This is a genomic window from Odoribacter sp. N54.MGS-14 (genome assembly GCF_000980295.1).
GTDB lineage: Bacteria > Bacteroidota > Bacteroidia > Bacteroidales > Marinifilaceae > Odoribacter > Odoribacter splanchnicus.
In genome coordinates this window covers 1-57,671 of the sequence record NZ_LARL01000008.1, presented here as the reverse complement: position 1 = coordinate 57,671, position 57,671 = coordinate 1, and the positions used below count along the sequence as shown (strand labels likewise).

47 protein-coding genes and 4 pseudogenes (1 of these 51 running past the window's edge) are annotated in these 57,671 nt (G+C 43.3%); 25 read left to right on the top strand and 26 right to left on the bottom strand.

Annotated features, from left to right (window positions below):
• Positions 1 to 846 carry the 3' portion of a family 43 glycosylhydrolase gene (locus WS42_RS03235; protein WP_013610582.1) on the top strand. 159 nt of this gene lie to the left of the window's left edge, so only the last 846 of its 1,005 coding nucleotides appear in the window; its start codon lies beyond the left edge, outside the window; its stop codon occupies positions 844 to 846.
• Positions 847 to 916: 70 nt separating this feature from the next.
• Here the strand turns inward: WS42_RS03235 and ychF are convergent, their stop codons facing one another.
• The gene (gene ychF / locus WS42_RS03230) at positions 917 to 2,017 is read right to left on the bottom strand and encodes a redox-regulated ATPase YchF (RefSeq protein WP_013610581.1); all 1,101 of its coding nucleotides are present in this window, start codon (positions 2,015 to 2,017) and stop codon (positions 917 to 919) included.
• A gap of 166 nt (positions 2,018 to 2,183) precedes the next feature.
• On the opposite strand from ychF, the gene WS42_RS03225 reads away from it, so the two are divergent.
• Together WS42_RS03225 and WS42_RS03220 are read left to right on the top strand one after the other, a co-directional pair.
• Complete coding sequence (locus WS42_RS03225; protein ID WP_046402928.1) at positions 2,184 to 2,573, top strand: cyclic nucleotide-binding domain-containing protein; 390 nt, start codon at positions 2,184 to 2,186, stop codon at positions 2,571 to 2,573.
• A 105-nt stretch (positions 2,574 to 2,678) separates the two neighbouring features.
• The gene (locus tag WS42_RS03220; RefSeq protein ID WP_046402765.1) at positions 2,679 to 3,032 is read left to right on the top strand and encodes a lipocalin-like domain-containing protein; all 354 of its coding nucleotides are present in this window, start codon (positions 2,679 to 2,681) and stop codon (positions 3,030 to 3,032) included.
• A gap of 21 nt (positions 3,033 to 3,053) precedes the next feature.
• On the opposite strand, the gene WS42_RS03215 is transcribed toward WS42_RS03220, so the two are convergent.
• The 8 genes from WS42_RS03215 to WS42_RS03180 all read right to left on the bottom strand — a co-directional run bounded on the left by WS42_RS03215 (position 3,054) and on the right by WS42_RS03180 (position 10,198).
• Positions 3,054 to 3,671 carry a DUF5715 family protein gene (locus tag WS42_RS03215; protein WP_013610578.1) on the bottom strand — a complete coding sequence of 206 codons (618 nt, stop codon included), beginning with the start codon at positions 3,669 to 3,671 and terminating at the stop codon, positions 3,054 to 3,056.
• Positions 3,672 to 3,685: 14 nt separating this feature from the next.
• Positions 3,686 to 4,183, bottom strand: a complete 498-nt coding sequence (locus tag WS42_RS03210; protein ID WP_013610577.1) for a DUF4252 domain-containing protein — start codon at positions 4,181 to 4,183, stop codon at positions 3,686 to 3,688.
• Between the two features lie 28 nt (positions 4,184 to 4,211).
• Entirely contained in the window at positions 4,212 to 4,709 is a 498-nt protein-coding gene (locus tag WS42_RS03205) for a DUF4252 domain-containing protein (protein ID WP_013610576.1), read from the bottom strand.
• Positions 4,710 to 4,716: 7 nt separating this feature from the next.
• Complete coding sequence (locus tag WS42_RS15260; RefSeq protein ID WP_087381962.1) at positions 4,717 to 5,175, bottom strand: PG0215 family putative anti-sigma factor; 459 nt, start codon at positions 5,173 to 5,175, stop codon at positions 4,717 to 4,719.
• Positions 5,165 to 5,668 carry a GFO_1088 family ECF-type sigma factor gene (locus WS42_RS03195; RefSeq protein ID WP_013610574.1) on the bottom strand — a complete coding sequence of 168 codons (504 nt, stop codon included), beginning with the start codon at positions 5,666 to 5,668 and terminating at the stop codon, positions 5,165 to 5,167. The genes WS42_RS15260 and WS42_RS03195 overlap by 11 nt, the downstream gene beginning before the upstream one ends.
• A 123-nt stretch (positions 5,669 to 5,791) precedes the next feature.
• Positions 5,792 to 7,819 (bottom strand): protein-disulfide reductase DsbD family protein, encoded by a 2,028-nt coding sequence (locus WS42_RS03190; protein WP_013610573.1) that lies wholly within the window; start codon positions 7,817 to 7,819, stop codon positions 5,792 to 5,794.
• 320 nt (positions 7,820 to 8,139) lie between these two features.
• On the bottom strand, positions 8,140 to 9,684 hold the full coding sequence (locus WS42_RS03185; protein ID WP_022160284.1) for an Rne/Rng family ribonuclease: 1,545 nt from the start codon (positions 9,682 to 9,684) through the stop codon (positions 8,140 to 8,142).
• Between the two features lie 208 nt (positions 9,685 to 9,892).
• Positions 9,893 to 10,198: an HU family DNA-binding protein gene (locus WS42_RS03180; protein ID WP_445557737.1), complete on the bottom strand. Its 306-nt coding sequence runs from the start codon at positions 10,196 to 10,198 to the stop codon at positions 9,893 to 9,895.
• 284 nt (positions 10,199 to 10,482) lie between these two features.
• On the opposite strand from WS42_RS03180, the gene WS42_RS03175 reads away from it, so the two are divergent.
• The 3 genes from WS42_RS03175 (at position 10,483) to gldD (ending at position 13,032) form a co-directional block, all read left to right on the top strand.
• Positions 10,483 to 10,932, top strand: a complete 450-nt coding sequence (locus WS42_RS03175; protein ID WP_046402769.1) for a single-stranded DNA-binding protein — start codon at positions 10,483 to 10,485, stop codon at positions 10,930 to 10,932.
• Positions 10,933 to 11,133: 201 nt separating this feature from the next.
• Entirely contained in the window at positions 11,134 to 12,429 is a 1,296-nt protein-coding gene (gldE, locus tag WS42_RS03170; protein ID WP_013610568.1) for a gliding motility-associated protein GldE, read from the top strand.
• A 33-nt stretch (positions 12,430 to 12,462) separates the two neighbouring features.
• Positions 12,463 to 13,032, top strand: coding sequence for a gliding motility lipoprotein GldD (gene gldD, locus WS42_RS03165; RefSeq protein WP_022160937.1), 570 nt, complete (start codon positions 12,463 to 12,465; stop codon positions 13,030 to 13,032).
• Positions 13,033 to 13,040: 8 nt separating this feature from the next.
• Here gldD and WS42_RS03160 read toward each other — a convergent pair whose 3' ends face one another.
• Positions 13,041 to 14,609 (bottom strand): alkaline phosphatase family protein, encoded by a 1,569-nt coding sequence (locus WS42_RS03160; protein ID WP_013610557.1) that lies wholly within the window; start codon positions 14,607 to 14,609, stop codon positions 13,041 to 13,043.
• A gap of 233 nt (positions 14,610 to 14,842) precedes the next feature.
• Between WS42_RS03160 and WS42_RS03155 the strand changes: the two genes are divergently transcribed.
• Positions 14,843 to 15,466 (top strand): hypothetical protein, encoded by a 624-nt coding sequence (locus WS42_RS03155; RefSeq protein ID WP_013610556.1) that lies wholly within the window; start codon positions 14,843 to 14,845, stop codon positions 15,464 to 15,466.
• Between the two features lie 30 nt (positions 15,467 to 15,496).
• On the top strand, positions 15,497 to 15,967 hold the full coding sequence (locus tag WS42_RS03150) for an Lrp/AsnC ligand binding domain-containing protein (RefSeq protein ID WP_013610555.1): 471 nt from the start codon (positions 15,497 to 15,499) through the stop codon (positions 15,965 to 15,967).
• A 166-nt stretch (positions 15,968 to 16,133) separates the two neighbouring features.
• On the opposite strand, the gene WS42_RS03145 is transcribed toward WS42_RS03150, so the two are convergent.
• The 3 genes and pseudogenes from WS42_RS03145 to ligA all read right to left on the bottom strand — a co-directional run.
• Entirely contained in the window at positions 16,134 to 18,647 is a 2,514-nt protein-coding gene (locus WS42_RS03145; protein WP_022160939.1) for an ATP-dependent Clp protease ATP-binding subunit, read from the bottom strand.
• A gap of 42 nt (positions 18,648 to 18,689) precedes the next feature.
• Positions 18,690 to 19,430, bottom strand: a pseudogene (locus WS42_RS15785) (helix-hairpin-helix domain-containing protein); the annotation flags it as partial.
• 51 nt (positions 19,431 to 19,481) lie between these two features.
• Positions 19,482 to 21,179, bottom strand: a pseudogene (gene ligA, locus WS42_RS03140) (NAD-dependent DNA ligase LigA); the annotation flags it as partial.
• A gap of 174 nt (positions 21,180 to 21,353) precedes the next feature.
• Between ligA and WS42_RS03135 the strand changes: the two are divergent.
• Positions 21,354 to 24,314, top strand: a complete 2,961-nt coding sequence (locus WS42_RS03135) for a BamA/TamA family outer membrane protein (protein ID WP_046450736.1) — start codon at positions 21,354 to 21,356, stop codon at positions 24,312 to 24,314.
• Between the two features lie 28 nt (positions 24,315 to 24,342).
• Here WS42_RS03135 and WS42_RS03130 read toward each other — a convergent pair whose 3' ends face one another.
• A complete protein-coding gene (locus WS42_RS03130) occupies positions 24,343 to 25,014 on the bottom strand; it encodes a hypothetical protein (protein ID WP_046402938.1) in 672 nt (223 codons plus the stop codon).
• A 525-nt stretch (positions 25,015 to 25,539) separates the two neighbouring features.
• Here WS42_RS03130 and WS42_RS03125 point away from each other — a divergent pair.
• From WS42_RS03125 to WS42_RS03075, 11 genes are all read left to right on the top strand, one after another.
• Entirely contained in the window at positions 25,540 to 25,884 is a 345-nt protein-coding gene (locus WS42_RS03125) for a DRTGG domain-containing protein (protein ID WP_013610548.1), read from the top strand.
• Positions 25,885 to 25,892: 8 nt separating this feature from the next.
• On the top strand, positions 25,893 to 26,306 hold the full coding sequence (locus WS42_RS03120) for an ATP-binding protein (RefSeq protein WP_022160943.1): 414 nt from the start codon (positions 25,893 to 25,895) through the stop codon (positions 26,304 to 26,306).
• A 17-nt stretch (positions 26,307 to 26,323) separates the two neighbouring features.
• Positions 26,324 to 27,682: a [Fe-Fe] hydrogenase large subunit C-terminal domain-containing protein gene (locus WS42_RS03115; RefSeq protein ID WP_013610546.1), complete on the top strand. Its 1,359-nt coding sequence runs from the start codon at positions 26,324 to 26,326 to the stop codon at positions 27,680 to 27,682.
• 18 nt (positions 27,683 to 27,700) lie between these two features.
• Positions 27,701 to 28,045: a DRTGG domain-containing protein gene (locus WS42_RS03110; protein ID WP_013610545.1), complete on the top strand. Its 345-nt coding sequence runs from the start codon at positions 27,701 to 27,703 to the stop codon at positions 28,043 to 28,045.
• 1 nt (position 28,046) lies between these two features.
• Positions 28,047 to 28,766, top strand: coding sequence for a PHP domain-containing protein (locus WS42_RS03105; RefSeq protein WP_046450735.1), 720 nt, complete (start codon positions 28,047 to 28,049; stop codon positions 28,764 to 28,766).
• A gap of 106 nt (positions 28,767 to 28,872) precedes the next feature.
• Positions 28,873 to 29,442, top strand: a complete 570-nt coding sequence (locus WS42_RS03100; RefSeq protein ID WP_013610543.1) for an ATP-binding protein — start codon at positions 28,873 to 28,875, stop codon at positions 29,440 to 29,442.
• Between the two features lie 27 nt (positions 29,443 to 29,469).
• Positions 29,470 to 29,859 carry a (2Fe-2S) ferredoxin domain-containing protein gene (locus WS42_RS03095; protein WP_013610542.1) on the top strand — a complete coding sequence of 130 codons (390 nt, stop codon included), beginning with the start codon at positions 29,470 to 29,472 and terminating at the stop codon, positions 29,857 to 29,859.
• 52 nt (positions 29,860 to 29,911) lie between these two features.
• The gene (locus WS42_RS03090) at positions 29,912 to 31,702 is read left to right on the top strand and encodes an NADH-quinone oxidoreductase subunit NuoF (protein ID WP_046450734.1); all 1,791 of its coding nucleotides are present in this window, start codon (positions 29,912 to 29,914) and stop codon (positions 31,700 to 31,702) included.
• Between the two features lie 30 nt (positions 31,703 to 31,732).
• Complete coding sequence (locus tag WS42_RS03085) at positions 31,733 to 33,493, top strand: NADH-dependent [FeFe] hydrogenase, group A6 (RefSeq protein ID WP_022160950.1); 1,761 nt, start codon at positions 31,733 to 31,735, stop codon at positions 33,491 to 33,493.
• A gap of 9 nt (positions 33,494 to 33,502) precedes the next feature.
• Entirely contained in the window at positions 33,503 to 33,979 is a 477-nt protein-coding gene (locus WS42_RS03080; protein ID WP_013610539.1) for an NADH-quinone oxidoreductase subunit NuoE family protein, read from the top strand.
• Positions 33,980 to 34,269: 290 nt separating this feature from the next.
• Positions 34,270 to 35,619: a carbohydrate binding domain-containing protein gene (locus tag WS42_RS03075; RefSeq protein WP_022160951.1), complete on the top strand. Its 1,350-nt coding sequence runs from the start codon at positions 34,270 to 34,272 to the stop codon at positions 35,617 to 35,619.
• On the opposite strand, the gene WS42_RS03070 is transcribed toward WS42_RS03075, so the two are convergent.
• Positions 35,616 to 35,783, bottom strand: coding sequence for a hypothetical protein (locus WS42_RS03070; RefSeq protein ID WP_233433991.1), 168 nt, complete (start codon positions 35,781 to 35,783; stop codon positions 35,616 to 35,618). The genes WS42_RS03075 and WS42_RS03070 overlap by 4 nt on opposite strands.
• A 357-nt stretch (positions 35,784 to 36,140) precedes the next feature.
• Between WS42_RS03070 and WS42_RS03065 the strand changes: the two are divergent.
• Positions 36,141 to 36,485 (top strand): annotated as a pseudogene (locus WS42_RS03065) (response regulator); the annotation flags it as partial.
• 147 nt (positions 36,486 to 36,632) lie between these two features.
• Here the strand turns inward: WS42_RS03065 and WS42_RS03060 are convergent.
• The 6 genes and pseudogenes from WS42_RS03060 to rho all read right to left on the bottom strand — a co-directional run.
• Positions 36,633 to 37,709 (bottom strand): annotated as a pseudogene (locus WS42_RS03060) (purple acid phosphatase family protein); the annotation flags it as partial.
• A gap of 185 nt (positions 37,710 to 37,894) precedes the next feature.
• Positions 37,895 to 38,164: a TlpA family protein disulfide reductase gene (locus WS42_RS03055; protein ID WP_022160955.1), complete on the bottom strand. Its 270-nt coding sequence runs from the start codon at positions 38,162 to 38,164 to the stop codon at positions 37,895 to 37,897.
• A 44-nt stretch (positions 38,165 to 38,208) separates the two neighbouring features.
• The gene (locus tag WS42_RS15745; RefSeq protein WP_041556217.1) at positions 38,209 to 38,451 is read right to left on the bottom strand and encodes a DUF4369 domain-containing protein; all 243 of its coding nucleotides are present in this window, start codon (positions 38,449 to 38,451) and stop codon (positions 38,209 to 38,211) included.
• A gap of 144 nt (positions 38,452 to 38,595) precedes the next feature.
• Complete coding sequence (gene nifJ, locus WS42_RS03045; protein WP_022160956.1) at positions 38,596 to 42,132, bottom strand: pyruvate:ferredoxin (flavodoxin) oxidoreductase; 3,537 nt, start codon at positions 42,130 to 42,132, stop codon at positions 38,596 to 38,598.
• Positions 42,133 to 42,242: 110 nt separating this feature from the next.
• Complete coding sequence (locus WS42_RS03040; RefSeq protein WP_013610533.1) at positions 42,243 to 43,421, bottom strand: ATP-binding protein; 1,179 nt, start codon at positions 43,419 to 43,421, stop codon at positions 42,243 to 42,245.
• Between the two features lie 260 nt (positions 43,422 to 43,681).
• Entirely contained in the window at positions 43,682 to 45,577 is a 1,896-nt protein-coding gene (gene rho / locus WS42_RS03035; RefSeq protein WP_013610531.1) for a transcription termination factor Rho, read from the bottom strand.
• A gap of 252 nt (positions 45,578 to 45,829) precedes the next feature.
• On the opposite strand from rho, the gene WS42_RS03030 reads away from it, so the two are divergent.
• Positions 45,830 to 46,021 (top strand): Sec-independent protein translocase subunit TatA/TatB, encoded by a 192-nt coding sequence (locus WS42_RS03030; protein ID WP_013610530.1) that lies wholly within the window; start codon positions 45,830 to 45,832, stop codon positions 46,019 to 46,021.
• Positions 46,022 to 46,039: 18 nt separating this feature from the next.
• Positions 46,040 to 46,837, top strand: a complete 798-nt coding sequence (gene tatC / locus WS42_RS03025; RefSeq protein WP_013610529.1) for a twin-arginine translocase subunit TatC — start codon at positions 46,040 to 46,042, stop codon at positions 46,835 to 46,837.
• A gap of 91 nt (positions 46,838 to 46,928) precedes the next feature.
• Here tatC and WS42_RS03020 read toward each other — a convergent pair whose 3' ends face one another.
• The 3 genes from WS42_RS03020 to WS42_RS03010 form a co-directional block, all read right to left on the bottom strand.
• A complete protein-coding gene (locus WS42_RS03020) occupies positions 46,929 to 48,089 on the bottom strand; it encodes an MFS transporter (RefSeq protein WP_013610528.1) in 1,161 nt (386 codons plus the stop codon).
• Positions 48,090 to 48,166: 77 nt separating this feature from the next.
• Complete coding sequence (locus tag WS42_RS03015) at positions 48,167 to 49,633, bottom strand: glycoside hydrolase family 125 protein (protein WP_013610527.1); 1,467 nt, start codon at positions 49,631 to 49,633, stop codon at positions 48,167 to 48,169.
• 193 nt (positions 49,634 to 49,826) lie between these two features.
• On the bottom strand, positions 49,827 to 50,927 hold the full coding sequence (locus WS42_RS03010) for a glycoside hydrolase family 43 protein (protein ID WP_013610526.1): 1,101 nt from the start codon (positions 50,925 to 50,927) through the stop codon (positions 49,827 to 49,829).
• Between the two features lie 269 nt (positions 50,928 to 51,196).
• Here WS42_RS03010 and WS42_RS03005 point away from each other — a divergent pair, with 269 nt between their 5' ends.
• Positions 51,197 to 55,225, top strand: coding sequence for a hybrid sensor histidine kinase/response regulator (locus WS42_RS03005; RefSeq protein ID WP_022161002.1), 4,029 nt, complete (start codon positions 51,197 to 51,199; stop codon positions 55,223 to 55,225).
• A gap of 33 nt (positions 55,226 to 55,258) precedes the next feature.
• On the opposite strand, the gene WS42_RS15255 is transcribed toward WS42_RS03005, so the two are convergent.
• Positions 55,259 to 55,399, bottom strand: coding sequence for a hypothetical protein (locus tag WS42_RS15255; RefSeq protein ID WP_162613235.1), 141 nt, complete (start codon positions 55,397 to 55,399; stop codon positions 55,259 to 55,261).
• 141 nt (positions 55,400 to 55,540) lie between these two features.
• On the opposite strand from WS42_RS15255, the gene WS42_RS03000 reads away from it, so the two are divergent.
• A complete protein-coding gene (locus WS42_RS03000) occupies positions 55,541 to 56,503 on the top strand; it encodes an ROK family protein (RefSeq protein ID WP_013610524.1) in 963 nt (320 codons plus the stop codon).
• Between the two features lie 348 nt (positions 56,504 to 56,851).
• Here WS42_RS03000 and WS42_RS02990 read toward each other — a convergent pair whose 3' ends face one another.
• Positions 56,852 to 57,544, bottom strand: a complete 693-nt coding sequence (locus tag WS42_RS02990) for a hypothetical protein (protein WP_022161003.1) — start codon at positions 57,542 to 57,544, stop codon at positions 56,852 to 56,854.
• Positions 57,545 to 57,671 lie beyond the last annotated feature (127 nt).

Sequence of the window (57,671 nt, the reverse complement as noted above, 5' to 3'; positions counted from 1 at the left end):
ACGCAACGCCGGGCAAATTCCGAAACCGCAGACGTCGCCTATTGTTATGGGAATCAGATCGGTATAGCCTCTTCCGACGACCATGGTCAAAGTTGGGTTTACCGGGGCACTCTCGACCTGGATATCGAACCGGGACACAACACATTCTGGGCACCGGATGTCGTGTATCACAACGGTAAATACCATATGTTCGTATCTTATATTCAAGGCGTACGCAATCATTGGAGCGGGAATGCCTGTATCGCCCACTACACTAGTAAAAATTTATGGGACTGGAAATATGCAGGAAAACCACAGATCAACTCCAATATCATCGATCCTACCTTATACCGGACTCCCGACGGTACTTGGAAAATGTGGTACAAAGACCAGAACCGCGGCTCTGTGACAATGATGGCCGAAAGTAAAAATCTAAAAAAATGGATTACCCACGATCAGCCGGCAATTGGAGGGAATGCCCATGAAGGCCCCAAAGTATTCCGTTTCGGCAATTATTACTGGATGATCACCGATGAATGGCAAGGTTTGCGGGTATACCGTTCCACCGACTTAAATACCTGGGAAAAACAAGGATTGCTCCTGGATAAACCAGGCAAGCGTTTCCAGGATACTCCTCAGGGAGCACATGCCGACGTCGTTGTGGCCGGAGATAAAGCTTATATATTCTACTTCACACACCCGGGACGTAAATCACATACCGAAACCCGAAATGATGAATCAGGCAACCTACCGTATCAATACCGGAGAAGTTGTATTCAAGTAGCTCCCTTGACCATCCAGGACGGCCTTCTAATCTGTGACCGCAATAGCGATTTCGACTTCTATCTACCTAACGAAGAAGACTGATGAAAAATCGATCACGGGGACGGGGCAATTGTGCGAAATTTTCGCACAATTGCCCCGTCCCCGTGATCGATTATACATTAAATCTAAAATTCATCATATCTCCATCCTGCACCACATAATCTTTCCCTTCTACCGACATTTTGCCGGCTTCTTTGCATTTCGTTTCGGAACCGTATGCAATGAAATCATCGTATTTGATCACTTCGGCCCGGATAAACCCTTTTTCGAAATCGGTATGGATAATACCGGCCGTCTGAGGTGCTTTCATACCTTTACGGAAAGTCCATGCCCTCACTTCTTTCGGGCCAGCAGTAAAATAGGTCTGAAGATTCAATAAATGATAAGCCGTACGAATCAGCTTGTTGACTCCGGCTTCCTTTAGTCCCAAATCTTCCAGAAACAATTGTTTCTCTTCGTAGGTCTCCAGTTCTGCAATATCAGCCTCAATGCCTGCCCCGATAATCAATACTTCGGCTTTTTCATTTTTCACCGCTTCACGAACAGCATCTACATATTTATTTCCCTTCACAACCGAGGCTTCGTCGACATTGCAAACATACAATACGGGTTTATTAGTCAATAATTGCAGGTCTTTGGCCGCTTCCTGTTGTAAATCGTCCAATACGACGGTACGGGCAGACAATCCTTTCTCCAAGGCAGCTTTATACAGATGAAGTACTTCAACTAAGCGTTTAGCGACCGGATCCCCACCTGTCATAGCTCTTTTCTCCTCTTTCTGTAAGCGATTATCTACTGTTTCCAAATCTTTCAACTGCAATTCAGTATCGATAATTTCCTTATCCCTCACCGGATCTACACTACCGTCCACATGTACGATATTATCGTCATCGAAACAACGTAACACATGAATAATAGCATCCGTCTCACGGATGTTAGAGAGAAACTTATTACCCAATCCTTCGCCCTTACTGGCTCCTTTCACCAGGCCGGCAATATCGACAATTTCAACCACAGCAGGAACCACATTCTGCGGATTCACCAACTCGACCAGTTTATTCAACCGTTCATCGGGAACAGTGATCACCCCGACATTGGGCTCTATCGTACAAAAAGGGAAATTGGCGGATTGCGCCTTCGCATTACTCAAACAATTAAACAAGGTAGACTTTCCAACATTCGGCAGTCCGACAATACCACATTGTAAACCCATAATATATTTTATTTTTATAATTACCTATGATTCCTTCCCTTCCGGGCGTGCAAAGATAATCAATTTTGAAAGATAATTCAATATTAAAATGTGAGGCTTTATTTGTATCTTCGTCCGGGGAAGCTTCAAATTTCTCCGCCATGACGCTAAAGGTGCAGAACACATTATGGCTTTTGCTTTCGAGAAAGAAATTATATCCTCCTACCTGCCTTCCCGAAAGGGTTGTGACGCTTTATTGGATGTAAAAGCTTTAGAAGATTCTGTCGTTATCCAGGCCCCTCTGGAAACCTTACGTCCTTTTCTTCAAATATCGGTCGACGGTGAAATTTATGTACGTGCATTCGTCGAATCGTTGGCCTTCGACTTTCTCAAAAAAATAATTTCCCTGCATTGTGATACCCCCGAGGAACGTTATCTCCAATTACAAAAAAGAGTTCCCGATATTTTGAACAGGGTTAATCTCAAAGAAATTGCTTCTTACCTCAGAATCACTCCCGAGACATTAAGCCGGATCAGAACCCGTATTCTCTACGAATCCAGAAAAAATCTTGATTAAAATCAAGATTTTTTCTCTTTCTCCAAGACAAGTTCGTCATTTCACCTATAGAATTTTATTTTTGCTATCTCCTTAAAAACAAACAACTATAAAATAAAATGTGATATGAAAAATTTTACTTTAATCGCTTGTCTGACTTTAGGCCTGATATCCTGTTCCAATACAGGTTACGAGAAAAAAATACTAGGTTCCTGGTGTGAACCCATCCCCGGCAGAGCCCAGGATGTACAAGGAATAAAATTTCAGAAAGACGGAAAAGCCAGTTCGATCAATATGGCCACTCTTCAATACAAAAGCTGGAAGATAAACGGAAAAACACTCATTCTGGAAGGAGAAAGTACCGGCAACCGTCAAACCTTACATTTTTCAGACACCCTGAATATCATACAGCTCGACAAAGACCAGTTGATTTTAAAGAAAGGAGTTGGTTACCAAATTCATTACAAAAGGTACAACTAAGAATGAAGCGCACCTGTTCACTTAACGAACAGTGATGTGAAAGCACCCTTGTTTGAATTCGTAACGGACATAACATTTCTTTTGCTTGCGCAAATCTTGCAAAACCTCTGCCAACACAGACTTTAATTTATCGGTTTCTTCTTTTTCGGCTCCTTTGTAACGGGCATATGCAACATCGAAAGTAGTTCCATAAACATGAGCTGAGTTGGCACTGGCATTCACATTTTTCTTCCGCAACTTTTTCACATTCCCGGTTGTTCTCAACACACTGGTCACGATGATCTTACGGGAAGAGAGGCCTTTACTGGAAAGGGAATCCTGAAAATTCCGGCCAATCGTCTTCAATAATTTCTCTGCCCGGGGAACCAAATAAGGGATAGAATGGGTCAATTCATCTACCTGATAATAACGACAGGAGCCGATTTTATCCAACTTTCCCATTTGCTCTTCCAACAATTCGTCAGAAGTAACCGGTTGTATCCCCCATTGTCGGGCAGCCTTCAGATGCTTATCGTTCAAATCGTTAAATGTACGTTGATAATTCCGGAAATATCGGAATTCTCCTTGTTTTTTCTTTCCACCACAACCACACGTTAAAAATATCAGCAAACCGATGAAAATATACTTCAATATCTGCATATCTGTTGTCCTTTTCAGTGGCAAAGATAACTAATCTGAGAAGTTTTAGCTAATTTTTGAATAGCTGCCAGATCGAATTTTCCTTTTACTTGCAGAAATACAACTTCCTGTTCTTCATCGACAACCGATACAAAAACCTGATGGACTTTATTTTTAACCGTTTGCATATAGAGTTTCACCTCCGATCCATCTTCTTGTACACTGATCAATTCCTCGAGTTTGCTAGCCCGGACAAATGCCCGGATATCTTTACATAGCATTTTACTTTCTTCTCCGCTACAACTCAATATGCGGAAAGAAGAACATTGCCGAATCAATGCATTTATATCGTTCGCTTCTTTCCCGATAAACCAGGAAGCCAAAAGACAACCCAAGCCATCCATTCCGAACGATCCGACATTTTCCGAATCCTGATATTTTTTGCACAATTGTTCGAACTCTTTGTTATTCTGAGCCCAAGAGGGGATTACCCAACCTCCGATTAAAATCAATACGAACAAACTTTTTTTCATCATCCCAAAGTTTAAAATTCGACACACTCTATTTCTTTACTTTTCCGAGGTACTCCATACCTTCCACATTTACTGCTTTAGCCAAACGGGAGATTTTTTTCAAATCGATCACCCCACAAAAGCTCATCAACATAAACTCTTCCTTTCCTCCTACCAATATCACCAATTCGACAATCTCCTTATTCTTTTCCCGGACATACATCCACACCTGTTCTCCTTCTTCCAGAATGCTCATCAATTCCTCATATTCAGGCTTTCGCTTCTGAAGCATCGTCCGTACTTCCTGAAAATACCGGTCTGTTTCCTGTTCTGTTGTCAGCATTTTCATACCGGTCAAATTTCGGATAATACTTTCCGTTTCAGCATCCGTGATCTCTGAAATCATTTGAAACATCCTGGAGCTGATATTGACCTGTGTAAAGACTTTATTTTCTTTCGTCTTGGCCAAAAAATCGCTCACCAGATCCTGGGCCTGGACACTACAGGTTCCTATCAAAAATAATCCAATGCATATCCACTTTTTCATTACCTATTTATTTTATATATCGGTTTATCCATTTCATTTCGTCCATATTCTCTTCCAACAGTTGTTGTCCTCTGTTCATCTTCGAAGATACAAAATTCAAAGCCTGCCGGACTTCGGCCAGTGCCTGTTCGGGAGTCTGACAAGTATCCTTTTGCGGATTCCCTATATCGATCAATACCTGGCTTACCCCTATCAATAACAACAACACCGCAGCCGCCCGAAGCCCTTTTCTCCATCCGGCAGGACGTTTATTGTAGATGGAAGCCAAAATTTTCCGGTCGAAATCATTTCCTAACCCGATTTGTCTTTCCCCTTCCTGAAAGATGAACAGCTCCCTATATTCGGCCAATTCTTCCGGCATTTGCCGGCAATGCTTATAAAAATAACGCAGTTCTTCTTCTTCGGGTAAGGTGGTTTCACACTTCCAGTACTTATCCAACAACCCTATGATCCGATCATAATCCATAATTCTCCATGTTTAAAATCCATGTTTTAATTTTTTTCCTGGCCCGGAATAAATTCACTTTCACCTGTTCTTCCGTCACCTGTAAAGTTTTCGCAATATCCCGATAACTCAGTCCTTCCATATCTCTCAATTGGACGACATCCCGCTGTAAACCGGGTAATCCGTCAATCATCCGATATAACAACTTCATCTTTTCGGTACGGATTATATTTTCCAACGGTTGTTCCTGCACTTCCTGTTCATATGCCCCTTCCAACTCCTTGCTCCGATTGTCTTTCAAGACCAATCGGTTTAAAGCCAGATTCCGGGCCATGGTGTAACAATAAGCTGCCAGATTTTCAACCTTTCCTTTTTCATCCCTCCACACCTTCAGCATTACATCCTGAACAATATCTTCGGCCTCTTCTTTGCTTCGCAGAATACACCAAGCCACCCGAAACAACCGATCCTTTAAAGGAAGTACCAGAGATATAAATTCATTTTTATCCATCATTCAAACTCACTTACAATACTAAGACAGTTGAAAAGATCAAAAGTTACATAAAAGACCGAATTTTCGGAAAATAAAAAAGGTACCCCGTTTCCGGGGTACCTGATCGATCAGTCAAAGAGTCAATTAATTATTTCCTCTTTTCTTATATTCTTCCAAACCTTGTTTCAAAAATTCAACGAAAGCATCTTTATCCAGGTTATGTCCTCTTGGAGCAGCCAGTATATGCGGTCTCAGATCATTATCGTTGCCGCCGCGGCTATCCAACAAAATGTAGTTGGGCTGTGCATTAGAATCGAATTTCTTGATCTGAAAGTCAGCATTTTTCTTGCCTAATGTTTTCTTTTTCTTTCCGTCATAATCGGATACATACCATTCACTTTCAGGTAAAGTAGTCTTGTCGTCTACATACAAAGCCACTACGACATAATCGTTTTTCAACATATCCAATACACGCGGATCGGACCATACCGATTGTTCCATTTCGCGGCAATTTACACAACCGTGTCCTGTAAAGTCGATAAAGAGCGGCTTGTTTTGAGCCTGAGCACATTTTAAAGCCTGATCATAATCGAAATAGCCATCCAAACCATGAGCTAAATGCAAGAAATCGGAATATTTCGGAGCTTCACAAGCGTCAGACTTCTTAGCTGTTCCGGTAGCAACACCACTGACAGAAATCTGCTTTACATTATCCCGTACAATCCGGTTGATATCGAAGTCGATGGTTTCCTGAGGCGGGAAATAACCGGCCAAAGCTTTTAAAGGAGCACCGAACATACCCGGAATCAGATATACCACAAAAGTGAACGTAGCGATGATAAACGCCAGACGGGGAACACCGATGTATTTCAGTTCGCTGTCATGTGCAAATTTGATTTTACCCATCAGGTACAATCCCTGCAAAGTAAAGATCGTTACCCAAATAGCGATATATATTTCACGGTCGAGTAATCCCCAGTGGTAAGTCTGGTCGGCAACCATCAGGAATTTGAATCCTAAAGCAACTTCTATAAAACCGAGTACCACTTTTACAGAGTTCAACCAACCTCCTGATTTCGGCAGGTTGCTTAGTTTTGAAGGGAAGAAAGCAAAGAAACCGAAAGGTAAGGCTACAGCGATAGAAAATCCCAACATACCGATAATCGGACGCAGTACAGATCCTCTGGCAGCCTCAACCAGTACAGTCCCGACAATCGGAGCTGTACAAGAGAAAGATACCAATACCAAAGTGAAAGCCATGAAGAAAGCTCCGACATATCCGCCTTTATCTGCTTGTGCATCCGATTTATTTACAATCCAGGAAGGTAATACAATCTCGAAAGCACCGAAGAAAGAAGCTGCGAAAATCATAAAGATCACAAAGAAAAATACATTAGGCACCCAATTGGTACTTAACCAGTTGATAAAATCAGGACCTAATAACATAGAAATAATCAATCCCAGAGCGGTATAGATAGCGATAATCGACAAAGAGAAGAAGATCGCTTTTGCTTTCGCCTTTGCTTTGTTCGTATCTCCGTGCATAAAGAAAGATACAGTCATCGGAATCATCGGGAAAACGCAAGGCATCACCACAGCAGCCAAACCGGCTACGAAAGCCCCCCAGAAAAATATCCACAAAGACTCGTCTTTAGTCGAATCACTGGAAGAATCGGTTGCAGCAGCAGCTTTTACTTCAGTTTTAGCAGCAGGCTGATCACCGATCTTGATATCGAACGATTCGTCGAATCTCACACATTGTCCTTCGCGGCATACCTGAAATTCGATTTCACCTTTTACAGCAGCAATAGCCGGATCGGTTACTTTAATTTTTTGAGTAATGACATATTCAAGTTCGAACGACCAAACGTCCACACCGAATACATCGTCATGTTCTTTTTTGGGTTCGTTCTCTGTTGCTTTTCCAACCAATTCGATCCCTTTTCCGGCTTCTTCAAAAGTAACAGTTGTAGCCATAGGACCACCTTCGGGCGTATACATCGAATAAATATGCCATCCCGGTTCTAAAGCGGCCTTAAAAACAAGTTCGTATTCATTATTTCCCAGACTCTTCTGAGAATATGACCATTGAGCCGGATTTTCTACCTGTGCCGAAACAGTAAAAATACCCAGCATGAACGTCAACAAAAAAGCAAACAATCCTTTTTTCATAAACTATTAAGTGTATTATTAATTAATTTTCATTCTTGCCTCTACACCGTCTGATGCAAAATCTCCATACAAAAATATTATTAATTTTTTTTCACACTAGACGCAAATACAAGTTTAACATATAATTAATGGGTATGCAAACGTTTTTCAAGTTTCTTTAAGAAGGCCACGGACAATCTCTGTCCGCTGTATTTTCATAAGTTGACAGCCATAGCATATACACCCGGAATTCCTCTTCTCAGCAATATAAAATCCTCCCCCGATCAATCCTCCTTCCCAACCGGACGATCGATCTTTCCACTTTTCACCTTTACTTTTTTCTAATTCTCCAACTCCCGGTTATAGCGGTTATAGAAATGGTATTCGTAGATATAATAGGAAGGGACATCAACTATTTTCAGTGAAATATGATAACGGAAAGCCCATTTCCGCCGCATGGACAGTAATCCTTTTTTCAGGTAGGCACCGACAAAAGGGTGCACTTTTAAGATAATACGTTTGTTTTTCTTCTCACATACAAAAAATTCCAATTCATCTTCAATCTTATCGATCACCAGAATAGCGGCTTCCGCTTTACCGGTACCGTGACATACCGGACACAGTTCGGTCGTATCCACAGTCATAGCGGGGCGTACCCGTTGGCGGGTAATTTGCATCAACCCGAATTTACTCAATGGCAGGATCGTATGCTTTGCCCGGTCGATTTCCATACATTCCTTCATTTTATCGAACAATTTCTGGCGATTTTCCGCCTTTTGCATATCGATAAAATCAATGACGATAATCCCTCCCATATCCCTCAACTGCAATTGCCGAGCCACTTCTTCGGCTGCTGCCAGATTGACTTCAAGGGCATTCGTTTCCTGATCGTCCCCCAGTTTGGTCCGGTTACCGCTATTCACATCGATCACATGGAAAGCCTCCGTATGTTCGATAATCAGATAGGCTCCGTTTTTAAAGGAAACCGTCTTTCCCAAAGAAGATTTGATTTGCTTATCCACACCAAAATGGTCTAAAATCGGTATCTCAGGAGAAACATATTTGACAATATCCTGCTTTTCCGGAGCAATAGTAGTCAGAAAATGCCGGATTTCTTTACTCAGCGTGATATCGTTGACATATACATTTTCGAAAGAGGGATTCAGGATATCCCGGAGTATGGCACTGGTACGATCGATCTCTCCTAAAATCAATTTCGGAGGTTCTATCTCCCGGATGTGTTTAAAAGCCGTTTCGAAACGTTCGACCAATTCTTTGAGCTCACTATCGAAAACAGCTACTTTCTTTCCTTCGGCGACAGTCCGGACGATCACGCCATAATTCTTCGGTTTGATACTTTCGATCAAACGTTTCAGTCTTTTCCGTTCTTCCGGAGATTTTATTTTTTGGGAAACCGACACTTTATCGGCAAAAGGCATCAATACCAGATTCCGTCCTGCAATACTCAGTTCGGAAGTCAAGCGGGGTCCTTTGGTAGAAATCGGTTCTTTGGCCACCTGAACGGCCACCCATTGTCCGACTGTCAGAATATCGGCAATTTTCCCATTTTTGGGAATTTCCGGTTCCAGTTTCAACTTCGATACCGGCATTCCTTTTCTAGCTATACATTGTTTGATATAGCTATCCAGCGAATGAAACTGGGGACTCAAATCCAGATAATGTAAAAAAGCATCCTTTTCATACCCTACATTCACGAAAGCAGCATTCAATCCCGGCATGATTTTCTTCACTTTTCCGAGATAAATATCCCCGACAGCAAATTGCATACTGGTCTTTTCCTTTGTCAATTCGATCAGTTTCTTTTCTCTCAACAGGGCAATGACAATTTCATCTGCTTTGACGTCAATAACTAACTCACTACTCACAACTTTTATCTATTTAAGATACCGTATTACATTATCTTTTAACCAAATAAACCTAAAGACGTGTGCCTTTAGGTTTATATCTTTACTCACAAACGCGAAGAATTTTACTTCTTCTTATGACGATTCTTTCTCAGTCTTTTTTTCCGTTTGTGGGTAGCCATCTTATGTCTTTTTCTTTTCTTACCGCTTGGCATAAATTCCTCCTTTCTTATTTTTTAACATTACCCTTTACGTCGTTAACAAAACTCTTGGATGGTTTGAATGAAGGAATAAAATGTTCCGGAATTTTGATAGTTACGTTTTTAGAAATATTACGGGCTGTTTTTTCAGCTCTCTTCTTCACAACGAAACTACCGAAACCTCTTAAATACACGTTTTTACCCTCAACAACGGAATTTTTAATTGACTCCATAAAAGCCTCCACAGTTGCTTGCACAGCTACTTTCTCAATCCCGGTCGTTCTCGAAATTTCGTTAACAATATCCGCTTTTGTCATTTTCTTTAAATATTTAATATTCAATAATTTATTTCTTCTCGTTCAAATTTCAGTCTGCAAATATAAAGCTTTTCTATTAAGAATAAAAAAAACGGGATGATTTTTGTCATTTTTTTCTGAATCAGATTTTTTTCCTTAATTTCGCTTTTCTGAAAAAAATCATGCAGACGATGTATCCCATGTCCGTTTTTTTTCGTAACTTGTGTAAAATTTCAGTTAAGAAATTTACACGTGTATATGGGTTTCGAACAATGATTCACTCATTATCTGCTTCAATTATTTAAATAATTTAATTAGGACGCATTATGGTAAATAAGGTAATTTTAATTGGAAATGTAGGTGCTGATCCGGAAGTCAGATACCTGGAAGGCGGAGTAGCGGTTGCCAATCTCCGTCTGGCAACTACGGAAAGATATAAAAACAAAAACGGCGAAAACATCGATCAGACCGAGTGGCATAACATCGTATTATGGAGAGGATTGGCTGAAATCGTCGAAAAGTATGTCAAAAAAGGAATGCGTCTTTATATCGAAGGACGGATTCGTACCCGTTCCTGGGACGACCAGAATGGAGTAAAAAGATATACGACCGAAATTTATGCCGATAATATGCAAATGTTATCTTCCAGACAAGACGGTGAGGCCACAGGAAATGCTCCCAGATCTTATACGCCGTCGGTTTCAAGTAGCACTTCAACGACCGCTACTCCTCCGATGAATACACCGGACGATAACGACGATCTGCCATTTTAAGGCTGAAAGGCGATAAGCTATAGGCTATAAGCGAAAAGCGAAAGGTGAAAAGCTATAAAAATAAAGTTTTTCAATTATCTTTGTCCCAGTATAGCCTAGAGTTTTAATCTTAAAGCTCTGGCTTTTCAAACTCATAGCAATCAGCTTTTAGCTTATAGCTTATAGCCTTTAGCTTAATTTGTTTAACTAATTCATTTCATTTTGGAAACAGACGCTTATGACGCGGCACAAAGTATATTCCGCGGAACTTTCGATCTTGCAGACATTGTTTTTCTGATTATTCTTCTATTCCTTCTGTTATGTTCAGCATTAGCTTCTGCCTCAGAAGTAGCCTATTTCTCTCTATCTCCCGGAGAATTAGAAAAATTGAAAGAAAAAGGTTACGATAAAGTAGCCAATCTTCACCAAAAGCCGAATCTATTACTATCGACCATTCTGATTACTAATAATTTCGTAAATGTAGGTATAGTCATTCTATCGACTTATCTGGTTAATTCTTTATTCGATTTTTCGGGTAATCCTGTGTTGGGATTTATCATCCAGGTGATAGGGGTCACTTTCATCATCCTTTTATTCGGTGAGATTATACCCAAATTATACGCTAATCGCTCACAGGTAAAAATGGCCATTTTTATGGCAGGTCCTTTGACTTTCCTCACTTATCTTTTCCGTCCTTTATCGACCTTATTGATCCGGTCAACTTCCCTTATCAGCAAACGAATGGCCAAAAAAGACGGCTTATCCATGGATCAGTTATCCAAAGCCCTGGAATTGACCGAAGATGCAGAAATCAACGACGAAAAAGATATTTTAGAGGGAATCGTACGGTTCAGCAATATCGCTGCCATCGATATCATCCGTCCCCGCATCAACATTATAGCCCTGGATATCGAAGATAGTTTCGAAGTAGTCAAAAATGTGGTAATCGAACACGGGTATTCCCGCTTGCCGGTATATCGTGAAAATCTGGACACCATCGAAGGTATTTTGTACGTCAAAGACTTGCTTGCCCATCTGAAAGAGCCTCAGAATTTCGCATGGCAATCGTTGATCCGTCCGGCCTATTTCGTACCGGAGACCAAAAAAATCAATGATTTGCTGGAAGAATTCCAGGTAAAAAAGGTCCATATGGCCATCATCGTCGACGAATACGGAGGAACTTCCGGGATCGTAACCATGGAAGATATTCTGGAAGAAATTGTCGGAGAAATCAACGATGAATATGATGAAAAAGAAGAAACCTATACGAAATTATCCAACAACACCTATATTTTCGAAGCCTGTACTCTATTAAATGATTTTATTAAAATCGTAGATGCAGATCCGGATAGTTTCAAAGATATCGAAGGAGAAGCCGATACCCTAGCCGGTTTGATTCTGGAAATCAAGGGAGAATTGCCCGGAAAGAACGACGTAATCACTTATCAAAGCCATAAATTCACAATTTTGGAAGTCGATAACCGCCGGATAAAAAAAATCAAATACGAAAAAAATTGATACAGGTTTACTGAAAAATAAATACCTCATGTGATGCTAAAAACAGCTTTTATTCTATTCTTACTCCTGGCGTCGGGTTGCAAGGACCAATATACTCCCAAGCCTTACGGATATTTCAGGATCGACTTTCCTGAAAAACAGTGGGTCGCTTCTCCCGACACTCTACCCTATTGTTTCGAGCAATCGGCACAGGCCATCTTGGAAGCCGATCCCGATAAGCAGGCAGAACCAGGGTGGATGAATCTTTCTTATCCGCAATACAACGCCAAACTCCATCTCTCCTATAAAGAGATCAACAACGATACCGCCCTGAATCATTATCTCGAAGACTGTCATCATCTGGCCTATACGCATACGATAAAGGCCGAATCGATCAACGAAAAATATTTCAAGAATCGGGAAATTTTCGGACTCATTTATTATATCGAAGGAAATACCGCTTCTTCCACTCAATTTTTCATCACCGATTCCACCCGTCATTTTCTGCGCGGAGCTTTATATTTCAACCAGCACCCCGATAAAGATTCTTTGGCTCCGGTCATCGATTATTTACGGGAAGACATCGTCACTCTGATGGAAACACTCCGCTTTAAAAACAAATGAAAAAACTTCTATTTCCCGGCCGTATAGGGAACCGGTACTTCCAGTATACGACACAACATCGGTAACAAAGCGGTCATTTGACACTCCTGAGGTAAGTCCTGAGGTACCCCAGCCCCATACAGATAAAGCGGAACCCGGTTTCTCTTGCTATAACGCGCATAATTGTCTTCCCGTTCCTTTAGGGTTGGAATCCAGGTCGGTACCAGGGAATACAAAATATCTCCGCTCCGTTTCTGAGAAAAAGCATTCTGAAACAAGACTTCCTTACCTGCCGACGACGCATTATGAGTCAAGGAATAAGCAGTCAGTACATGTCCGACCCCCTCGAATTCGATCATAAAATCAGCGATCTTATCCTGCATCTCTTTCAAAGAAATTTTTTTCTGTTCGATCAACTGACGATCCAGGTAAATTTGTTCGGCATCATAATCCAAAATCCATTCCCCTTCTCCATATACCAGGTTCAAGAAAGACTTCAATAAGGCAACGGCTTTAAAAATACTGAAATATCCGGAGGTCAATCTCATCTTGGCCAATTCTTCCGGCAACAATTCACGGGCTTCGGAAAAAGTTAGAAAAACGGTATAATTTCCTTTTCCCACCCGGCTATCCAATTCATTCAAAAGCTTTTCGACATCCCGGTCCAATCGCATCACGACATCCTGAAATTCGCGGGAATATACGCCATAATCCCGGTTCATATAGTCCAGACAGGAAAAATTCAGTGCCAGTAAATCAGCATCGTTATCATGCCCGAGTTGCTCCGTCTTGAGTAATTCAAGCGCTAAATCCGTCACCAGGGTATTAGCATAAGGAGTAGCTTTTAAAATCCGATAGGTATCGAATTTCCGTTTCGCCTGTGCCAAATCGTAATAAAAATTATTTCCCAAACCGATCTTGTTCTTCAAACGCAGGGAGGTTGCATTACCATCCTCATCCCCCAAAGCCATCCACCCCCGGCGAATAAAAAAATCGCTTTCCATTTTGGCATTATAAGCCTGCAGCCACCCCGGCAACGAATCGGCATAATAATCGGAAGAGATCCATTTACCTGACTCTTCACTCAACCAAATAGCCATATTCGCACAGCTTCCTCCACTCAGAACCGCCTCTTCCCCATTGACAGCAACACTATATACTTTCGAAAAAACATTATTCATCTTCATAGCACATCCGAGTGTCAAGGCTTGTAAGCCTTCAGGACTAAGCCCTTTGACTCCATCTTCCCCCAACATCAGGCAGTTATCCGAGATCACATTATTCTGCCGCTTTCCTCTCAAACGATCGTACCAATCGTGAGCGATCACCCCATGTTCGGATGGCAATAAACCCGTATAAATCGTTGCCTGATCCACTCCGGTCTGCGAATACAGATACCGATAATCGGCCATCATCTCTCTACCTTGCCCACAAATTCTCTTCAAACCTCCTTCTGCCAAATCGTTCTTATAAATAGTTACCCACTCCGGATAAAAATTACTGACTGTAATCCCTACGATCAATTTCGTCTTATTCTCAGCAGCCATCGATACCATTCCCTGCAGTATCAACAAAAATCCCAGTATCCCCTTTTTCATTTATTTTCAAATTAGATATCACAACCCTTGATCGTACAAAGGTATAAAAACAACCTTTAAAATAGTATGTCTCCCCATGAAATCCTATCAAAAACAGAATTGAAACAATTTTCTTATTATCAACTATATTTTAAAAGAAAAAAGATCGAATAAATAATAATTTACAACTTTAAATTGGCGCTATCCCATTTTGTTTATTATATTTACGGCATCAAACCGAATTTTGCAGAACAATGACAGAACAGAGATTTCAACTGGCAGAAAAATTACGAACCTATATTTCGAAATACGGAATTAATGATTTCAACGAAGAACACTTGCAAAAGGTGGGCCTGACCTTAGAGGAATTGAAAGAAAATTTCACCGACCGCAAAGACATTGTCAAAGCCATACTGGAGCATGAACGGAGATGTTTTGAAGAAATCTTCAATGAATACAATTTCGAAGGGTGGAACGCTATCGATATTATGTTGATCGTCAGTGATGAAATCAACAACCGTTTTTTCAATGTATCTCCTTCATTCACCATTATGTTATCGAAAGCTTTCCCGGATATTTTCGAAGAACATATGCAAATGCGTTCAGATTTTATCTATGAGAAGATTAAAATCAATATCGAGAAAGGCATGGAACAAGGCATGTATAAGAAGGATATTTCAAGCGAGATGATCGCCCGGATGTATATCGCCAAACTAAACGATATTCATAATCCGGATATTTACCCTCCGGAAGGATTTACTTTTGCAACGATATTCAATAATTTGATAGACGGAGTCATCAAAAACATTACCAACGAAGAAGGAAGAAGATATTACAAACAACGCAAACAATTGTATAGTATTCTGAACTTCAGATAATCTCATTTTACTAATCAATACCTAAATGCTATGAAATACCAGATCGATGATATAGACAGAAAAATTCTATCCTATCTTGTAAAAAATGCCAGAGTACCTTTTTTGGAGATTGCCCGTGAATGCGGTATATCCGGCGCAGCTATTCACCAAAGAGTGAAAAAAATGGAAGATGCCGGCATCATCGAAGGTTCACGATTCATTGTAAAGCCACGCGCACTGGGATTCAAGATTTGTGCTTTCATCGGGGTCATTCTGGATAATGCTTCCCAATATAAAAAAGTTGTCAAAGAAATAGAAAAGATCCCCGAAGTAATCGAATGCCATTTCATCACCGGTCACTACTCCTTTTTCCTGAAAATCCGGTGTAACAGCCACCAGCATCTGATGGATATCCTGATCAATACTCTGCAAAATATTCCCGGTATTGCTAAAACCGAATCTTTCATCTCCCTGGATCAGCTCATCGAAAAACAGGTGGATATTTGTACGGAGGAACAATAAAGGCGAAAAGGCTTAAAAGCTAAAGGCTAAAAGCGAGAAGCGAGAAGCTGAAAAGATAAAAAAGCAAAGAAGCTAAAGGTTACCTTCTCGCCTTTAGCTTCTAGCTTTTAGCCTCTTCTAGCTTTTAGCTTTTAGCCTCTAGCTTTTAGCTTTTAGCCTCTAGCTTTTAGCTTTTAGCCTCTAGCTTTTTACTTTTTACCTTCAGCTTATCGTTTTCCTTATCGCAGTCGACATAAAGGGTCCCCCCTTCGGGAAGGTCGCCTTTGATGATCACTTCGGCTAATTCATCTTCCAGGTATTTCTGGATAGCCCGTTTCAACGGACGTGCTCCATATTGAGGATCATACCCTTTCTCGGTCAGGAATTCTTTTGCAGCATCCGAAACCTGGATGTGGTATCCCAATTCACCTACCCGCTTGAGCAGTCCTTTCAGTTCTATATCTATGATCTTATGGATATCTTCCTTACTCAAAGGATTGAAGACGATCACATCATCGATACGATTCAGAAATTCAGGAGAAAAGGCACTCTTCAACGCTTTCTGCACGACACTCTTGGCATAATCGTTGTCATTCGTCTTATCGGCAGCCATAAATCCGATACCACGTCCGAAATCTTTCAATTGCCGGCTTCCGATATTGGAAGTCATGATCACAATCGTATTTTTAAAATCGACGCGCCGCCCCAAACTATCGGTCAACTGGCCGTCATCCAGCAACTGCAGGAGGATGTTGAATACATCGGGATGTGCTTTTTCAATCTCATCCAATAATACTACCGAATAAGGTTTACGTCTCACTTTCTCCGTCAGCTGTCCGCCTTCTTCGTATCCTACGTATCCGGGAGGTGCCCCGACTAACCGGGAAACAGCAAATTTCTCCATATATTCACTCATATCGATCCGGATCAGCGAATCAGGCGTATCGAACAGATATTGTGCCAATACTTTGGCCAATTGAGTTTTTCCGACACCGGTAGGCCCCAGGAAAATGAACGATCCGATCGGTCGGTTGGGGTCTTTCAATCCGGCCCGGTTCCGGTGTATCGCTTTAACGATCTTTTCAATCGCTTCCTGTTGTCCGACGACACTATCCGCCAATTCTTCACGCATCTGCAACAATTTCATACCCTCGGTCTTAGCGATCCGTTTTACGGGTACTCCGGTCATCATTGCCACTACTTCGGCCACACTCTCTTCATCGACCACCACCCGGTTTTCTTTCAATTCTTTCTGCCAGTTGTCTTTTTCCTGCTCGAGCTGGGCCAGCAATTGGCGTTCTTTATCCCGAAAAGCAGCTGCAACCTCGAAATTCTGTTGTTTGACCGCTTCTTTCTTCTTATTCTTGATTTCTTCCACCGATCTTTCCAACTCTTCGATAACCTGAGGCACATGGATATTGGCGATATGTACCCGTGAACCGGCCTCATCCATCGCATCGATCGCTTTGTCAGGCAACGCCCGGTCGGAAATATAACGCGTCGTCAGCTTGACACAGGCCTTGATCGCCTCATCGGTATAACGGACGTTGTGATGATCCTCGTAGCGGGATTTGATATTGTTCAGGATTTCGACCGTTTCATCGAAAGAAGTCGGTTCGACCAATACTTTCTGGAAGCGTCTTTCCAAAGCACCGTCTTTCTCGATATTCTGCCGGTATTCGTCGAGGGTCGTCGCCCCGATACACTGAATCTCCCCTCTCGACAGCGCAGGTTTCAGCATATTTGCCGCATCCAGGCTACCTCCCGACCCTCCGGCTCCTACAATGGTATGAATCTCGTCGATAAAAAGGATAATATTTTTGTTTTTAGCCAATTCGTTCAGAATGGCTTTCATCCGCTCTTCAAATTGTCCCCGGTATTTCGTACCTGCAACAATAGACGCGATATCCAAAGCTACTACCCGCTTATCGAACAATACCCGTGACACTTTTTTCTGGATGATACGGATCGCCAACCCTTCGGCAATAGCCGATTTACCGACCCCCGGTTCTCCGATCAACACCGGATTATTTTTCTTCCTCCGGCTCAGAATTTGGGCCAATCGTTCGATTTCCCGGTCTCTCCCTACGATCGGATCGAGGGTACCTTCTTCGGCAGCTTTCGTGATATCTATACCGAAATTATCCAATACCGGTGTATCCGATTTAGCAGGCCCGTTCTGACGATAGGGATTGTACATCGATTCTTCATCACCTGCATCCTCGTCTTCATCGGATTCTTCTCCATAATCGGATTGCATACGGGTTTTCTCCTTCAGCAGTTGTTCTTTAAACTTCTCGTAATCTACTCCCATAGAATTAAACAATTTTGTGACAAACCCTGCCTGATTTCTCAACATGGCCAACATCAGATGTTCCGACTCTACTTCCTCATCCCCCAGCTTCCAGGCCTCCTCGATGACCCGTTTAACAATACTGTTGGCAGCCAGGGTAAGATCCAGCTCATCGGGCATCTCTTCACTCTTATCCCTTTGCTTATTCAGTTTCTGTTCGATTTTTGCTTTCACCTCATAAAAATCCACTCCCAAAGCGATCAGAACATCGATAGCCCTGGCCTGATCCATCCGCAACATCCCCAGAAACAAATGTTCGGGTGAAACCTTCGTATTCCCCAAACGCTTTGCCTCTTCACAAGCTAAGTCTATTATTTCTTTCAATTTTTTGTTATCATTTTTTGTCATATCCTCGTTTATTACTTCGTTGATGCAGCAGGGTATTCCCCATTATTTCAGTAATTCGTAAAATTCTTCTTCAGAAATAATCCGGGTACCCAATTTTTCTGCCTTTTTCAATTTACTACCGGCATTTTCGCCAGCCAACAAATAGGCGGTCTTGGCTGAAACAGAATCGCTGACCTTTCCCCCTGCATTCAAAATCAACTCTTTGAAGTATTCGCGGGGCCGGGTCAGTGTACCGGTAATCACAAATGTTTGCCCTGTCAGGCTATCGTTTCCTGTTTCCGTTTCTCCTATTTCTGCTTCTACGCCATAATCGATCAGACGTTTCACCAATTGTCTGTTTTCTTCTTTACCAAAATAGCGCAAAATACTATTAGCCATCTGTTCACCGATATCTTCTACTTCGGTCAATTGCTCAAAATCGGCTTCCATCAGCCTGGTCAGTTCCCGGAAACTTTTAGCCAGATTACGGGAGGCAGTCTCTCCGATATACCGGATTCCCAAAGCATTCAATAAAGCGGGAAAACCGGCCGTTTTCGATTTTTCGATACCGGCGATTAAATTATCTACCGATTTCTCCTGCATCCGATAAACGGATAAAGTATTCAATTTCCGTACCAATTTTTCATTAGAACGGAAAAAACGGACAATGCTATCGGCTTCATCTGCATCGATCCCCTCAACAGCCCGGATTTCAGCAGCAGAAGCCACAGATAATTCATAAATATAATCGAAGCGGGCTGCCAATAAGTCAGCTTTATGCCAATTTATCCCCGGAATATTCAATGCATAGACGACATAATCCAAAGGAATATTTTCAACGGCACCTGCTTCTTTCAAGCGTTCTACGGTCTGATTAAAAGGAGTACGAAAGTAATCCAATATCCGGTTTACCGTCGTTTCATCGCCTATCACCGCTGAAAGCTCTTGTTTCGAAGCAGCGGCATAAGCTTCCAGGCTACCGAAATGACCAGCCAACGTCTCTGCATTTCGGGAAGAAATATTCTTTATTCCGATTTCAAATCCATAAATCACTTTTGCTAAAGGGATACTGGTCATTTCGAAACTCTCGGGGTAAACAATTTTTTCGAGTCCGATCAATTCCTCTCGCTTTGCCGGTAATCCATAAATATCGGCCACATCCCGGATCAGCCTTTTACCCAGTAATAACTCGATCGTTTCTTCTCCCATCCCCTCTATATTCATCGCCTTACGGCTAACGAAATGTTCGATTTTTCCGGCTATCTGAGGTGGACAATGGTCTTCATTCGGGCAATAATGATTGGCTTCACCTTCTATCCGTATCAATTTTGTTCCGCATTCGGGACAATACGTAATGAATTCGACAGCTGCGGCTCCTTCCCTGCGTTTAGCCCGGTCTACCCCCACAATCTTCGGAATAATTTCTCCCCCTTTCTCCACATACACCGTATCATGTTCGTGTAAATCCAGAGAAGAGATGATATCTGCATTATGCAGGGAAGCCCTTTTCACCGTAGTGCCGGCAATATGCACCGGCTCCAGATTGGCTACCGGCGTGACGGCACCTGTCCGCCCTACCTGATAAACCACATCGATCAGGGGCGTCTCCACCTGTTCGGCCTTAAACTTATAAGCAATGGCCCAACGGGGAGATTTTGCCGTATATCCCAGCAAATGCTGCATCCCGATATCATTGACTTTGATCACAATCCCATCGATCGGAACCGGCAAACCCGTCCTTTCTTTATCCCATTTTGTGATAAAGGCCCAAACTTCTTCAAACGAATCGGCCAAGTGAATATAAGGGGGCATATGGAAGCCCCATTCTTTAGCTTTCATCAAGTTTCCGTAATGGGTTTCCGCCGGAGTCACTTCGCCGGGAATATAGTAAAGAAAACAATCCAAATGCCGTTTCGCTACCAGCGAAGAATTCTGTAATTTCAAGGTTCCTGCAGCAGCATTCCGGGGATTGGCGAACAAAGGTTCTCCGGCCTCTGCTTTTTCCTGGTTCAAGCGATTGAATACCGAAAAAGGCATCAGAATCTCCCCCCGGATCTCGAATTCGGGCGGATAATCCCCTCTCAACTTCAAGGGTACAGTGCGAATCGTCCTGACATTAGCCGTGACATCGTCTCCCTTCACGCCGTCTCCCCGGGTAACCGCCTGAGTGAGCTCACCGTTCACATAAGTCAGACTAATCGAAGTCCCGTCGTATTTCAACTCACAAACATACTGCACCCGGTCACCGACCACTTTCCGCACCCGCTGATCGAAATCCCGCAATTCTTCTTCGCTATATGTATTTCCCAAAGAAAGCATCGGATATTTATGAGCGACCTGAGTAAATTCCTGATTGATATCCCTCCCTACCCGTTGGGTCGGGGAATTGGGATCGTACATCTCCGGATACTTTTCTTCCAGTTTTTCCAAATCGTGCATCAACCCGTCGAACTCCCGGTCTGAAATCTCCGGTGCATTTTCGATATAATATTTATAATTATGATATTCAAGCGCTTTCCGCAACTCCAAAATCCGATCTTTCTCTGTTTGCATATCTCTTGTTTTATCCTTTACAAAGGTAAGGAAAATTTTGGCGTACCTCTTTCAAACTTAAATGTAAAAACGCAAAATTTGCAAACGCAAGCCGGTGTTAAAATAAAAAAGGCAATCAGGCTTATTTCTAAAATTTATAATTTAATTTAGATGCTCTAAAAAAATAGGTGATATATGAAGAAAGTTCTGTTTTTTATTCTACTTCTCTGGTGCCCGTTTTCAATCGTTTCGGCACAATTCGTCAATTTCGGTCAGGATAGGCCTTCCCTGCGCTGGAAGCAAATCAAAACCGACGATTTTCAAATTATATACCCGGATTTTTTCGAAGAAAACGCCCAAAAAGCAGCTTCTATTTTCAGTCTTTTATACCACCATGCCAACACACTGCAATTACACCCCAAAAAGATATCCATCATCATGCATGCCGACGGAGGTGTTTCCAATGGGAATGTAGCCCTGGCACCCCGGAAGAGTGAACTTTACACCATGCCTTCCCAAGATCCCACGGATGATTGGCTGGAACATTTGTGTGTACACGAATTCCGGCATGTCGTGCAGCTCGACAAGGTAAACCAGGGACTTACCAAAGACCTGTATTATCTCTTCGGGGAGATTTTTCCTATTGCAGTAGTCGGTGTATATGTACCGATGTGGTTTATGGAAGGAGATGCCGTATGTTTTGAAACTGCTGTCGGCCATCTCGGCCGAGGACGTTCCCCGGAATTTCTGAACGAAATGAAAGCCCAAATCCTGGAAAAAGGGATTTACAATTATTCGAAAGCCGTACTGGGTTCAAACAAAGATTTCGTGCCCAATCGTTACACCATGGGGTACTTCATGACCGCCAACTCCCGGGTCAATTACGGTTCGGATATCTGGGCAAAAGCGCTGGAACGCACCGGAAGACGCCCTTACGGCATTACTCCCTTCGCCACCAGCCTGAAGCTTTCCATGCAGGGCAAGCGGGACAGTCTCTGGCGGGACAGTACATTCCGTTCTCTGTTTATCGATCCCGACAGTGTCCGCCAGGCCAATACCTACCGGGATGCCAAGCGTACCCTTTACCGGGATAATTTTTCCGAATTGCAACAGCGCTGGATGCGGGAGGCCTCTCTCGTATCGTCTCCATTCGATACACTTCCCACCCACAACAAGTATTACACGAATTACTACAATCCCACCCCGATTTCTTCCGGCAAAGTGATTGCTTATAAAAAAGGGCTGCAACAAACGGGAGCTTTCGTTCTCTTGCACAATCAGAACGAAAAACTCCTCCGGCGTACAGGGATTCTGGACGACTATAAATTTGCCTTCAACAACGACCAAATAGTCTGGAGCGAATATTACAATCACATCCGTTGGGATCAGGGCGGACGTATGCGTTTAAGCAGTTACGACCTGAATACCGGTAAATACAAACGCTATAAAAGCCGGAACAACCGTTTTTCTCCTTTCGCGATGGGCCAGGAGTGGGGCTGTGTAGAAGTGGACCATTGCAACCGATCTTATCTGGTCTTGCTCGACTCGACTTTGAGCCGGGAAACCGGGCGTATTCCGGCAGAAGCGAACGAACTATTCATCCATCCGTCTTACCACGAGGGTAAAATCACCACAGTCGTCCAATCCCCCCGAGGCTTGAGTCTGGTATCGATCGATCCGGTCACTCACCGGCGACATACCGTCTGTCCTGCGATCTATTACGAACTGGACCACCCGGTTGCCGGAGACAGTCTATTGATCTACAGAGCTTCTTACAACGGTAACAATGCTTTCTACCGTTGGACCGCACAAGGTCCGGTGAATGTGCTGAACAGTAAGTACGGGCTACAGTTCCCCACCCTCAGTGCGGATAAAAAACAGTTGTATTTTTCTTTCTACACAGCAGACGGCTATAAACCCGGGCATATCGACCTGGCCGGATTACAGGAACAGCCGACGGTCTATCAGCAATTCCGGTTAGCCGACTCGATGAAACAGGAAGAAAAATGGCATTCTGCTTTCCAATACGATTCTATCTATCCTTCCCGGAAATACAATAAATTCACCCACCTTGTCAATATCCACAGCTGGGGACCGGTAGAAGCCGATCTGAACGATATGGACGTCGACTTCGGTGCGGTAGTTTACTCTCAGAATAAGTTGAGCACCTTATCCTTTACTGCCGGTTATATCTTAAAATCGGGTTATGACCACGGGGCCTGGATGCTGAATGCCAGCTACAAAGGCTGGTGGCCGGTATTCGATTTCGACCTGTATAGCGGGAGATACGATTACGAATCTTTCAACGAAGGTTTTTTCCTGCCTACCCGGCAAAAAGAAACTTTTTATGCACAATATAAAGCCTGGCGTTCTTCCGCTGAGGTTACGGTCCGGTTTCCTTTTACCCTGTCTGCCCGCCAATATAACCGGACCTTACAACCTTATGTCCGTTACCGGTTTGTCGGATTACACCATGAAAAATTAAATAAACTCTACACCTGTAAAATAGCAGAAGCGAACACCATATGGATTACACAAGTCGATCCGAACTTTTACCAGGTGAACGAGCCTTCCCGGTTTTATCAATTGCTGGAATACGGACTTTATTTTACCAATCAAACCCGTATGACTACCCAGGAGATCAATCCCCGCTGGGGCCAAACTTTCAGTGCAGGTTACACTCACAGCCCTCTGGAACATATAGACCTGGGCTATCAATGGTGGGGAGACGGACGCCTGTATTTTCCGGGCTTCACCACCAATCATTCCCTGTCGCTGTACGGAGGCTTCCAGCATATGTCGCACAAAGAGCGGAATTATAGCAATAAAATTCTTTACCCCAGAGGGATCACCCTACCTGGCTACGAAATAGCCAGCTTGCGTACCGGTTACCATATGCCGATCGCTTTCCCGGATCTGCCCCTGAGTTCATTGCTCTATCTCAAAACTATAAACGCCGCCGTATTCTACGATTGGGGTAGCAGCCGCAACAAATTCGGCAAAGCTACTTACTCCTCCTATGGAATAGAATTGACCACGGACACCCACTTCTTCCGGTTAACCTATCCGATCCGTCTCGGTATCCGCACCGGCTACGAAACACAACATAAAAAGATGTTCGCCGACCTGATTTTCTCTATCGGACTGAGTATTTAAGATAGATGACAGGTGTCATCTATCATCTTTAATGGCAAGGTATATACAAAGAGTCGTCCCGGGGGATAATCAATACTTCGGACCGGGCGTGTTTACGGTAAAGCCGGACAGTATAGGGATAGTAAAAGGAAAATAAGCGGAACGGACGCATCATCAGGGTTATCCCCGGAGAAAGATCCTGCAAAACCTTTATCAGGCTTTTTTCAAAACTTTTCTCTTCATTCACCACCTCGTAGCGGGCTTCGGAATGCTTTAAGATACGCTCCATAAATGCTAAATTATTGCGGACCATGGCCGCAATATGCTCATCTTTTTCCCGGGGAACGATGATTTCGATCCGACACCCGGGATGATGCCGCTGCAGGAAATTAGCCCAAATCCCTTTTTCTTTATTTTCCTTCAAATAACCTACCGGAATTTTCAGCTGCTGAAAAGTATCGGCAGAAAAATGATCCTGTAAAACAAGTACCGGTTTATTCAAAGCATACACGTACTTCATCAACCGATAAAAAGAATATGATTTCCGCTTCAACAAACAAAGAACACTATCCTCTCCCATGCAGGCTGAAAGCAGTTTTCCGCTACCGGGTATTTTTTCACATCTATACCGCCATCCATATAACCGTCCGATGTTTTCGGCACATTCACGGATTTCTTCTATCTCCTGTTTATAAAAAGCTACAATTTCGTATTTCATCATCTGGATTTATCTAAAGTACCCTTATTCCCCGACCGTCCCTCGTCCGATCAGGCCGGCTATCCCCATCGATACTAAGGATAAAATAAACACTTATAATTTATGGGACGACTGAGATCCCGGAAATTCCTCATCATACCTACACGACAATATTTTTATAAAGATACAAAAAAATAAACTTCAAGGACTTCATAGCCCCATTTAATTCTCGGTTTAATTTTTTCTTTCCATTCCGATTTCGGTTTTTGTGTCGTCAAACCCGATCGCCTGAAACGGTCCGATAAGGCTTTCTTTCACTGACCGACAGAAACGACTGGATCCTCAAACACGAGCCCCGAAGATGAAAACACCGGTTTTTCAATGAAACGGTTATCCCTGACTTCTGAAACCTTGACAACAATTAAAACCAATGTCTTCATCGGACTAATATACTTATTTATATCAATTTTAAATTATCGCTTCCCGCAGAGGAGGTATTGTTTTTGAAGATGATTTCACTAATTTAGATGCATATAAATTAACCAAGGTATGACACCGGACGACATTATAAAATTACTCGACGCCACGTGTATTTGTGGGGCCCGTAAGCTTCACGATCCCATACAACATGCTTTTGCAGCAGATTTAATGAGCGATGTCTTGCGTCTGAATACGGAAGGATTGCTGTTGATAACGGGAATGGCCAATCCACAAGTCATTCGTACGGCAGAAATGGCGGATATTCCGTTTATTCTTTTTGTTCGTGACAAGCAGATCACGGCAGAAATGCAACAGCTGGCCGAGGAAAACGAAATCCTGCTATTGCGTTGCCGTCAAAGTATGTTCAGGGTATGCGGAGAATTGTATAAAGCCGGGCTTCTTCCGGTGTATTAAGAAAACATATGGAATTCAATTTTAATCTGGAAGGAGGAAATTTTTCACGGGCAGGGGCCGCTTCCAGTGAGATAAAGAAAATATTGAAACAGCTCAACGTCGATGCCCTTTTAATAAAACGTATCGTCGTTGCGCTTTATGAAGCGGAAGTCAATGTCGTCGCTCATGCTTATGAGGGAGTGATGAACGTCGTGCTGGACGGGAAATCTATCGTCGTCACCATCACCGATAAAGGGCCGGGTATCCCCGATATAGCGAAGGCTATGCAGGAAGGCTTCTCGACCGCTTCGCCCGAAGTCCGGGAAATGGGATTCGGTGCCGGGATGGGATTACCCAATATGAAAAAAAATTGTGACCGGTTGAATATCGAATCTACCGTAAATGTCGGCACCAAAGTGACGATGACCACGTATCTGAGATAAGTCTTAAAATTACGAAAATGGGGAACGAGACATTTTATCATGCATTGAAGATCAACAGTGAGGTTTGCACAGGATGTACGCACTGCATGAATGTATGTCCTACGGCAGCGATCCGCATAAAATACGGTAAAGCGACCATCAACGAAGCCGCTTGTACCGATTGCGGCATGTGCCTGAAGACCTGTCCCCGTCAAGCCATTTATGTGGAACAGGACGATTTCAATCAGATTTTCAAATTCTCTTACCGGATCATCTTGTTACCTTCGGTCTTTATCGGACAATTCCCGGAAGATATCAGCGAAGAACAGATATTTTCAGAGTTGCACAACCTGGGATTCCATTATGTCATGGAAGTGGATAAATCGACCGGTCTGCTGATGGAAGAGACAAAGCATTATCTTCAGCAGCATCCCCGGCAGCGTCCTTTTATCTCCAGTTTCTGCCCGGCTGTCGTACGCTTGATCCAGGTACGTTTTCCTTCCCTGATCGGACATATCGTCCGCTTAAAGCAAGCCATGGATATTGCAGCCATCTATGTCAGGAAAAAATACATCGACAAAGGCATACCTGAAAAAGAGATCGGTGTTTTTTATGTCACCCAGTGTGCCGCTAAAATCGCAGCCATCAAGTGTCCCGTCGGCGAAGAAAGTTCTCCTGTAGACGGGGTGATCAATATGGATTTTATCTATAACAAAATCCTCCTTTCGATCAACCGACATAAATCCCAGGTTCTCCCCCGGGTACCGGAACAATACCATCTGACTCCGCAATCCATCCAATGGACCCTCTCGGGAGGAGAAGCTTCCAACTATCCGGGGCGTTGCCTGGCGATCGACGAAATCCATAATGTCATCGATATCCTCGAAAAACTGGAAAACGACGAACTGACAGATATCGACTTTCTGGAACTGAGGGCATGCGACCATTCCTGTGCCGGAGGGGCACTGGCGATCAACAACCGTTTTCTCACCATCGAAAGATTACAGAAACGGATGGAGAACTATATCAAATACAACTACATCTCTATCAATAAAATGCCCCGGTACAAGGATTTTCTGGTAAAACAAATGCAACTGAGCGGTGAAATTCCACCCCGGTCGATCGAAAAACTGGATGAAGACTTGTCGGTTGCTTTTCAGAAAATGGAAAAAATCACCCGCATTATGAAAGTTTTACCTCAGATAGACTGCGGGGCTTGCGGCACACCCTCCTGTCAGGCTTTGGCTCAGGATGTCGTGCAAGGAAAGGCCAAACTCAACCAATGTATATTCATGCAAAAAATCCTCACCCGGGAAGGGTTGCTTACCCCGGAAGAATCGATGGAATTATCGGCCAAAGTCTGGGGAATCGGAAAATTTGAAAAGAACGAAGAATAAAAATAAACGAGCAAAGATATGACAGTCAGAGAATTGGCTACACAACTAAAATTAGAAGTCTGCTGTGGTGCGGCAGGCCTGGACAAAGAGATCAAAGGCGGCTATACCTCCGATCTACTGAGTGATGTGATGGGTAACGCCCGGGAAGGGAATATCTGGATTACGCTTCAGACACACAAAAATATCATGGCCATCGCTTCGCTGAAAGAACTGGCAGCCATTGTCCTGGTCAAAGGTTACCGACCGGAAGAAGATACCGTTTCCGAAAGTGAGGCAGAAGGCATACCCATCTTAAGTACTTCCAGACAGACATTCGAAATGACAGGCGAGATTTACGAACTTCTCCAGAAAAAGGAGCAGTAAAATGGACATTCGGGCCGACCTCCATATTCATACCGTCCTTTCCCCTTGCGGAGATCTGGAAATGAGTCCGGAGAATATTCTGCATTTCGCCCAAGTCCAAGGACTGAATATGATCGGAATCACTGATCACAACTCCACCCGCCAGGCACCGATAATCCGTGATTATGGGAAAACGAAAGGTATATTCGTCCTTACAGGTGCTGAAATCTGTAGTAAAGAAGAAGTGCATGCCCTGACTTTTTTCGAAACCGACGAACAGCTTACTATTTTTCAGCATTACCTGGATGTACATTTACCCGATATTCCGAACGACCCGGAAAAATTCGGCTTCCAGGTTGTCGTCGATCCGGAAGAACAGATCATTTACGAAGAACCCAAACTATTGATTTCTGCCTTGAACCAATCGCTGGAAGAAATTGCACATAAAGTCAGGCAACTCGACGGTATTTTCATTCCGGCCCATATCGACAAACCCTGTTTCAGTATTCTTTCACAATTAGGATTCGTCCCGCCGGATTTACGTTATGATGCCCTGGAGCTCAGTAGTCATACCTCTCTTTCGAAATTCCTGTCCGGCCATCCCGAACTGAAATCCGCCTCTTTCATCCAGTCCTCGGATGCCCACTATCCCGGGGACATCGGAAAAATATATACCCAACTGAAAATAGAAGATTTTTCCTTCAAAAACATCCGGCAATCTATCCGGAATTTAATTACGTAATTTCACTCCTGCAATCGTTGTAATTTTATGAATTTAAATTAAATTTGAGGCCAGAAATAAATATTTAAAGTTTATTATCCCAATAAGTTAAAGAATATACCTATTCATGAAAGATTTGTCCTCTCATATGATGGATATCGTCCAGAATTCTATCCGGGCAGAGGCTTCGTGGATTCAGATCCGGATTTGCGAAGATCCGGAGGCAGATCTCTTTCTTATTGAAATTCAGGATAACGGTTGCGGTATGGATGAGGCGACTTTGGCAAGGGTCAGGGATCCTTTTTTTACCAGCCGGACAGTACGCAAAGTGGGCCTGGGAATTCCCTTGCTCCAGCAAAATGCCGAACGAACCGGAGGAAAAGTTAGTATCGTCTCACAGCCGGGTCAAGGGACTACTCTCACAGCCCGTTTCGGTCATTCCCATCTGGACCGTCCTCCTTTGGGAGATGTAGCAGAAACGCTTACGCTATTGGCAGCCGCCAATCCGGCCATCCATTTCAGCTACGATCATTCGACTCCCAGCGGTACATACCGGTTCGATACCCAAGAGATCATACAGGTGCTGGAAGGTGTACCTTTGGGACATCCCGAAATTCTTCCGGCCATACAAAATTTAATCCGGGAGAATCTCAAAGAAATACATGCCGATCAAAGCATGTCCATCAGGCAATCATAAAATCAATTATCACCTAATAACAGCTATATGGAAAAAATAAAATCACTCGCCGACCTGAAAAAAATCAGGGATAACGTTCAATCGAAAATCGATCTGCGCGAAAAAAGCGAGCATCCTGAAAATCTGATTCAGATCAAAGTCGCCATGGCCACTTGTGGAATAGCAGCAGGTAGTAAGGAAACGATGAATTACTTTCTGAACAATCTTGAAAAAAACGGTATTCAGGCCGTAGTCACTCAAACCGGCTGTATGGGTTACTGCTTTGCAGAGCCCACGGTAGAAATCACCAAACCGGGAAAAGAACCGATCGTATTCGGTCATGTCAACTGTGCTAAAGCAGAAGAGATCATCCAGAAATACCTGAAAAACGACGAATTGGTCGAAGGGATTATCCCGGTTAATTACCAAAGTATCTGATTCTATAACGTGCTAAATATTTTCAACTATTAATCGATAAACAACCCCATCTATGAGTTATAAAATGCATATTCTTGTCTGTGGAGGGACCGGTTGCCGTGCGTCAGCCAGTAAAAATATCATCTGCCGACTGGAAGATTGTCTGAAAGAACGTGCTCTGGAAGACGAAGTACAGGTCATCGCTACCGGCTGTTTCGGTTTCTGTGAGAAAGGTCCTATTGTCAAGATCATGCCTGACAATACCTTTTATGTACAGGTAAAACCGGAAGATGCCGAAGAAATCGTCAACGAACACATCATTAAAGGCCGCAAGGTAGAACGGTTATTATACAAAGAACCGTCTAAAAAAGTGACGGTCAGCGATTCCAAACACATGGAATTTTATAAAAAGCAATTACGCATCGCTTTGCGTAACTGTGGTTTTATCGATCCGGAAAACATCGAAGAATGTATCGGTCGTGACGGTTACAGCGCTTTAGCCAAATGTCTGACAGAGATGACTCCGGAAGCGGTTATCGACGAAATCAAACGATCCGGATTGCGTGGACGGGGTGGCGGCGGTTTCCCTACCGGTCTGAAATGGGAATTTGCCCGCAAATACCAGGCCGATCAAAAATATGTCGTTTGTAACGCCGACGAAGGGGACCCGGGAGCTTTTATGGACCGTTCGATTATGGAAGGGGATCCGCACTCCGTGATCGAAGCCATGGCCATTTGCGGTTACAGCATAGGTGCCAGTAAAGGACTGGTATACATCCGGGCAGAATATCCTCTGGCTATCGAACGGCTTCGTATCGCGATCGAACAAGCTGAAAAATACGGGCTGCTGGGAGAAAATATTCTCGGTACCGATTTTTCTTTCCATATAGAAATCCGTTATGGTGCAGGTGCTTTTGTCTGTGGAGAAGAGACCGCTTTGATCCACTCGATGGAAGGACACCGGGGCGAGCCCACGACCAAACCTCCTTTCCCGGCAGAATCGGGCTATTTGAATAAACCGACGAATGTCAATAACGTCGAAACACTGGCCAATATTCCTGTCATTCTCAACAAAGGGGCCGACTGGTTTGCTTCTATCGGAACAGAACGTTCGAAAGGAACCAAAGTATTTGCATTAGCCGGTAAAATCAATAATGTGGGCCTGATCGAAGTGCCTATGGGTACTACTCTCCGGGAAGTCATTTATGAAATCGGGGGAGGAATCAAAAATGGTAAAAAATTTAAAGCCGTACAAACCGGAGGTCCTTCGGGCGGTTGTCTCACGGAGATACATCTGGATACTCCGATCGATTTCGACAACTTGCTGGCAGCAGGTTCGATGATGGGATCCGGTGGCATGATCGTCATGGACGAAGACGATTGTATGGTTGCTGTCGCCAAGTTCTATCTGGAATTTATCGTCGAAGAATCTTGTGGAAAATGTTCTCCCTGTCGGATCGGCAACAAACGGTTATTGGAAATCTTAACCCGGATCACCGAAGGGAAAGGCACGATGGAAGATCTCGACAACCTCCGTAACCTGAGCCAAGTGATTAAAGATACGGCTCTTTGCGGCTTGGGACAGACCTCTCCCAATCCGGTACTGTCTACACTGGAACATTTCTATGACGAATATGTCGCTCACATCCGGGATCACAAATGTCCTGCCGGAAAATGTAAGGCGTTGTTATCTTTCCGTATCGACCCGCAACTATGTGTAGGATGTACCCTCTGTTCACGTAATTGTCCGGTAGATGCAATCATCGGCGAACGGAAAGAAGCCCATTTCATCGACACGACTAAATGTATCAAATGCGGTACTTGTAAAGATAAATGCAAATTTAATGCGATAAGTGCCGGATAACCGAAGTATAACAGCCCATAACGAAAAAACATGGAACAAAATATAACTCTGCAAATAGATAATCATATCGTAGAGGTGGCCAAAGGAACGACGATTCTCGAAGCAGCCCGGGGAGTAGGTATTCAAATCCCCTCCTTATGCTATATGAATCTGAAAGACATGTGTATCACCAACCTTCCGGCTTCCTGCCGTATTTGTGTCGTCGAAGTCGAAGGACGGAGAAACCTGGCTCCGGCCTGTGCTACCCGTTGTGAAAACGGCATGAAGGTAAAAACCAGTAGCCTCAGGGTGCTCAATGCCCGGAAAACCGTACTGGAATTAATTCTCTCGGACCACCCCAACGATTGCCTGATCTGTCCGAAATCCGGGAATTGCGAATTACAAAACCTGGCCGTTAAATTAAAAATCCGCGAGATACCCTTTGCCGGTGAGCGGAATATTCTCCCGATAGAGACCTCTCCGTCGATTGTCCGCGATATGAGCAAATGTATTTATTGCCGTCGTTGTGAGATGATGTGTAATGAAGTGCAAACCGTAGGGGCACTCGGTGCTGTAAACCGTGGTTTCATTTCAACGATAGCTCCGGCTTTCGACGAACCTTTATCCAATTCAGCCTGTACCTTCTGTGGTCAGTGTGTCGCCGTATGTCCTGTAGGAGCACTGACCGAAGTCGACCATACGAATCGGCTGATCAGCGATCTGAGTAATCCGAAAAAAACCGTTATCGTACAGACGGCACCGGCAGTACGGGCTGCACTCGGCGAGGAATTCGGTTTAACACCCGGCACTTCTGTTACCGGAAAGATGGTAGCTGCTTTAAGACAATTGGGCTTCGACAAAGTGTTCGACACCGATTTCGCTGCCGATCTGACCATTATGGAAGAAGGAAGCGAATTACTGGATCGGTTGACCCGTTATCTCAAGGGTGATAAAGACGTATGCCTCCCTATTCTGACTTCTTGTTGTCCGGCCTGGGTCAATTTCTTCGAACATCAGTTCCCCGATATGCTGGATATCCCGTCGACCGCACGTTCACCCCAACAAATGTTCGGTGCTATCGCTAAAAACTATTGGGCAGAAAAGATGAACATTCCCCGGGAAGATTTGATCGTTGTATCTATTATGCCTTGTCTGGCTAAGAAATACGAATGTGCCCGGGAAGAATTCGCAACACAGGGCGATCCCGATGTCAACTACTCTCTTTCTACCCGGGAACTAGCCAGTCTGATCAAACGGGCCAATATCGATTTCAACAGCCTGGCGGACGAAGATTTCGATCATCCTTTGGGAGAATCTACAGGTGCCGGAGTAATCTTCGGAGCTTCGGGAGGTGTGATGGAAGCAGCATTGCGAACAGCTTACGAACTTTATACCGGAAAAACACTCGACAAAGTAGATTTCAAAGAAGTACGGGGTCTGGAGAACATAAAAAAAGCAACTATTAAACTCAACGGAGTAGAACTCCATGTCGGTATTGCTCATGGATTGGGAAATGCCCGTAAACTTTTGAATGAAATCCGGGAAGGAAAATCCGAATTCCATGCGATCGAAATCATGGCTTGTCCCGGTGGTTGTATCGGAGGAGGAGGCCAACCTTTACATCATGGCAATTCGGCTTTATTAAAAGCCCGCAGCCAGGCCCTCTATCAGGAAGACGAGCATAAACCGCTACGGAAATCTCATGAAAACCCGGATATTATCAAATTATATGAAGAATATCTCGGAAAGCCGTTGAGCGAAAAAGCCCATCATTTATTACATACCCACTATTTTAATAAAGCAACCCATTAATTGAAAACTATGAGCGAAATACAATTACCTCAGCATAAAATAGACAAGTTACTCGAAATCTGTGATGCTCATGGAAATCAGCCGGGAGAACTGATCAATGTCTTACATAAAGCACAGCATCTTTTCGGATATCTTCCGGCAGAAGTACAACGGATTGTTGCCGACAAGCTGAATATTCCGGTATCTAAGGTATATGGAGTAGTCACCTTTTATTCATTCTTTACTATGACCCCCAAAGGTGAACATCCGATTTCCGTATGTATGGGAACCGCTTGTTATGTCCGGGGAGCTGAAAAAGTACTGGATGAATTTAAACGGATATTGAATATCAATGTAGGCGAAACGACTCCCGACGGTAAATACTCTTTGTCCAGTCTGCGTTGTGTCGGGGCTTGCGGCCTGGCTCCCGTCGTGTTGATCGGCGAAAAAGTATTCGGACGCGTTGTTCCGGGTGACGTAGAAAAAATACTGAAAGAATTAGATTAGAACCTTTTATGATCGCTTAAAATCCACAGTACTCCGGAAACGGAATCCTGTGGATTTTTACATATTAACACATCCATATACTTATTTTTTTATTTCTTCTTGCTTACATGTTATAGCTTATCATTGTCATCTCCACTTCAATTTGAATTATATCCTGTTTTTCAAACAGATTTATCAATTATAATTTGGTTATTTTATCTAATTTCTTTAATTTTATAGTGGTTGTACTCCTTGCATTCTTCTCTCCTGAATGCTGCTTGTTTTAATTATTTCATTAAAAATTTTTCACCATGAAACGCATGATTTATATCTTAGCGGTAGTTATGGCTGTCGGTTGTCATCATTCGATGGACCCCTGGCCTGGTGACGGTGACAAACAAGATGTCGCCATGTATGTCAGAACACGTAGCCTGTCCGGCATTACAGCTTCTCCCTCAGTGTATCAGTTTTTTGTTTACGATCAGGTTCATTCCAGCATGAGCCGGTACAGTGTCAATCCCGAAAAAGAGGACAACAATGTCCTTCACCTGAAGCTTTTTCCCGGCACATATACCGGCTATTGCGTTACAAATGCCGAAGAAACCGAAAATTGGGAATATACCGATAATCTTCCGCCCGGCGAAATATTCCTGAAATCGGGTAAAACAGAAACCGGAGATCATCTACTCGGGCAAAGTGATTTCACCGTGGCCCAGGACGGCGACAACAGCGCCGTTTTCGACCTCAACCGAAAAGTCGGAATGTTGAGAGTGACCATCGAGAATATTCCCGAATGGTTAACCGATTTACAAATCAATCTAAGTAATATCTCTCAAAAGATGAGTCTGACCGGAGAATATAAAGGCGATTGTTCTATCACTAAAAATATCGGTTTACCGGACGAGAACGGTACTTCGGTGACGACTTTGCTGGTATTTCCCCCAAAAGAAAAGGCTATTCTGACCCTTTCTTCCAATTCAATGGTATTTGTCACTCCGGAGCATCCCATCGAATCCATATTAGCCAACCGGATAACGGAGATCAAAGCCATTTTCAAAGACCCGGCTGCCACCAGCGAGTTGGATATCACCACCCGACTCGCAGATTGGGATGAAACGATCCTGCAGGAAGCGGATTGGGAAGTCGACAAGCCCCAAGGTCCCTGTACAGGCGTAGGCAATGGAACGAACCTCGTTCTAAACGGAAGCTTTGAAAGCGATTTTATTGACGATCTTCCCGATCACTGGAATGCAGATGTTTCCAGTAAAGAATATACTCCCCGGATAGTCAGCGTCACCTCTCCGACCCAGGAGGGAAGTAAAGCGGTAAGAATAGAAGGTAAAACTTACCTCTATCAGGACATTCCTGTGACGGGTGGTCAATGTTACCAATTGAAGATGTACGTCAATGCACCCGCTCACGAGGTCAAATGGCGCAGCTGGTGTACCTGGATGAAAGGCAGTAAAAACCTGCCTTCGGACGCCCTTCATTCTCCGAGTTACCAATACGAGACTTCGGGCTATATCGATGCCTATGCCGGAAAAGTATTCCGGGCACCGGCGGACGCCACCAAGCTCCGGGTAGAAATCCGTAATTACATGGATCCGGTCGAAGGTAAAGGGCTATACGTCGATGCCATCCGTGTGGAAGCCGTCGATTAGCTTTCCCCCACCATCCGGGCCGGGTCGCCCCAGCGATCGAACTCCTCTGCCGTAACCTCACCCGACCCGATCGCAGCCTGCCGCAAGGTAATTCCTTCGCGGTGGGCTTTTTGCGCTATCGCTGCCGCCTTATAATACCCGATGTACGGATTCAAAACTGACACATCCTTCCCCCGGTAAACGGGCACTATGCAAGAAATTACGGATCAAAATTCTTTCATCTTCTCCCATACAATTCTTTCTTTTTCAAGAATTTCCGAATGAATAAAACGTACGATTAAATTGGATACAATCAAACATTAAAAAATAAATTTTACATCTTATTTTAACCGGGAATCATTTTTGATAAATCATTCATAATCAATGCAAAAATTATTTTTCACGTTGTACTTTTCGTTTTTTATTTCGAAGAATTTATTATCCGGTTAATCGTACCTTTGACTTTGTGATTATTTTCACCACTTTTTAAGCACTTAGGATATAAAATCTATATGGGAGATGTCATTGACGATAGGCCTTTAATTCTTGTAGCAGAGGATAATGCGAGTAATTATCTGTTGATCGAGATCCTTTTAAAGCATACCTATCGCTTGATTCATGCGCAAAACGGACGAGAAGCCGTAGCGTTTTTCCAAAGCCATCATCCTCAGCTTATTTTGATGGATATCAAGATGCCCGAAATGAATGGGTATGAAGCCACTTCGGAAATTCGTAAATCATCGGCCGATATTCCCATTATCGCCGTAACGGCTTATGCTTTCACCGAAGATGAAAAAAGAATTCTGGAAAACGGTTTCAACGGTTATTTGTCAAAACCGATAAAAGCACAAACTCTATTACAAAAAATAAAAGAATTTCTCAATTAATCTATCCAGATTATCCATTCATACACAGATAAAAACAAAGCTTCCTCCTGATCGGTTATCCAGGAATCACCACACGTCGCTTTTACCTCATTTATCTCATAAAAATACATATAAATACGAGAAGCTTTTCCATTTTTAAGTAATCGTCTACAATTCAAGTTCTTGCAAAATGTGTCCTTTCGTATCCAACACTTTCAATTTCAACATATCTCCTTTCCTGGTTAACATCATGACGGTGGCTTCGTCCAATTCATACCCTCCACCGACCACTACGGGGCAAGGATTACCCAGACTGCCGGCCGGATGGTAAGCATAGACGTGGGTATGTGCATTCAACGATACATCGACAGGATTTTTTTTCAGCAAATCGCCCCATAATTCCCGGCAAGGCGTGTAATCGGTCTCGTTTCCCCAAAGCGGAATATGATGCACCAACACTTTTTTCCCGGCCTGCCGAAAGGCTTTCGAATGCAATTCCCGCCGCAAAAATTCTGTCTGTTCATCTCTAAAGCCACTGAAATCGTTCAATCCGTAATACACCCAATGGTCATCCGTTTTGTCTTCTCCGCAATCGAGCAGAACGAACCGGGTATCTCCCCAATTAAAAGCACCGTAGGTTTTATCTCCCATATAGTATAACAACCGTCTTAAATGAAGGGAATACGCATTCCGGATTTCATGATTCCCGCGTAAATAAAACACCGGTTTTTCCTCTGCCCTCACTTGTCCTTGATAAAATGAGAACGCTTCCACGACCTCTTCTTCACACCCCGGAGCATCGAGCATATCACCATTAAAAATTACAAAATCATAATCTACTTCTTCGATCTGTTTGCACAAGGCGGCCATAGTCGGAAATTCCTGATGAATATCATTGAAAATAAGAGCCGTGAAATCGGTCTCCCGTTCACCGGGTACCCGAAAAGAATAAAACGGCGAAACTGCTGTATGGCCGAAAATTTTACTATAAGCTCCATACTTCAGGATTTCCCGGGAACAAACCCGGTAATAATAGGTCTCGCCCGCTTCCAAATTTTCCAGTCGGATTTTATGGATGTAATTGTTACAGACTACTTGTCCGTCGAGCATCGTCCGGGCTTTCTTCAACTCCAGTGTATCCGTACCGTATTCCACCCAGCTGTATACCGGTACATGAGTCAGCCAGCTGACCGTAATTCCATTTCCCGTCAGGCTTTGTAAACAGGGCTTTGTCCAGAAAATCTGTCCGGCAGGAGTATTTTTCCGGGCATATCCTCCCGCACATAAAAAGAAAAACAAGAATACACAACAAAACGTTCTCATATTTTCTGAATTTATAATTAAACAGGGAACGACAAACCCGTCACCCCCCTTACAAATACCTTACCGGCATCATTCACCGTAAAGCGTTTCCAGCAGCAGATCGAGGTTCAGTGTGGAATTACCACCCGGCAATGGCCACACGCCCATACTTCCAGCATATTATACTTACCCGACTTCACATAATCGGAAAACATCCCCTCTTTTCCGTTCACATCCACCACTTTGAAGTCGACGCAGGGCCTTCCTTTGGCCAACTTACAACGCTCGGCCAGCTTTTCTTCCAAAACCTGACTTTGTTTTTCCACTTCGATCCCCGGAGCGATACATTTTTCCGAAAATACACCTTCGTATAAATATCCCGAATATACGCTCCACATCTCGTATACAATTCATTCCGCTCTTCATACAAGGAATCTATCTGTTACCTAAATATTATACAGGTCTTCCGACTGTGATCCTGTGATTCGTACTTTAAACAAATCTTCCCTCCATTGATCCGGATATCCGAATTCTCGACAAACAGGCTAAAGGCTTTACCTCCCCACTCTCCGTCTTTCTTTTCAATGGAAATATACCCGTAAAACGGTTCTGAAACTTGCCCCTCGAACCCGAACATCCCGTCTTTCACCACCGCCGAACCAATGGTATCCCTACCATTCCGCAAAATAAATACTCACTTTGACAAGGCCGGACACAGAATAGAGGGATTACAAATATATAATATATATAATGAAAAATAAAAAAGAAAGGTGTCGAAATCGACTTGTCGATTCCAACACCTCTTTCTTATAAACAGGCTCGCCCGGATTTACTTACCGTATTCCATAGCAGCCAAACGTTTGTAGCCGTTCAGTTTCCATTTCGCATCGTTTTCCGTTGCCTGGAACAACCGTTCTGCTTCTTCCGGAGTAGCTTTCATCAGGGAGTTGAAACGCACCTCTCCCATCAGGAATTCACGGAATTTTGTATAGTCGGGTTCTTTAGAATCTAACTGGAACGGGTTCTTCCCTTCTATTTCAAGCATCGGATTGTAGCGGTACAACTGCCAGTAACCACATTCTACAGCTTTCTTCTCTTCCTGTTGTGATTTCCCCATGCTGGCTTTCAGACCATGATTGATACAAGGAGCATAAGCGATGATCAAAGAAGGTCCGGGATAAGCCTCTGCTTCCTTGATCGCCTTCATATACTGAGCCTGGTTGGCACCCATGGCCACCTGTGCCACATATACATAACCATAAGACATCGCCATCATACCCAGGTCTTTTTTACGCACCCGTTTACCGCTGGCAGCAAATTTAGCAACAGCACCTGCAGGAGTAGATTTAGACGACTGACCTCCGGTATTGGAATAAACCTCGGTATCTACCACCAGAATATTTACATCTTTACCGCTGGCCAAGACATGGTCGACACCACCGTAACCGATATCATAAGCCCATCCGTCACCTCCGAAAATCCACTGTGATTTCTTCGTAAAGTAGTTTTTCAGGATCAGGAGCTCTTTAGCGGCAGGAGCTGTTTCTTTAGCTAAAGCAGCAGCCATCGCATCGCTGGTAGCCAGGGTCTTGTCGCCGTCTTCGTAAGCTTCGATCCAGGCATTGATAGCCGCCTGAGTATCGGCAGAGAAGCTATTCAGATTTTCTTCAGCCAACCGTTTTACCCGTTCGCGCAGACGATTAGCCCCTTCGGCCATACCGAATCCGAATTCAGCATTGTCTTCGAACAATGAGTTCGCCCAGGCCGGTCCACGTCCGCTCTCATAGTTGGTACAATAAGGAGTAGAAGGAGCAGAACCTCCATAGATAGAGGAACATCCGGTAGCATTGGCCACCATCATCCGTTCTCCGAACAACTGAGAAATCAGTTTGATATAAGGAGTTTCACCACAACCGGCACAAGCACCGGAGAACTCGAACAACGGCTGAGTGAACTGTGAATTTTTCACATTATTCGGTTCAACTACTTTCTTGTATCCTACTTTTTTATCCATATATTCCCAGCGGTTTTCTTCCACCATCTGAGATTCCAGCGGTCTCATCACCAAAGCTTTGGTCTTGGCCGGACATACATCGGCACAGTTACCGCAACCGGTACAGTCGAGCGGAGATACCTGAATCCGGAATTTATAACCGGCCAATTCTTTACCGATAGCCGGTTTAGCCTGAGTACCTGCAGGAGCTGCAGCCAGCTCTTCGTCGCTCATCAGGAACGGACGGATAGCAGCATGAGGACAAACATAAGCACACTGGTTACACTGAATACAGTTTTCTACCTGCCATTCGGGCACGTTTACAGCAATTCCGCGTTTTTCAAATTTAGCGGTTCCGGCAGGGAAAGTACCGTCTTCATAACCGTTGAATGCGCTGACAGGCAGGTCATCCCCTTTCTGTGCATTCATCACATCGACGATATTGCGGATAAATTCCGGACGGTTTTCATCGTGTTTGATCTCATCATCCGGCAGGTTCTTCCATTCGGCAGGAACAGTTACCTTTATCAGGTTACCTTCTTTACCTCCTGCGTCAACAGCTGCATAGTTCATATTGACAATGGCCTCACCTTTCTTACCGTATGACTTGTCGATAGCGTGTTTCATTTCGCTGACAGCCACTTCATAAGGAATAACATTGGTAATTTTGAAGAATGCACTCTGCATGATGGTATTCGTACGGTTGCCCAACCCTAATTCCTGGCCGATCTTCGTTCCGTTGATGATATAAAAATTGATCTCGTTTTCTGCCAGATAGCGTTTCATATGGTTCGGCAGGTGTTTTTTAGTCTCTTCCTCATCCCAGATAGAGTTCAACAGGAAAGAGCCACCTTTCTGAAGTCCTTTCAATACATCGTACATATGGATGTATGCAGGTACGTGACAAGCCACGAAATCAGGAGTAGTAATCAAATAAGTAGAACGGATCGGACAATCACCGAAACGCAGGTGAGAAGCCGTAAAACCGCCTGATTTCTTTGAATCGTAAGCAAAATAAGCCTGACAATATTTATTGGTAGCTCCACCGATAATTTTGATCGAATTTTTGTTCGCCCCGACCGTACCATCGGATCCCAGCCCATAAAATTTAGCTTCATAAGTTCCGGCAGGAGTCATTTTAACATCTGCTTCAGCAGGCAGAGAACGGAAGGTAACGTCATCTTCGATACCGATCGTAAACTGGTTTTTCGGTTCGTTACGTTCCATATTTTTGTAAACGGCAATAATCTGAGAAGGAGTAACATCCTTAGATCCCATACCGTAACGTCCACCTACGATCACCGGAGCATTAGCCTGACCATAGAAGATATCTCTCACATCCAGATACAAAGGATCACCGTTAGCTCCCGGTTCTTTGGTACGGTCTAACACTGTAATCCGTTTAACCGTAGCCGGAACAGCTTCCATAAAATATTTAGCAGAGAACGGGCGATACAGGTGAACTGCAATCATACCCACTTTCTGACCGTTTGCATTCTCATAGTCGATCACCTCACGGATAGTCTCGGTAACCGATCCCATAGCGATGATGATATTTTCTGCATCGGCAGCTCCATAGTAATCGAACGGACGATATTTACGACCGGTGATCGCACTGATCTTATCCATATAGTCAGCCACCATATCCGGTACGGCATCATAGAATTTATTCGAAGCTTCACGTCCCTGGAAATAGATATCGGGATTCTGAGCTGTTCCCCGGGTAACCGGATTTTCAGAATTCAGTGCACGATCGCGGAAAGCCTGCAAAGCATCCATATCCACCAATCCTTTGATATCTTCCATCTGCAATTCTTCGATCTTCTGGATTTCGTGAGAAGTACGGAAACCATCGAAGAAGTTCACAAACGGAACCCGTGATTTGATAGCTGTCAGGTGAGAAACGGCAGACAGATCCATTACCTCCTGTACAGAACCTGAAGCCAACATAGCGAATCCGGTCTGACGAGCAGCATATACATCGGCATGATCTCCGAAAATATTCAATGCATGAGCAGCCAAAGCACGCGCACTTACATGAAATACGCAAGGCAACAATTCTCCGGCAATCTTATACATATTCGGAATCATCAGCAACAATCCCTGTGATGCGGTATAGGTAGTAGTCAGGGCACCGGCTTGCAGTGAACCATGAACAGCACCGGCAGCACCGCCTTCAGACTGCATCTCAATGACACGAACGGTTTCCCCGAACATATTCTTTCTTCCTTTAGCCGCCCATTCGTCAACGTTCTCAGCCATCGGTGAAGATGGAGTGATCGGGTAGATACACGATACTTCACTGAACATATACGCAATATGTGCAGCAGCAGCGTTACCATCACAAGTGATAAATTTTTTCTCTTTTGCCATCGTTATAAAATTAAATTTATTTAATTCCAAATTGAACCCCTTTTCCGGTGTCCAATTTATCTTGTTATTACTCTATATTTATTCCAGCCCTCAGCCTATAGCTTTTAACCTTAATAAGTAAACCCCGCCAACCAAAGCGGCATTATATTCCCTTTGCCCCGTTCGATCATGTCTTCCATAACTACCAAAGAGGAATCGAATTTCTGTCCTTCCCCTTCTCCGCAAACCGCAATCCGATACTTACCGTCTACCAAAAAATCGGCACGTTCGGTATAAGTAATACGGCTCATCGGACATAACTGACTCAGAAAAAACGATTTTCTTAACACAGTCGTATCCACATCCTCCAGACAGACTGCATTCAGCAAGTTCGGATTATGGATATACAATTTTTTTGGCTTTTTCCCACAATCATCGTCATTATCCGTATCATACAATAAAGTCAGCAAACGCGCATTTTTCATGTAATTCAGATAATTGAGCACAGTAGCCCTCGACACGCCGATCAGTCCGCTCAACTTGCTGATATTCACATTACAGGTATTATCTTTAGCAGCGATATACAGCAATTGTTTCAACTTCACTAAATATTTCAACTCGATCTGGCTGGCATAGGGAATATCGAATTCCAGTGTCAGATTGATATTTTTCAGCAAATAATCGATGTGTGATTTCTCTTCGAGATAAATCGGATAATAGCCGTATTCCAGATAATTATTAAAATAAGCCAAAGGGCGTACATGTTTCAGGATATCCTCGACGATTTCCTCATGCCGTTCGACCATATCTGCAAAAGAATAAACCGGAAAAGTCTGATTGGTTTCTAATTCCAGAAATTCGCGGAAAGACAACCCACTCAGATTATACATATCGACAATCCCTTTCAGATAGGCATTCGATTTGATCCTGACGATTGATGAAGCCGTAAAAATAATCTGCAAATCGGGGAAAGCATCGTAACAAGCCCTCAATTCTTTATCCCACTCGGGGTATTTATGGGCCTGATCCAACAACAACACTTTCCCTCCTAACTTATAAAAATGCTCTACAAAATGAAACAATCCGTCGTTAACGATAAACAGATTGTTGACATTCACATACAGACAGGTATTATCCTGCGGATGATATTCTTTACTGTAATCCAGCAGAAAATTCGTTTTTCCTACTCCACGGCTTCCTTTTACCGCAATCAGACGGCTATTCCGATCGATCCGGTCCATCAATCCCCGCCGGATAGAAGATACCCGATCCTGTAAAAGAGCTATATGTGTCGATACTAAACTGTTCATTCTTACAATTTTGCCATACAAAGATAGAAGAAAAATAAATATATTGCAATCTGGAGATTGCAATTTTATCAACAAAGTGCTATTTAGACTTATTACAAATATACAAATGAGCAGTAAAAAACGATAAGAATAGTATATTTTATTGTAAGAGTATATTTTGACTTACAATCTGAAAGTAAAAAAGAATTTTTCCACAAAAAATAGAAGTGCCGGAAGTAAAAAACTCCCGGCACTTTTAAAAAAGTATTGAAATTAATTTCTTATTTATCATTCATCGAAATCAGGAATTCCTCGTTCGATTTTGTTTTTTCAAGCCGATCTTTCACAAACTGCATTGCTTCCACAGAGTTCATATCGGTCAGGTAGTTTCTCAGAATCCAGATGCGGTTGAGGGTATATTCCTCGAGCAACAAATCTTCGCGACGAGTGCTGGAAGCAGTAATATCCACAGCCGGATAAATCCGTTTATTGGAAAGCTTACGATCCAATTGCAATTCCATATTACCGGTACCTTTAAATTCTTCGAAAATCACATCGTCCATCTTCGAGCCGGTCTCGGTCAAAGCCGTAGCTAAAATAGTCAGCGATCCACCGCCCTCAATATTCCGGGCAGCTCCGAAGAAGCGTTTCGGTTTATGCAAAGCGTTGGCATCTACACCACCGGAAAGAACTTTACCGGAAGCGGGCGATACCGTATTGTAAGCACGTGCCAAACGGGTGATAGAATCCAGCAGGATCACCACATCATGTCCGCATTCCACCATTCTTTTGGCTTTTTCCAAAACGATATTGGCCACCTTGACGTGTCTTTCTGCCGGTTCGTCGAAAGTAGAAGAAATGACTTCGGCTCTTACGCTCCGTGCCATGTCTGTTACTTCCTCAGGACGTTCATCGATCAACAGGATGATCAGATAAACTTCGGGGTGATTCGCAGCGATCGCGTTGGCAATCTCTTTCAGCAATACGGTTTTACCGGTTTTAGGCTGAGCGACGATCAGACCGCGCTGTCCTTTACCGATCGGAGCGAACATATCTACAACTCGGGTAGAAATGGTAGCTTTTCCATTACCGGTAATATTGAATTTCTCATTCGGAAACAGAGGAGTCAGGTGATCGAAAGGAATACGATCCCGGACTGCATCGGGAGTTTTCCCGTTTATTTTTTCCACCTTGATCAAAGGAAAATACTTCTCTCCTTCTTTCGGCGGCCGTACCGTTCCTTCTACGGTATCTCCGGTTTGCAAACCGAACAACTTGATCTGGCTTTGCGAAACATAGATATCATCGGGAGAGTTAAGGTAATTGTAATCCGAGGAACGCAAAAAGCCATATCCATCGGGCATAATTTCCAATACACCCGAATTCAGAATAATACCTTCGAATTCATAATATTTATCGCGCTTATCAAACCGCATCCGGTTCGGATTAGTATTTCCGTTTCCATTTCCAATCGCAGGTTCCTGACGGTTTTCCTCATACCGGTTTTCCTGTACTTCTACTAATTCCGGTTGTATCGTATCGTTTTCGCGTTCACCTTGGTAATCGTAATTTTCTTTATCGAATTCTTCTTCGATCACATCTCCGAAATCCAGATCTTTTTCTATGATATCCTCATGTACAAAACGATTAGCCCGCTCTTTTGGGGGATTATTCTGAGGCTTCCGGGCAAATTCTTTACGTCCTCCGCTCCATTTTTCTTCGCGGTTATTTTGATTCTGCCGGAAATCTTCGCGGCGGCGTTCTTCTTTTTTAGGTTCTTCCTGTTTTAGAGTTTCCTTTTTTACTTCTTCACGCAGCGGTTCCTCGTTCTTTATCTCTTCGCTTTTCACCTCTTCCTTCTTTACTTCTCCTTTTTTCTTCTCTTCGCGACGGGCGAATTTTTGTACCCCACCTTTAGAGTCACCTACTTTCTCTACTCCGGGACGAACTACCCGGATTCTCGGTTTTTTCTCTCTTTTTTCAACCGGAGCAGCGGCTTCGGGAGCAGCAGGCTCTACAACAGGTTCAGACTGAGCAGCCACTAAAGCCTGCTGATCCAATATTTTATAGATTAGTTCTTGTTTTTTATAAGACTCTACTCTTTTGATATTTAACGTTTTAGCAATCTGCCGCAAATCTGCCAGCAATTTGTCATTTAGTTCCAGAATGTCATACATAGAAATGATGCTATGGATTTTATTGATTTGTAAGTATAATCATCCGCACAGAGTCGGATGGAATTGAAATATATTGCAAAAATAGAAATAAAATCAATATCTCCCAAAAATTATTTCATAAACTTTAGCATGGAGTATAGCAATTGAATCACGATCTCTTATTCGTAATGAACAAAAATAGTTCTAAAATAACCATAAGCTTAGAAAAATCCGGGAGAAATCATTAAATTTGTGCGATAAATAAATTAAAAAATGGAAAGATTATTGATTTTTGGTTTGGGTGGACAAGAAATTCTTTTTATTGCGTTGATTGTGTTGTTACTTTTCGGAGGCCGGAAAATACCTGAATTGATGAAAGGTTTGGGGAAAGGAGTAAAAAGTTTCAAAGACGGCATGAATGGCGTTGAAAATGATTTGAATCCCGATAATAACGATAAAAAGTAATTCTCAACTTTTAAAAGCATGCAGGAAGCAAATGAGAAAGAGATGACTTTCTGGGATCATTTGGATGAACTCAGAAAGGTATTTTTTCGTATTGCCATAGCCGTTATCCTTTTGGCTTGTATAGCTTTTCTGAATAAAGAATTACTTTTCGATATCGTCCTGGCTCCACAGCAGTCGGATTTTATTCTCTATCGTTTTTTCAACCGACTGGCGGCCGATTTTTCCATGCCTTCCCTGCAAGTAGAAGACTTTCATGTAGAGCTGATCAATATCCAGTTGACCTCACAATTCATGATTCATATGAGCACTGCGTTTTATGCCGGTTTGTTGCTCGCTTCTCCTTACATCATTTATTTGTTGTTCGGTTTTATCAGTCCGGCCCTACATGAAGCCGAACGTAAAACCTGCCTGAAAATTATGATTCCGGGGTTTTTCCTATTTATTACCGGCATCTTGCTCAATTATTTCGTGATCTTTCCGCTTTCTTTCCGTTTTTTGGCAACCTATCAGGTCAGTGAACTTGTAGTCAATAAAATATCGATCTCTTCCTACATCAGCAGTTTTACCATGCTCTCGTTATTGCTGGGAGCAGCTTTTGAAATCCCTATTATCGCTTATTTTTTGTCTAAATTAGGACTGATCACCGCTCCCATGCTGAAACAATACCGGAAATATGCTTTAGTGGGTATCCTGGTCATAGCAGCGATCATCACCCCAACTTCGGATGTCTTCACTTTATTACTGGTCTCTATACCTCTCTATTTCCTATATGAACTCAGTATTCAAGTGGTAGGCAGAAGCCGGAAGAAAAAATAGAGAGCGGCAGACTCCTCCTGTAAATAAAAAGTCCTGAAGAATCTTCAATTCTCCAGGACTTTTAGTTAAAAGCCATTCAATAATATTCAACTTATTTCTTAGCTACTTTAATTCCATAAGAACAGAATAACAGGTAAGCAGTACAAATAGCAATAATAGTAACTGAACCACCTTGTCCGCCGACAGCATCGGCACAGATCCCCATCAATGGAGGAGCGATAGCACCACCGGCAACCCCCGTAATCATCAAACCGGAAATTTCGTTCGCTTTTTCGGGACGTGCCTGAATAGCCATAGAATAAACCACGGCGAAGATACTGGAAGCCGCGAAAGCGATAATACAAACCAAAGTAAGAATTGCAGCCTGGCCGGTAGCGAACCACAACCCACAAACCGCAATCATAGCAATGATCATATTGATCCGGAAATAGCCTCTTTCAGATAATTTGGCCAACAGGAAAGCACCACAAAAAGTACCTATCGTACGTGCAGCAAAATACCAACTTGTACCGTATCCTGCACTTTCGGTAGAAATCCCCGGAACTCGTTCGAGTAACAATTTCGGAGTCAATGTATTCATTCCCACGTCCAAGCCAACGACACACAAAATACCAAAAAATAACAATAAAATTTTATTATCTCCCAGCAATTTTAAAGTTGCAGGAAAAGAGGAGGTTTCTCCTTCGACCTTCTCTCTCTGAATCGGAGTCAGGAACAACCAAGCGGAGGAAATCAAAGTAACCACGGCATAAATCGGGAACATCAGCGCCCAGTTTCCTAAAGCAGCCGAACAATATCCAGCCAAAAGCGGTCCGACAAAGGAAGAAATGGCTTTTACAAACTGCCCTGCCGTCAAACTACTGGTCAACCCTTTTCCCTGTACAACGTTCGCCAATAACGGATTCAAAGATACCTGCAGAATGGTATTACCGATTCCCAATAAGGCAAACGCAACATAACAGGAGGTTTCACTGAAATCAATGAAAGGCAATACCATGCCGGCGAAAGTGAACAGCATACTCAATAATACTGTATTTTTTCGTCCTATCCGGTTCATTAACATGGCTGTAGGTACAGACAAGATAAAAAACCACAAAAATACCATTGACGGCAAAAAGCCGGCTTGTGTTTCGGTCCACTGGAACTGCTCCTTCGCATAAGTTACAGAAATCCCCACCAAATCACAGAATCCCATAATGAAAAAACCGAACATTACGGGCAAGATGTAAATAAACTTGTTCTTTTGTTCCATTCTGTTAAAAATTAAGTGTAGTTTCAAATTTTATCCCCCTATTTCCTATACCGGAATACAGGGATAAGTATTTGGTTTTATAGATTATTCAGTAGTGAAATCTTTTTATTCTCCACCAGGTTCACAATCAATTCCCCGAACAAGGTATTCGTCCAGGCGAACCAATGCCGGGTGAATTTAGTCGGATTATCTTTGTGGAAAGATTCGTGCATAAATCCGGTACCACCGTCTGTATCTCTCAGCATCCGGATACATTGACGTATTTCACCGTCATTGTCCGCAGTAAATGCACGCATAATAATACTCATCGGCCAAATCATATCGTAACCGATATGAGGGCCACCGATTCCTTCGCCTGCTTTTCCTTTGAAAAAGAAAGGATTATCCTGACTCCAGACCAATTTACGGGTATTCCGGTAAACCGGATCTTTCGCAGAGATAGTTTTCAGGTAGGGCATCGCCAGCAAACTAGGCACATTGGCATCGTCCATAAAGTAGTTGTTACCGAAGCCATCGATCTCGAAGGGATATACTTTCCCATATTTCGGATGGTTTACGATAGCATATTTATGGATAGCGGCCTGCACTTCGTCGGCCAAAGCCATACACTGTGAAGCAAAAGTACTGTCACCCGACACCTTATTCGAAATCTCGGCCAATTGTTTCAATGAGGCAACGGCAAACATATTCGAAGGAATAAGGAAACCGAAAGTCGTTGCATCATCCGAAGGCCGGAAAGAAGAAACGATCAATCCCACCGGATTGACAGGGTTTCCCCAACCGTCATTATTCAAGGTATCCAGTTGTCGTTCGGTCTTCCGTTGGAATTTATAAGGTCCGTGTCCGTCTTTCCGCTGTTGTTCCTTAAACGTTTGCAGCACCAACGCCATCGATTTTTTCCATTCCTGATCGAAAACACTGGTATCACCGGTCACTTTCCAATATTGATAAGCCAGCCGGATCGGATAGCACAGGGAATCGATTTCCCACTTCCGTTCGTGCACATACGGCTTCATCTCGGTAAGGTCGGTCGCCCATTCGCTCGATTCCGCTCCATGAGTAAAACCGTTGGCATAACGGTCGATCTGGATTAACTTGGTCTGCCGATTAATCACTCCTGCAATCAACAGACGTAATTGTTCATCTTTCTTACACAAAGCTACATATGGCCACACCTGTGCTCCTGAATCCCTCAACCACATGGCATCGATATCTCCTGTAATCACGAAAGTATCGGGTTTACCGTCGATCATCTTAAAATTAACAGTAGTATCCAATGTATTCGGGAAACAATTTTCAAACATCCAGGCCAGTTTCGGATCTTTCAATTTCTTTTTCGTTCCGGCGATCACTTCTTCAACGGCCTTTGAAGTAAAATGACGTTCTTCGGGTTTCGGACGTTGGCATACATAACCGTCGGCAGCTGCAGAAGCACCGCTTCCCTGTCCGTTATTTCCCATCATAGCCTTCAAAGGGGAACCACTCATCGCCGCAGCAGCTATAGCCAAGCCGCTTTTCTTAATAAAATCTCTCCTTGTTACCATATGTAAAAATTATAATTCAAAATACACCAATCAAACGATGGCGAAAGATATTCAAAAAAAAGTTAGAAATACAATCTTTCTATATTTTTTAAAACATATTTTGTATATTCATCTCCCTGAACAACCACACCTCTACGGTTCTGATTTCCAAAATTATTCTACACTTATTCTATATTTCGCCCCCGACGTTCACTCATAAACCCGAAGGTTTATTCAAGCGGACAGAAAGCGGTAGAGGTACACCTAAATAAGGTATTCCGTCCTTATCCCATTCGATCTTTTGCAAACGGGGTGTTCTGGAATCCCGGGAACCGGCAGGGTCGTTTTCTACACTTCGGGCGTCGTATAAAAGATAATCCTCTTTCCCGTCAGGTGAAGGGATAAAACTGACATGTCCCGGTCCGTATACCTTATTTTCCGGACACTGTTTAAACACAGGGCGGGTTGATTTCGTCCAGGAATCCGGATCCAGCAAATCGCTGTCGGCATCGGCCATCAACATTCCTACCGCATAAAAACAAGTCCAGGTACCACTGGCAGAATAAAAGATGAAAATCTTATCCCCTTTCCGGCTTTTATAAAACTGAGGGGATTCGTTCACATAAATCGTATATGCCGTTTTACTTCCATCCGGATTGATCCATTGGCGTTCCCATTCGAACTCGGGCTTCGAAAGTAAAACCCGGTCGGATTCCAGGGTCCAGGGATTTTTCATCTTAGCGATATAAATGCATTGGTGTTCGGTACTCACCCGACGGGACTGCCAACCGGACCAGGTCATATACCATTCTCCCCGGTGTTCGAAGACATTCGGATGGATCGCCCAATTGTTATTCTTATCCGTACTGATCCGTCCTTTCAACTCGAATTCACCTTCGAAAGGATCTGCCGAACTATTCTCCAATACGAATAATTGATGATTATCCATATTATCGTCGGAAGCAGCATAATACACATACCATTTGCCTGCAATGGGATGAATTTCAGGTCCCCACAGATGATGAGCATTAGACGGATCTTTCGGTATCCAGATCACTTTATGCTCCGCATGTTCCAAATCCGTAATATCCCGGGTACGCCACAATTCCAACCGATCGACCGCCTCCTGCATGTAATAATACCAACCATCGTAATAATTCGCCCAACATTGAGCACCTTCCGTTTTCAGCGGATTTACAAATGTATTTTCTTGCTGTATATTCTCCTCCTCTTTTTTTTCAGACTTTTTATCCCGGCAAGCTCCTAGCATTACCATAGCCAGAAAAAAAATCAATACATTTTTTATTCTTTTCATCTTTTTACTAATTTTTATTGCAGCTATTGTATATTACAAAGTAATCTATTTTTTTTAAAGGAAAATAGCAATCTCTATTCTTTTTTTTACAAAATCTGACCATGCACACGTTTGTATAAAATACATAATCTACTAAATACCAACAGATTAACTAAATATATCCGACTCTAAAAATCAAAGAATAAATAGAGAACAATTTCCTGCTCTTGCAGAATCCAAAATCAATTGTTTACTTTGTAAAAACAGTTTTAAACCACTAAGATGTACCTATGAAAATCATACTTAGTTTGTTTTTCGTGCTTTTACATTCCGTACTATCTTATGCTTACAATCAATTTTCTTTTGTCAAGTATCAGGTAGAAAACGGACTGTCTCACAATACAGTATGGTATACAATACAGGATCATCAAGGTTTTATGTGGTTCGGTACCAGTGACGGTTTGAACCGTTTCGACGGGAAAAACTTCAAAATTTTCCGCCACATCCCGAAAGACAGTACTTCTTTGGGAAATAATATTGTCCGGACCATTTTCGAAGATGAAAGACAAAATCTTTGGGTAGGTACAAACCGGGGAATATACATTTTCAATTCACAGCAGGAAGAGTTTGAATTTTTCGACAATAAAACGGAAGACGGAGTATTAATCAGTAGTAATGTTTACGATATAGAGCAGAGCCACGACGGCTCAATCTGGATAGCTACTTTCGGACAGGGATTGTTTATCTATACTCCCCAGACCAACACTCTGATTCAAAATACACAACATTCTTCTTTTATCAAATCCATTACCTCCTCCGGTTCAGGGGATATGTACATCGGCACCCGGCAGGAAGGAATCATTTGTTTCGCCCCTAACGGAATCTATAAACGTTCCTTTTCTCCCGACCTCCAGACTACGGAGCAAAATAACGAAACCAATGCACTTTATTACTACAACGATACCTTATGGTTCAGTCTCGGCACCAACAGCCTGAACATGCTGGATTTGAAAAGTAATCGAATACATACTTTCCCCACTCAGTTCGGCACGACCAATGTGACCAATATCCGTAGTATTCTTGTGTATTCGGATACCGAATTACTCGTAGGAGCGGACAACGGGCTGTACCTTTTCAACCGGACGACCCACCAGTTTTTACGAATGGACGATCCTTCGAATCCGAAAAGTCTGAGTGATCAGTCTATTTTCAATATCTTCAAAGACCGGGAAGGCGGTATCTGGATTTCCACCAACCTGGGAGGGGTGAATTATCTGCCCCGTAACCTGAAACCTTTCCAATCTTATTTTCCCCGTTATCAATCGGGATCTATCTCCGGTAAAGCCATCAGTGAATTTTGTGAAGATGCACAGGGAAATATCTGGATAGCTACAGAAGACGGTGGTTTGAACTATTTGAACACGAAAACAAACCAGATTAAGAGCTATCTGCCGGGAGCCCGGGGAGCCAGTATCAGCTATCACAATATCCATGCTTTATTCCTCGACGGCCCGAAATTATGGATAGGCACTTTTTCAAGAGGCCTGGACATCCTGGATCTTACCACCGGACGGGTCGTCAATCATCAGCATACGCGCGGAGATATCCGAACCATCAGTGACAACAGTATTTACTCCATATACAAAGACCGGGAAGGTACTATCCTGATCGGAACAGCCTGGGGATTAAACCGTTACAATTCATCCACCGGGGATTTTTCACTCATCACCGATGTCGGAACCACTTCCCACATCTACGACATCCTGGAAGACAGCAGAAACAATCTGTGGATTGCGACTTATAATACCGGCCTTTTCCGCTATCATTACCCGGATAAGAGCTGGACACATTACAACTATAACCCCGACCAAAAAGGATCTGTAACCAGTAACAGTATCATCACCATTTTCGAAGACAGCCGGCAGAACATCTGGTTCGGGACAGAAGGAGCCGGTTTGTGTACATTCGATTACGACACCGAAACTTTTGCTTCTTTCGATCCGGAAAACCAGGTATTGCCTAATCCGGTGGTTTATGCCATCGAAGAAGATAAAGCCGGAAATTTATGGATAGCCGGAAATGCCGGATTATTATCGATCAATCCTCAGACCCGGAAATGGAAACTATATACGCAAGCCGACGGGTTGCAAAGTAACCAGTTCAATTTCCATTCTTCCCTGCATGCTCACGACGACAAGCTCTATTTCGGCGGAATCAACGGATTCAACTGTTTCTATCCCGAAGATTTCCGGGAAAATACTTATATACCGGAAGTAGTCATCACCCGGTTCAGCCTTTTCAATCAGGAAATAGGGCCCGATACTCCTGACTCCCCTTTATCCCGGTCCATTACTCAAACTTCTGCGATTACGCTGCCCTACGATCAGAATACCTTCAGTTTTACTTTTGCTTCCCTCAGTTATCAGGCTCCGGACAAGAATGAATATGCCTATATGCTGGAAGGAGTCGATAAAGAATGGATCTATACCGATGGTAAAAATGAAGCCTCATACACCAACCTCCAACCGGGAGATTATGTTTTTCGGGTGAAAGGTTCGAACAACGACGGCTTATGGAATACCGAAGGTTCCTCGATCAGTTTACAGATTCTTCCCCCTTTCTGGAAAAGCAGCTGGGCTTATCTGTTTTATACCATTTTAATCTTATTCCTGGGAGTTATGACTTTCAGATCCTGGTCCAAGCGGGTGAAGAAGCAACACGAAGAATTACTGAAACAATACAGACAACAACAGGAAAAAGAAACCTATCAAACCAAAATAAACTTTTTCACTCAAGTAGCCCATGAAATCCGTACTCCGTTAAGTTTGATCAAAATGCCTCTGGAAAGTATTATCCAATCCGGCGACGGCAATGAAGAGACGAGGAAATACCTCACTACCATGAATCAAAACACGGACCTTTTACTCAACCTGATCAACCAACTGCTGGATTTCAGGAAAACAGAGACAAATGAATTCAAACTCAAACTGAGAAAATACAATTTAAACGAATTACTTCACAACATAGTAAGTCGTTTTGCCCCGGCAGCCCAGTTAAAAAATATCGCCCTGGATGTCCAATTGCCCGTAACTCCTTATATCGGCTGTGCGGATGAAGAAGCACTGACAAAGATCATCAGCAATCTCTTGAGCAATGCCCTGAAATATGCCCACGATAAGATCGAAGTGACATTACAAACCGAGCAGGAATATTTCGAGATCCGGGTATCCGACAACGGTCCGGGCATTCCCCGTTCGGACAGGAAAAGAATTTTTGAAATCTTCTATCAAACGGACAACAGCCGGGGCGGAACCGGAATCGGCCTGCCTTTAGCCAAGTTGCTGGCAGAAAAACATGGCGGCAGACTTTATCTGGACGAACAAACACAGAAAACTACATTTATTATCCATATTCCTCTGTTGCAAGAAAATACCCAAGAAGACGATCAGGTAAAACTGGAACTGTTGACCTCTCCGGTAAGCGATACGGGCAAAGAACTCCAGACTCTTGAAGGGAAAGGCAGCTATAGTATTCTTTTAACAGAAGACAACACCGAATTGCTGAGCCTGACAGCCGAACAATTGAATAAATATTACCGCATCCTGATGGCCCGGAACGGGAAAGAGGCACTCGTCATTCTAAAGGAAGCAAACGTCGATCTGGTAGTCAGCGATATCATGATGCCGGAGATGGACGGTTACAGCCTGTGTGAAAGCATCAAGAACAACCCTCAATATTGTCACATTCCGGTTATCCTTTTAACCGCCAAGACTACGACCGACGATAAAATCAAAGGACTTCAATACGGCTCGGATGCTTACATCGAAAAACCTTTCTCTGTACAACATTTGAAGACTCAAATAGACAATCTGTTGCAAAACCGTCAGAAACTACGGAAGCTTTTCGCTTCTTCACCTTTGGTTACAGCCGAAACGATGGCTATTTCGCCCAAAGACAAAGAATTTATCGAACGTCTGGATGCTGAAATTCAAAAGAACCTGCAGGAACCGACTTTCTCTATCGACACACTGGCAGAAATCATGTGTATGAGCCGTTCGAATTTCTATCGGAAAATCAAAGGGATCTCAGGTATGTCGCCCAACGACTACCTGAAGACAATCCGTTTGAAGATGGCTGCCGAATTGCTTTTACAACAGGAATACCGGATCAACGAAATCTACGAATTGGTCGGGTTCAGTTCTTCTTCTTATTTCACGAAATGTTTTAAAGAACAATTCGGAGTTCCCCCGAAAGAATTTTTGAATAACGCTAAAAACAATGCCGGAAATAAATCGTCAGAAATAGTAACACGGACATGAAAATCAGTTGATTTTCTATCGTTGCAATCCTTTTTACAGTCTGCAGCCCATATCCGGCAGGATATTCCGGTCAATCTGTTCATCGGCACTTCCGGATACAACGGTCAGGTAGATCCGGAGCAAACCGACAGAGGGAAAAACTTTTACCCTCAAAGTCGAAGGCCGGCATTCCATAGAGGTTCCTATCCGGAAAATAGAACCGAACGGGTTACGAATCGACAATATCCAGCTCGAACATGCTGAAATTGTCCGGGGAGGAGAATTGATTTTTAAATATTAGGGCTATATTTGCACTACTAATTAAATCACAAGATCATGAAAAAAGACGTCGCTTTAGGGATTGACATCGGTGGTACCAACACCGCTTTTGGTTTTATCGACAGAGAAGGGAACTACCTTACAGAAGGGAACATCCCGACAGCTAAACATGAAGATATCAACGATTATCTGAAAGAATTATATCTGGAAATCGAAAAAGTACTGGATCCTATCCGCCAGGAAGTCAACTTTGTAGGAATCGGAATCGGAGCACCCAATGGTAATTACTTCAAAGGAGCGATCGAATTTGCACCGAACCTGCCTTGGCACGATGTCATTCCTTTGTGCGATATGATGAAAGAATACTATCCCGAACTGCCGGTTTATCTGAACAACGACGCCAAAGCTGCAGCTATCGGTGAAATGATTTACGGCGGTGCCCAAGGGATGAAAAATTTCATCATGGTCACTTTAGGTACCGGTCTGGGTAGTGGATTCGTAGTCAACGGCGAATTGGTTTACGGACACGACGGCTTTGCCGGAGAACTCGGTCATACCATCGTTTCTCCCAACGGCCGCCAATGTGGTTGCGGACGTAGCGGTTGTCTGGAGACCTATGTATCTGCCACGGGAGTAAAACGCACCGCTTATAAAATGATGGCTAAATATAACTATCCGAGCGAATTGAGATCCATCCCTTTCAATGAAATGAATGCGAAAATCGTAAGCGAAGCTGCACAAAAAGGCGATATGATCGCTATCAATACTTTCAAATATACCGGAAAAATGCTGGGTGAAGCTTTGGCCAACGCCGTTGCCATCACCAGCCCAGAAGCCATCTTCCTGATGGGAGGCCTGGCCAAAGCCGGCGACCTGCTTTTCGAACCGGTAAAAGATCATATGGAAATGAATCTTTTGAAGATTTATAGCAATAAAGTCAAAATCTTACCTTCTAAACTGACTAAGAATGTCGCCATTTACGGAGCTGCTGCTTTAGTCTGGAAAGAGCTGGAAAAATAAACTTCGAATCCTGCGGGTCAGGCTAAAACCTACCCGCAGGATTTTAATAATCAATCGAATAACCATAGCAAGGCAATTATAAGTAACCACTTCAACACCTTTTCCTCCCAATCTGTTTCCCTGCATTTCCCCCTATAACGATAGACAATCTGTATCTCTGTTATTGTTGAATTTTGCTTTTGTCGTTTTATTCCGGCCATATTCCTCAGACTTTGAATTGCAATTACAGTCGTCATTCTACTACTGTAATAATAATACAAAAATATACGACAAGTATAATCGTTATCATAGTGTACGGCCACATAATTTTCCCCTATATCCCCCCTATTCATTCTCAAAAGCTTACAATCAACCATTTTTCTTTCGCAGATAAGCGATCAGGCTTTGGCGTAATTCGTCCATAAATTTAGTCAGCTGTTCTCTCTCCTTCAATTGGTACATCAGCGAATCATAATTAGCCGGGAAATCGAGTCCCAGACAATCGGCCAAAAAACGCACCGTACCGATTTGTGTGACACTTTTACTATCACCTTCCAATTTTCCGGAAGCCAGCAAAGACAACGAAAGTTCCAACAATTCTGTCGGAGTCAATCTCAATTTATACTCCTGTTTCAGAAACGATTCGCGACAATAAAACAATTTTTGCTGACGTTCCAGGGAGGTATGCTGTAAAATCAGATAACGGGCGATCGTTTCCCGGGTAACTGCAGGCAAATCGTTCAGGGCAAGCAGGGCTCCCTGCTCGCGGATTGTCAGATACCGATGGGTCCAGCCAAAATTGTCGTCATAACGATACAATTGATTAAACTGGTTAAAGCGTTCCATAATCACTTTCATCAACACCGGATCTTTACCGGCCCGTTCGACCCAATCCGCTAAAAACGAAGTGCACATAATCTCCCCGATCATCAAATGACTGTTAAAGTCACTTATACTCCGGGCTTCATTAAACCAAACCTGATCTGTTTCCTCTTTATGAATAGTCACATCGGCATGCATAAGATTCTGCAAATAGACCAGTACTAAATTTAAAACTTCCATCTGAGTGTTCCTGAATATTCTCCTGAGATAACTTATGATGTCGTTTACCCGCTACCGTCAAGATAGAAGTGCAACACCATCCCCCTCTTCCTCCGTCCTTGGAGCGTAGCGGAAAGGGAGGAGAAAG

Excerpts from the sequence above, each read along its gene's own strand:
- WS42_RS03120 (WP_022160943.1), top strand. The coding sequence starts at position 25,893 with ATGGAATTCAATTTTAATCTGGAAGGAGGAAATTTTTCACGGGCAGGG.
- WS42_RS03110 (WP_013610545.1), top strand. The coding sequence starts at position 27,701 with ATGACAGTCAGAGAATTGGCTACACAACTAAAATTAGAAGTCTGCTGT.
- WS42_RS03205 (WP_013610576.1), bottom strand. The coding sequence starts at position 4,709 with ATGAAAAAGTGGATATGCATTGGATTATTTTTGATAGGAACCTGTAGT.
- WS42_RS03030 (WP_013610530.1), top strand. The coding sequence starts at position 45,830 with ATGGAAAGATTATTGATTTTTGGTTTGGGTGGACAAGAAATTCTTTTT.
- tatC (WP_013610529.1), top strand. The coding sequence starts at position 46,040 with ATGCAGGAAGCAAATGAGAAAGAGATGACTTTCTGGGATCATTTGGAT.
- WS42_RS03055 (WP_022160955.1), bottom strand. The coding sequence starts at position 38,164 with ATGTGGAGCGTATATTCGGGATATTTATACGAAGGTGTATTTTCGGAA.
- WS42_RS03155 (WP_013610556.1), top strand. The coding sequence starts at position 14,843 with ATGACAGAACAGAGATTTCAACTGGCAGAAAAATTACGAACCTATATT.
- WS42_RS03210 (WP_013610577.1), bottom strand. The coding sequence starts at position 4,183 with ATGAAAAAAAGTTTGTTCGTATTGATTTTAATCGGAGGTTGGGTAATC.
- WS42_RS03020 (WP_013610528.1), bottom strand. The coding sequence starts at position 48,089 with ATGGAACAAAAGAACAAGTTTATTTACATCTTGCCCGTAATGTTCGGT.
- WS42_RS03005 (WP_022161002.1), top strand. The coding sequence starts at position 51,197 with ATGAAAATCATACTTAGTTTGTTTTTCGTGCTTTTACATTCCGTACTA.
- WS42_RS03095 (WP_013610542.1), top strand. The coding sequence starts at position 29,470 with ATGGAAAAAATAAAATCACTCGCCGACCTGAAAAAAATCAGGGATAAC.
- rho (WP_013610531.1), bottom strand. The coding sequence starts at position 45,577 with ATGTATGACATTCTGGAACTAAATGACAAATTGCTGGCAGATTTGCGG.
- WS42_RS15255 (WP_162613235.1), bottom strand. The coding sequence starts at position 55,399 with ATGGAATGCCGGCCTTCGACTTTGAGGGTAAAAGTTTTTCCCTCTGTC.
- WS42_RS03015 (WP_013610527.1), bottom strand. The coding sequence starts at position 49,633 with ATGGTAACAAGGAGAGATTTTATTAAGAAAAGCGGCTTGGCTATAGCT.
- WS42_RS03220 (WP_046402765.1), top strand. The coding sequence starts at position 2,679 with ATGAAAAATTTTACTTTAATCGCTTGTCTGACTTTAGGCCTGATATCC.
- WS42_RS03160 (WP_013610557.1), bottom strand. The coding sequence starts at position 14,609 with ATGAAAAAGGGGATACTGGGATTTTTGTTGATACTGCAGGGAATGGTA.
- WS42_RS03105 (WP_046450735.1), top strand. The coding sequence starts at position 28,047 with ATGGACATTCGGGCCGACCTCCATATTCATACCGTCCTTTCCCCTTGC.
- WS42_RS03135 (WP_046450736.1), top strand. The coding sequence starts at position 21,354 with ATGAAGAAAGTTCTGTTTTTTATTCTACTTCTCTGGTGCCCGTTTTCA.
- WS42_RS03080 (WP_013610539.1), top strand. The coding sequence starts at position 33,503 with ATGAGCGAAATACAATTACCTCAGCATAAAATAGACAAGTTACTCGAA.
- WS42_RS03075 (WP_022160951.1), top strand. The coding sequence starts at position 34,270 with ATGAAACGCATGATTTATATCTTAGCGGTAGTTATGGCTGTCGGTTGT.
- WS42_RS03000 (WP_013610524.1), top strand. The coding sequence starts at position 55,541 with ATGAAAAAAGACGTCGCTTTAGGGATTGACATCGGTGGTACCAACACC.
- WS42_RS03125 (WP_013610548.1), top strand. The coding sequence starts at position 25,540 with ATGACACCGGACGACATTATAAAATTACTCGACGCCACGTGTATTTGT.
- WS42_RS03010 (WP_013610526.1), bottom strand. The coding sequence starts at position 50,927 with ATGAAAAGAATAAAAAATGTATTGATTTTTTTTCTGGCTATGGTAATG.
- WS42_RS03190 (WP_013610573.1), bottom strand. The coding sequence starts at position 7,819 with ATGAAAAAAGGATTGTTTGCTTTTTTGTTGACGTTCATGCTGGGTATT.
- WS42_RS15260 (WP_087381962.1), bottom strand. The coding sequence starts at position 5,175 with ATGGATTATGATCGGATCATAGGGTTGTTGGATAAGTACTGGAAGTGT.
- WS42_RS03225 (WP_046402928.1), top strand. The coding sequence starts at position 2,184 with ATGGCTTTTGCTTTCGAGAAAGAAATTATATCCTCCTACCTGCCTTCC.
- gldD (WP_022160937.1), top strand. The coding sequence starts at position 12,463 with ATGCTAAAAACAGCTTTTATTCTATTCTTACTCCTGGCGTCGGGTTGC.
- nifJ (WP_022160956.1), bottom strand. The coding sequence starts at position 42,132 with ATGGCAAAAGAGAAAAAATTTATCACTTGTGATGGTAACGCTGCTGCT.
- WS42_RS03115 (WP_013610546.1), top strand. The coding sequence starts at position 26,324 with ATGGGGAACGAGACATTTTATCATGCATTGAAGATCAACAGTGAGGTT.
- WS42_RS02990 (WP_022161003.1), bottom strand. The coding sequence starts at position 57,544 with ATGGAAGTTTTAAATTTAGTACTGGTCTATTTGCAGAATCTTATGCAT.
- WS42_RS03090 (WP_046450734.1), top strand. The coding sequence starts at position 29,912 with ATGAGTTATAAAATGCATATTCTTGTCTGTGGAGGGACCGGTTGCCGT.
- WS42_RS03130 (WP_046402938.1), bottom strand. The coding sequence starts at position 25,014 with ATGATGAAATACGAAATTGTAGCTTTTTATAAACAGGAGATAGAAGAA.
- WS42_RS03100 (WP_013610543.1), top strand. The coding sequence starts at position 28,873 with ATGAAAGATTTGTCCTCTCATATGATGGATATCGTCCAGAATTCTATC.
- WS42_RS03215 (WP_013610578.1), bottom strand. The coding sequence starts at position 3,671 with ATGCAGATATTGAAGTATATTTTCATCGGTTTGCTGATATTTTTAACG.
- WS42_RS03195 (WP_013610574.1), bottom strand. The coding sequence starts at position 5,668 with ATGATGGATAAAAATGAATTTATATCTCTGGTACTTCCTTTAAAGGAT.
- WS42_RS03145 (WP_022160939.1), bottom strand. The coding sequence starts at position 18,647 with ATGACAAAAAATGATAACAAAAAATTGAAAGAAATAATAGACTTAGCT.
- ychF (WP_013610581.1), bottom strand. The coding sequence starts at position 2,017 with ATGGGTTTACAATGTGGTATTGTCGGACTGCCGAATGTTGGAAAGTCT.
- WS42_RS03040 (WP_013610533.1), bottom strand. The coding sequence starts at position 43,421 with ATGAACAGTTTAGTATCGACACATATAGCTCTTTTACAGGATCGGGTA.
- WS42_RS03085 (WP_022160950.1), top strand. The coding sequence starts at position 31,733 with ATGGAACAAAATATAACTCTGCAAATAGATAATCATATCGTAGAGGTG.
- WS42_RS03150 (WP_013610555.1), top strand. The coding sequence starts at position 15,497 with ATGAAATACCAGATCGATGATATAGACAGAAAAATTCTATCCTATCTT.